The sequence below is a fragment of the Bacteroides cellulosilyticus DSM 14838 genome (assembly GCF_000158035.1).
Taxonomy (GTDB): domain Bacteria; phylum Bacteroidota; class Bacteroidia; order Bacteroidales; family Bacteroidaceae; genus Bacteroides; species Bacteroides cellulosilyticus.
In genome coordinates this window covers 1,156,338-1,214,008 of the sequence record NZ_EQ973490.1, presented here as the reverse complement: position 1 = coordinate 1,214,008, position 57,671 = coordinate 1,156,338, and the positions used below count along the sequence as shown (strand labels likewise).

At 40.6% G+C, this 57,671-nt stretch carries 36 protein-coding genes and 2 pseudogenes (1 of these 38 only partly in view); 12 read left to right on the top strand and 26 right to left on the bottom strand.

Annotated elements, in window-relative coordinates:
- From BACCELL_RS09070 to BACCELL_RS09025, 10 genes are all read right to left on the bottom strand, one after another.
- A protein-coding gene (locus tag BACCELL_RS09070) for a hypothetical protein (RefSeq protein ID WP_007211426.1) crosses the window boundary here: on the bottom strand, positions 1 to 190 show its 5' portion. 218 nt of this gene lie to the left of the window's left edge; the window shows 190 of its 408 coding nt (coding positions 1-190); its start codon is at positions 188 to 190; its stop codon lies beyond the left edge, outside the window.
- Complete coding sequence (locus BACCELL_RS09065; RefSeq protein WP_007216492.1) at positions 187 to 750, bottom strand: RNA polymerase sigma factor; 564 nt, start codon at positions 748 to 750, stop codon at positions 187 to 189. The genes BACCELL_RS09070 and BACCELL_RS09065 overlap by 4 nt, the downstream gene beginning before the upstream one ends.
- Positions 751 to 838: 88 nt before the next feature.
- Positions 839 to 3,301, bottom strand: a complete 2,463-nt coding sequence (locus tag BACCELL_RS09060; RefSeq protein WP_044153544.1) for a TlpA family protein disulfide reductase — start codon at positions 3,299 to 3,301, stop codon at positions 839 to 841.
- Positions 3,302 to 3,634: 333 nt separating this feature from the next.
- Positions 3,635 to 7,252: a family 43 glycosylhydrolase gene (locus tag BACCELL_RS09055; RefSeq protein ID WP_007211422.1), complete on the bottom strand. Its 3,618-nt coding sequence runs from the start codon at positions 7,250 to 7,252 to the stop codon at positions 3,635 to 3,637.
- 32 nt (positions 7,253 to 7,284) lie between these two features.
- On the bottom strand, positions 7,285 to 9,936 hold the full coding sequence (locus tag BACCELL_RS09050) for an MG2 domain-containing protein (protein WP_044153542.1): 2,652 nt from the start codon (positions 9,934 to 9,936) through the stop codon (positions 7,285 to 7,287).
- A gap of 110 nt (positions 9,937 to 10,046) precedes the next feature.
- Complete coding sequence (locus BACCELL_RS09045; protein ID WP_225979452.1) at positions 10,047 to 10,973, bottom strand: BT_3044 domain-containing protein; 927 nt, start codon at positions 10,971 to 10,973, stop codon at positions 10,047 to 10,049.
- Positions 10,974 to 10,998: 25 nt separating this feature from the next.
- A complete protein-coding gene (locus tag BACCELL_RS09040; RefSeq protein ID WP_007211419.1) occupies positions 10,999 to 12,996 on the bottom strand; it encodes a RagB/SusD family nutrient uptake outer membrane protein in 1,998 nt (665 codons plus the stop codon).
- A 15-nt stretch (positions 12,997 to 13,011) separates the two neighbouring features.
- On the bottom strand, positions 13,012 to 16,095 hold the full coding sequence (locus tag BACCELL_RS09035; RefSeq protein ID WP_007211418.1) for a SusC/RagA family TonB-linked outer membrane protein: 3,084 nt from the start codon (positions 16,093 to 16,095) through the stop codon (positions 13,012 to 13,014).
- Between the two features lie 28 nt (positions 16,096 to 16,123).
- The gene (locus BACCELL_RS09030; protein WP_242577619.1) at positions 16,124 to 17,452 is read right to left on the bottom strand and encodes an IPT/TIG domain-containing protein; all 1,329 of its coding nucleotides are present in this window, start codon (positions 17,450 to 17,452) and stop codon (positions 16,124 to 16,126) included.
- Positions 17,453 to 17,819: 367 nt separating this feature from the next.
- Positions 17,820 to 21,686, bottom strand: a complete 3,867-nt coding sequence (locus BACCELL_RS09025; protein WP_007211416.1) for a hybrid sensor histidine kinase/response regulator transcription factor — start codon at positions 21,684 to 21,686, stop codon at positions 17,820 to 17,822.
- Positions 21,687 to 21,795: 109 nt separating this feature from the next.
- Here BACCELL_RS09025 and BACCELL_RS09020 point away from each other — a divergent pair, with 109 nt between their 5' ends.
- Positions 21,796 to 23,478 carry a SulP family inorganic anion transporter gene (locus BACCELL_RS09020; RefSeq protein ID WP_007211415.1) on the top strand — a complete coding sequence of 561 codons (1,683 nt, stop codon included), beginning with the start codon at positions 21,796 to 21,798 and terminating at the stop codon, positions 23,476 to 23,478.
- Between the two features lie 65 nt (positions 23,479 to 23,543).
- On the opposite strand, the gene BACCELL_RS09015 is transcribed toward BACCELL_RS09020, so the two are convergent.
- The 3 genes and pseudogenes from BACCELL_RS09015 to BACCELL_RS09005 all read right to left on the bottom strand — a co-directional run bounded on the left by BACCELL_RS09015 (position 23,544) and on the right by BACCELL_RS09005 (position 27,105).
- Positions 23,544 to 24,053 (bottom strand): flavin reductase family protein, encoded by a 510-nt coding sequence (locus tag BACCELL_RS09015; protein ID WP_007211414.1) that lies wholly within the window; start codon positions 24,051 to 24,053, stop codon positions 23,544 to 23,546.
- 178 nt (positions 24,054 to 24,231) lie between these two features.
- On the bottom strand, positions 24,232 to 25,005 hold the full coding sequence (locus BACCELL_RS09010; protein ID WP_007211413.1) for a radical SAM protein: 774 nt from the start codon (positions 25,003 to 25,005) through the stop codon (positions 24,232 to 24,234).
- A gap of 92 nt (positions 25,006 to 25,097) precedes the next feature.
- Positions 25,098 to 27,105: pseudogene (locus BACCELL_RS09005) on the bottom strand (helix-hairpin-helix domain-containing protein).
- Positions 27,106 to 27,213: 108 nt separating this feature from the next.
- Between BACCELL_RS09005 and BACCELL_RS09000 the strand changes: the two are divergent.
- The gene (locus BACCELL_RS09000; protein WP_007211410.1) at positions 27,214 to 27,813 is read left to right on the top strand and encodes a DUF4294 domain-containing protein; all 600 of its coding nucleotides are present in this window, start codon (positions 27,214 to 27,216) and stop codon (positions 27,811 to 27,813) included.
- Positions 27,814 to 27,825: 12 nt separating this feature from the next.
- Here BACCELL_RS09000 and BACCELL_RS08995 read toward each other — a convergent pair whose 3' ends face one another.
- Both BACCELL_RS08995 and BACCELL_RS08990 read right to left on the bottom strand, forming a co-directional pair.
- Positions 27,826 to 28,653 carry an alpha/beta hydrolase gene (locus tag BACCELL_RS08995; RefSeq protein ID WP_007211409.1) on the bottom strand — a complete coding sequence of 276 codons (828 nt, stop codon included), beginning with the start codon at positions 28,651 to 28,653 and terminating at the stop codon, positions 27,826 to 27,828.
- A 189-nt stretch (positions 28,654 to 28,842) separates the two neighbouring features.
- Entirely contained in the window at positions 28,843 to 29,370 is a 528-nt protein-coding gene (locus BACCELL_RS08990) for an RNA methyltransferase (RefSeq protein ID WP_007211408.1), read from the bottom strand.
- 615 nt (positions 29,371 to 29,985) lie between these two features.
- Here BACCELL_RS08990 and nadA point away from each other — a divergent pair.
- A complete protein-coding gene (gene nadA / locus BACCELL_RS08985; RefSeq protein ID WP_007211405.1) occupies positions 29,986 to 30,924 on the top strand; it encodes a quinolinate synthase NadA in 939 nt (312 codons plus the stop codon).
- 92 nt (positions 30,925 to 31,016) lie between these two features.
- On the opposite strand, the gene porZ is transcribed toward nadA, so the two are convergent.
- From porZ to BACCELL_RS08945, 6 genes are all read right to left on the bottom strand, one after another.
- Complete coding sequence (gene porZ / locus BACCELL_RS08980) at positions 31,017 to 33,050, bottom strand: type IX secretion system anionic LPS delivery protein PorZ (protein ID WP_007211404.1); 2,034 nt, start codon at positions 33,048 to 33,050, stop codon at positions 31,017 to 31,019.
- 65 nt (positions 33,051 to 33,115) lie between these two features.
- Positions 33,116 to 33,700, bottom strand: coding sequence for a non-canonical purine NTP diphosphatase (locus tag BACCELL_RS08975; protein ID WP_007211403.1), 585 nt, complete (start codon positions 33,698 to 33,700; stop codon positions 33,116 to 33,118).
- 14 nt (positions 33,701 to 33,714) lie between these two features.
- Complete coding sequence (locus BACCELL_RS08970) at positions 33,715 to 34,617, bottom strand: YitT family protein (protein ID WP_007211402.1); 903 nt, start codon at positions 34,615 to 34,617, stop codon at positions 33,715 to 33,717.
- A 115-nt stretch (positions 34,618 to 34,732) separates the two neighbouring features.
- Positions 34,733 to 37,570, bottom strand: a complete 2,838-nt coding sequence (gene leuS / locus BACCELL_RS08965; RefSeq protein ID WP_007211401.1) for a leucine--tRNA ligase — start codon at positions 37,568 to 37,570, stop codon at positions 34,733 to 34,735.
- A 422-nt stretch (positions 37,571 to 37,992) separates the two neighbouring features.
- Positions 37,993 to 40,323 (bottom strand): glycoside hydrolase family 95 protein, encoded by a 2,331-nt coding sequence (locus BACCELL_RS08955; RefSeq protein WP_007211399.1) that lies wholly within the window; start codon positions 40,321 to 40,323, stop codon positions 37,993 to 37,995.
- A gap of 381 nt (positions 40,324 to 40,704) precedes the next feature.
- Positions 40,705 to 42,087, bottom strand: a complete 1,383-nt coding sequence (locus tag BACCELL_RS08945) for a glycoside hydrolase family 88/105 protein (protein ID WP_007211397.1) — start codon at positions 42,085 to 42,087, stop codon at positions 40,705 to 40,707.
- Positions 42,088 to 42,338: 251 nt separating this feature from the next.
- On the opposite strand from BACCELL_RS08945, the gene BACCELL_RS08940 reads away from it, so the two are divergent.
- The 3 genes from BACCELL_RS08940 to BACCELL_RS08925 all read left to right on the top strand — a co-directional run bounded on the left by BACCELL_RS08940 (position 42,339) and on the right by BACCELL_RS08925 (position 45,678).
- Positions 42,339 to 43,358: a LacI family DNA-binding transcriptional regulator gene (locus BACCELL_RS08940; protein WP_007211396.1), complete on the top strand. Its 1,020-nt coding sequence runs from the start codon at positions 42,339 to 42,341 to the stop codon at positions 43,356 to 43,358.
- A gap of 2 nt (positions 43,359 to 43,360) precedes the next feature.
- Complete coding sequence (locus tag BACCELL_RS08935) at positions 43,361 to 44,329, top strand: alpha/beta hydrolase (protein WP_007211395.1); 969 nt, start codon at positions 43,361 to 43,363, stop codon at positions 44,327 to 44,329.
- 470 nt (positions 44,330 to 44,799) lie between these two features.
- Positions 44,800 to 45,678: a DMT family transporter gene (locus BACCELL_RS08925; RefSeq protein WP_007211393.1), complete on the top strand. Its 879-nt coding sequence runs from the start codon at positions 44,800 to 44,802 to the stop codon at positions 45,676 to 45,678.
- Between the two features lie 28 nt (positions 45,679 to 45,706).
- Here the strand turns inward: BACCELL_RS08925 and BACCELL_RS08920 are convergent.
- Positions 45,707 to 46,754, bottom strand: a pseudogene (locus tag BACCELL_RS08920) (PDDEXK nuclease domain-containing protein).
- Positions 46,755 to 46,844: 90 nt separating this feature from the next.
- Entirely contained in the window at positions 46,845 to 47,330 is a 486-nt protein-coding gene (locus BACCELL_RS08915) for a DUF3836 domain-containing protein (protein WP_007211390.1), read from the bottom strand.
- Positions 47,331 to 47,535: 205 nt separating this feature from the next.
- Between BACCELL_RS08915 and BACCELL_RS08910 the strand changes: the two genes are divergently transcribed.
- The gene (locus tag BACCELL_RS08910) at positions 47,536 to 48,858 is read left to right on the top strand and encodes an ATP-binding protein (protein WP_007211389.1); all 1,323 of its coding nucleotides are present in this window, start codon (positions 47,536 to 47,538) and stop codon (positions 48,856 to 48,858) included.
- Positions 48,859 to 48,862: 4 nt separating this feature from the next.
- Positions 48,863 to 51,085: a sensor histidine kinase gene (locus BACCELL_RS08905; RefSeq protein WP_007211388.1), complete on the top strand. Its 2,223-nt coding sequence runs from the start codon at positions 48,863 to 48,865 to the stop codon at positions 51,083 to 51,085.
- Positions 51,086 to 51,087: 2 nt separating this feature from the next.
- Here the strand turns inward: BACCELL_RS08905 and BACCELL_RS08900 are convergent, their stop codons facing one another.
- Both BACCELL_RS08900 and BACCELL_RS26825 read right to left on the bottom strand, forming a co-directional pair.
- Entirely contained in the window at positions 51,088 to 51,633 is a 546-nt protein-coding gene (locus BACCELL_RS08900; protein ID WP_007211387.1) for a metalloprotease family protein, read from the bottom strand.
- 12 nt (positions 51,634 to 51,645) lie between these two features.
- On the bottom strand, positions 51,646 to 51,783 hold the full coding sequence (locus BACCELL_RS26825) for a hypothetical protein (RefSeq protein ID WP_007216533.1): 138 nt from the start codon (positions 51,781 to 51,783) through the stop codon (positions 51,646 to 51,648).
- A gap of 663 nt (positions 51,784 to 52,446) precedes the next feature.
- Here BACCELL_RS26825 and BACCELL_RS08895 point away from each other — a divergent pair.
- From BACCELL_RS08895 to BACCELL_RS08880, 4 genes are read left to right on the top strand one after another with little or no spacing between them, the layout of a single operon-like run.
- Positions 52,447 to 53,019, top strand: coding sequence for a LemA family protein (locus BACCELL_RS08895; protein WP_007211385.1), 573 nt, complete (start codon positions 52,447 to 52,449; stop codon positions 53,017 to 53,019).
- Positions 53,020 to 53,026: 7 nt separating this feature from the next.
- On the top strand, positions 53,027 to 54,049 hold the full coding sequence (locus BACCELL_RS08890) for a DUF3137 domain-containing protein (protein WP_007211384.1): 1,023 nt from the start codon (positions 53,027 to 53,029) through the stop codon (positions 54,047 to 54,049).
- A 14-nt stretch (positions 54,050 to 54,063) separates the two neighbouring features.
- Positions 54,064 to 55,377, top strand: a complete 1,314-nt coding sequence (locus BACCELL_RS08885) for a hypothetical protein (protein ID WP_007211383.1) — start codon at positions 54,064 to 54,066, stop codon at positions 55,375 to 55,377.
- Positions 55,378 to 55,398: 21 nt separating this feature from the next.
- Positions 55,399 to 56,481, top strand: a complete 1,083-nt coding sequence (locus BACCELL_RS08880; RefSeq protein WP_007211382.1) for a trypsin-like peptidase domain-containing protein — start codon at positions 55,399 to 55,401, stop codon at positions 56,479 to 56,481.
- A gap of 98 nt (positions 56,482 to 56,579) precedes the next feature.
- On the opposite strand, the gene BACCELL_RS08875 is transcribed toward BACCELL_RS08880, so the two are convergent.
- Entirely contained in the window at positions 56,580 to 57,131 is a 552-nt protein-coding gene (locus BACCELL_RS08875; RefSeq protein WP_007211381.1) for a DUF3836 domain-containing protein, read from the bottom strand.
- Positions 57,132 to 57,671: the final 540 nt, after the last annotated feature.

Below are 57,671 nucleotides of genomic sequence, written 5' to 3'. Positions count from 1 at the left end.
ACAAAAGTCCTGCGGCTATCCCGGATACCCAACTGCCAATCAGCAGGCTTTTCCTTTTCTTCTTTTGGGGAACGATCCTGCTCACTTGCTGCAAAATGGCGGTAGTCAGTTCATCCGGATTGCTCAATATAGGCTGTACATTTCTCACCTCATCAAGCCATTCATTGTAAAGTTTATCATCTTGTTTCATAAGCCAGCATCTATTTGATTCATTTTGTTTCGTATATTCTTCCGGGCCAGATAAAGGGTGGTTTTAATGATTCCGGCAGAAAGTCCGGTGATAATTTGCACCTCCGGCACATCCAGTTCCTCAATATCCCGTAATGTAAAAATCAACCTTTGCCGGGGAGACAGCTCATCGGTATATCTCAGGATTAGTTCACGCAGTTGCTTGTTCACCACTGCCAATTCTACATTATCATCTGACGAGATATTCGCGGAAACGGAATAATCTGCTTCATTATCGAGTGGTGAATGGTGCAGGGAGCGCAGACGGTCATAACAGGTATTACAAGTGATTTTATAAAGCCAGGTAGAGAAGCGGCACTCACCATTATATTTACCCAGCGCCAGCCACACCTTTACAAAGGTTTCCTGTACCATATCTTTAGCTTCATCCTCGTCGCACAGCAATCGGAAAGCAAGCCGGAATACAAGTGGCTGAAACGTAGAAACCAGCAGAGAGAATGCTACTGCATCCTCCTGCTGGCTCCTACTTATAAGCTCTTGTATTTTTTTCTGGTCCATCATAATAATATCTTCGTTTATTATATGATACGTAAGAAAAAACTTCCGGTCAATAAACAAGAGCTAAAATAATACTTAATAATGGAAAATATCAATCTTTATTCCCGAAACGCTTCTTCAAATATTTCTCCAGGTTATAAGTTCCCGGAGAGTTTCGCAATACAGTACCATCTTTTTCTATCCACTCATAATGAGGAATACCGTTGAAGTGGAATAATTGGCGGAGATAGTTGTAATCTGCCTGAGGAATACGATAGCAAGCCTCACCCTTCAGATTCTTTTCTACATATTCATTATAAGTCTTTTCGGGACTTTCACGATCACTGGTGATATATATGAACTGAAAATCCGGGTGATCTTTATACTGTTGGCGTAAACCGGCAGTGTGTTCAATGCCACTACGACAGGGACCACAAAACGTTGCCCAGAAATCGATAAACAAAGCTTTACCTGCATGGGCTTTAATGATATTACGTAAGATTTCAGTAGCAGGCCCTTCAGGCAAAGCATACGTGCTATCATTTTGTAGCGGGAAAGCTTGGGCATACAAACGCTCCGCCTCAGCAAGCATGAACGGATGATTGATTAGCTGCTTTTCTTTATCCAACAGACTACGGGCACCTTCTCTATCCAATTGTTTTAAATCAAAAGGAAGACTTCGCAAAGCAATGATCTGCGAAACCAACGGGACATATCCGACTATGGTATCCAATCGTCCCGATTTCTCTCTTTGATTTTCAAAGAATTGATTTATTCTCATTATTTTTTCATCTTCTGCTTTCTGATTTTCATCAATAGATACAGAAACATCATTCTTTACCTCGTTTTCCTTTCGATAAGCTTCGAATAAATCCTTATATTTTTCGCTAAGTTCTTCCCATATCTTCGTCTCCGCAATGAGTTCGCTTATCTCTCTTGTCACAGTCTTACCAGCTCTGTCTTCACTATCTTTTCTCATTTTTTCCTGCTCAGGAGTCAATACTACACCATTCTTCTTCAAATAAGTAAGGACAGATTTTTCAGGATATTTATAGGCAATCTTTCCCATTTCAACAGTCGTCGTATCACCCACAGCCCTTGCAAAATCCATATATTCAAGGCGATTGATAAAACTACTAAAATTCTTATCCGCTACGATAATGCTGTCATTAAGAGGCATCTGTCGTAAGAAGTTATAATAAGCCGAATCTTCCTTAACCTTCAGCACCTCATTATCTTTATTCTCCCGCGCCAGATAACTTCTGTCCATAACAAAGTCGAACATCTTATAACCTTGAGAAATCCGTGCCGTATTTCTCACCAAACGTGCCGCTCTTCCCACATATCGATTGGCAGCAACAAGTGAATCGGCCTGCTCCGACCAACGATGAAACATGGGTTCGCAACGCTCTACAAATTGTGCAGGGGTCAGTTCTTTCTGCATTTTCGAGAAATCTTCATAACGAAATACGAATAAATCATCTACATATTTCAATGCCTTTCCTATATATGCGGTAGATCCCATGTAATGGACATTATGAAGAGGATAATAATGATCACGGGCACGGCTACGGGCCATTACAGCTTCCCAGTCTACATACATTGTTACAGTTTGTCCCGGCTCTATATAAAAGGGCAACCAATCATTATTGAACACAACCGAACTTACCATAGGATAGTTGATCTCAAACTTACATTCAAACCTTCCATTAGGTTGCAGAGTTACCACCATCGGATAATCTTCTCTTGTCAAATCATTAGAAACATAAATCAGACCATTGGTAAAGCCTAATTTCTGATCATAGCCGGCAATGTATCCTTGCAGGCAAACGCTATCCCGACTGAATACCGGACTCTCATTCTCTTCAACCTGCATCGCCTTCATGCTTCCCGTATCCCGCGAATAAAGCCGGGCAGGTTCTTTATCTTTCCTTATCCGGCACAAACCATTCTTTTGCGGGGTAAGTTCCAGCTCCACTTTATCGCCCCGGTCATCTTTCAAAGTCAACAGCATACTTTTACCTTTCTGACGGATTGCTTCGTACTGATAGAAACGATTGTCCATGACAGCAAGAGAATCGTATATGCCAAAAGCCCATTCATAATAGTCGTCCATTCCCATCCAGTTGCCGGAGACTTTATCGAAAAGTGAGGCTTTGGCATCTTTCTTCTCCAAAGATATATAGAATGTATGCGACTCATCACCTTCATCGTCATCAAGGAAATGAATCTCTTTTGTTGTTTCAGGAAGCGGTGGAAAAAGAAGCACAAAGTCCAAAGTTCCCGAATCCGGCGTATATACTTCTTTCTCCAGTTCAAAACCTTCGCTCCCTGTAAGATAATATTTCTTACCGGTATCCGCATCCTCCAGATAAGTACTCTTACCCAGCATCACCCACCAATGCGGACGGAAAATAACATGGATATGCAGCCTCGTTGCATCCGGAGTACGTTCAATGCGGGTAATATTATAGATACTGCCCGAACGGAATTTAAACTTAGGATTATCAATTACATTTTGTGCCTGAAGCATACAAGTGATGCAAAGCAGGAAAAGGAAAATAAGTTTTCTCATGGTATAGTTGTATATGATTAATTTCTACTAAAATTTAAAGGTTGCTCACTCTGACAAATATAAGCAATAAAAAGGAAAGACTTTTTATTTTAAATAAATATTTTTCAATAACTTATATTTAAGAGTAAAGTATCCTTTTGGAATGACTACACCCTTTATATGAAAAGGTGTAGCCATGAGAGTAAAAGGGTGTAGCCATCCGGACAAAAAGGTGTAGCCCTTTCAAAACAGGGTTATAAATACCTGTAGGCTGGATTATATCATCCTTATAAATATGTTTTCTAAAAAGTTAGTTGTTCACTTATGTAAACTAATCAGATTTTATCATCGTTATTACTTCAATATGGCAACCTTCTCTCTTCCCACAATATAAATTCCTGCAGGTAGTTCCCGGATCACCTCACTTCTGCGCACCTGAGTGCGAAGCTTGATTCCCGTAATGGTATAGACATCTACCAGAGGATCTTTATCCACGGTCACATCCTCGATGCCCGTAGGATCTTCGTAATCATCGGAATTAGTCAGATAGACTTTATCGATAATAATAGGGCTGCCGCCGAACGACCAGAAACCTACACCATAAATGTGGCTCGGATCAAGTTTCACTTTAGAATTACTCTTATACATATTATTCAAATCAACAACCACTTGCTTACTGTTCCTAACTTCATACTCAGCAGCTCCCGACCAATAGCTATTCTCATCAAATAAACGAAATGAAGCACCGTTGTTTGAGTTATCATTGCCTATTTTTGCCACAACGTATTTATATTCCGACAAATCAATACCGTTATCGTACCACCAGCCACCGAAACCATACTGTCCGGTCACCAATGTATGTGTATTCTCATCAAAAGAACCAGTCTCCCAAATATTGGGATTAAACAGTTCTGCAGTTAGCGGAAAAGTAGAAGAAGTGACGTGAATCTTTAAAGACTGACGGTCACCCAACGGGCCTTTATAACTGATAATTATATCACTCTCTCCATCTTGCAAAGCCATTATACGTCCGTTAGTTACACGTATGACATCCGGATTCTGATTTTCATAATCGGCCGCCATGGTAATATCTTCCGTATGGCCATCGGCATATATTCCTTTCACTGTAATTGTAGAAGAACTTCCGGTAAGCAAAGTGAGCTCTTCTTTTCCATTGATGGTCAATTCGGTTAAGGTCAATGATTCTTCACTATACCCCTCAAAAGAGTCGTCAAAATAGAATGCTTCATCAAACTCCGGTTCGGTAGAGAACCAGTCTACATCCACATAGCCACCTGTCTGGACAGTTGCATAATTAAAGATAGCGAACTTATTGCCCGTGAATACCGTCAGATCATACTTCATGTTCAGGTCATCCCCAAATTTCGTATAGGTCTTGTTGTCCAGGCTGTAATAGAAGCTTGCCCTACTTGTGTTGTAATTGGCAATAGCGCGCAAATAGATTACCTGTTCAGTGACCACTTCTCCTATCTGCTCCGATTTTGCAGCTGACGATACTACAGGGGCAGTGGTATAAACCAACCGCTTCTGCCCATCTATGACTTTAACGCCAATAAACGCATAAGGGTCCTGAAATACTGCCAATCCTGCCACATCGCCTTCCTGCATCTCGCCTATCTCCATCCTGACCGTGCCATAGGAATGTTCCAAGTCCTGAGGATACCCCAGAATTCTCTGAGTCAATGTGTTCTTGGCTTTATGCAGGCTGTCGGTAACATTTGCCGTATACAACCGCAAATAACCGGCATGTTCAGTCAACGACCATTTTGATCTGTCCGCATTATGATTCCATCCCCATTGTAGTCCTAATTTATAATGCCTGAAATTATCATTGGTAGGCAATGACTTTATGGGGTATTCCCTGCCAACATCGGGCTTACGATAGGTAGTGACTCCTTTTCCGTTCTCACCTATTTCAGGCCAGCCATCCACCCATTTTACGGGTTGCAGGTTAGGGAATCGTCCATAAGCACCTTTATCATAGAAAAGCATAGTCCACCACTCTCCGGTCTGCGTTTCTACCAAAGCTCCCTGATGAATGTTGTCATCGTCTATCAGCTTCTTTTCCTCATAAGGTCCATAGATATCCTTGGAGCGGAAAACAGTTTGAAAAGCAGGCCATCCTCCATACGTAGAGTAAATGTAATAATACTCACCTATCTTATACAAACGGCTCCCTTCAAGCCCTTCGCGGAAAGACCATTTAACCACATCCTTATCACTGCCGGGAATTTTATTGAAATCTTCATCTAATTCGGCTATACGAAGCTGGTTGATACCGTAAACTACGTATATTTTATCATTATCAAAAAGCAATCCGCAATCATAAAAGCCATCATTTAGCTTCTTCTTTTCCCATTCACCTTCAATGTCGGTAGTGGTCAATAGGTATCCACCTTCATCCAGTGTAGTAAACAGGAGATAGAACTTGCCGTTATGATATTGAAGAGCTGTTGCCCACTGGCCACGGCTGTAACGGTTCTGACCATTTTCAAGATTATAACCATCGGATGCCTCTATGCGCTCCAACGGATTACAGCAATACTCCCAGTTCACCAAATCATAAGATTTCAGAATGGTGGCTCCGGGGAAAATGTACATGGTGGTGGATACCATATAATAGACATCACCCACACGGATTACATCCGGATCAGGAAAGTCACCGAATATAACAGGATTAGTGTATGTGCCATCCCCATTATCACTATGTGACTGATAAGTAAAATCAGGACGTGGATAATTTTCCTTTGCATACTCCTGATACCAATGATAGGTAGGCCACGGACAGGCTTCGGGATCGGTCAGGAAGGTGTACGCTTCTCCCTCAGCAGGTGGAGTATCCTTAAATTTTGCCAACAAATCAGCACCCGTAAAAATAAGCCAGCTTACATTACCCGAATTATCTACAATATGTTTCATATTTGCTCCAAAACCGGGACCACCGAATGTACCGGTATGAGCCTTCCCCCACGAAGCGTTATATTTTGACGGTGCCCAATCCATTTCTGTTATCATGATAGGCGCGAATGATGCTACCGGAGCTACGGAATCATCCCATCCCTTCTGGAAAGGTTCATAGCCTCCCGTACTGGAACCACCATCCCCATTTTCTCCATCACTTCCCATCCAACCCGGATAGAGATGTACCGCATAACCGATGTTATCTCCTTCGATAGGATTGACGGCAAACCCTTTATACAACCCTTGATAACCCAGACCAGGTATCCAAAGAATGTTACCGCAACCTTGTGCACGCATCGCATCTACCACCGACTGAAAATACTCTTTCAGTTTATCGAAGTGTCCCTGCGAACCGGCTCCGTAAGTACCATCGGGACCAAGTATATTAATCGGTTCGTTGGCCAGTTCAAACATAATGTTGGGATGATTCTTCAATTTCGGATGTTGGGCTACGTGTGTCCATACTTTAATGAGATACTGATTATACTCATCTCCTACAGCTATTTTTTCCGGACATACTCCGGGAGGACGCATGACTACATAAAGTCCTTTCGAGACAGCATATTCCGCCATCGGAATAAATACCCTATCAAGATAGTTTTTAAACCGATTGAAATCGAATGCTGAAATGTCATTCTCTCCTTCTACATGAATTCCCGGAGAATTTGACCAATACGGGTCCATATGTAATCGAAGAAAATTCATTTTCCAACCGGCAGCCATAATGTCATCAATCAACCCTTGATTGTATTTCAAGCATTTCTCCACATCATAATTGTCCCACTTCTGCCCCATCTCATTGAACCACGGACTATAGGTCTGCGCAAACCCATGCAGGTTCACTTTATTCCCATGCGGGTCTACCAGGTAACGGCCTTCAACATGCAGTCGAGGCATCGACATATCTTCCCATGCCCAAAGTGCAGAAGAAGACATCAAACAACATAAAGCTATAAGAAATTCGTAAAATACGTTTGTAATGTTTTTCATAAGCTATATATTTAAATTACTTCAACAAAAAATTAATAAGAATCGCTATGCCGCGATATTACTTTTTCACCTGAATAAATGAGATTACCCGATGTACAAACACCTTCTATCACTACCCCATAATCGGCAGCAGAATCAGCTGTATAAAAGCTGACGTGAACAGTTCCCGATTCATCAACCTGCACGCTCGGATTCCAGTATATCGTAGAACGTAAGTCTGGCTTGACGGATTCTTTCTTTGCTTCCGTGTCATACGCCGGTGAGTAGAATTCTACAGTTTGCTGATAACCTAAAGTCGTAATAGTCTGCATATTGCTGTTCATTTTATTTTTCTGTATAAACCCATTCTTCGTAGTGACTACTATGGCACCATTTCCCGCAGCCGACCCGTAAAGAGGACCGACAGAAGTGGCAGGGGAGTAAAAAACATCTTTGATGTCATCCACGTCCAACAGGTCAAAATCAAAGTTTTCTTCGGGAACATTGTCCAGCAACACCATGACCGGAGCAAATCGATAACGCACTTCATTATTCGTGATAGTAATACCTGGCAAACGTCGCAAGAGGTCGTATGTAGAAATAAAATGTCCTTTTTTTACATCCTCTTCCGTCAGCACCTTCGAAACTCCCACCGAATAAAAGGGAGATTCCGTTTTTACAACTCTCTCTCTTCTACCTGTCACTATCACTTCCGCCAGATTATAGACTCTCATTCCATTTTCTATAGTATATTTTTGGTCCATCTTTGCCATATAGTTTTCTTCTATATGCGGCTTTTCAATGCGGGGAATACACCCGATTCGGGGAGCAGGAAACGATTTGTAAGGATCCAGTTCGATAAAAACTTTTGAAGAACCTTTCTTGCTGAGCGCCTGGACAATATAGTGAGTACCACTGGGATATTCCAGTTTATCGAATACAAACCGCCCATTCCGGTCAGGCTTCGTCAGTTCTGTCCCGATGAGTGAATCTTTAAGGGCGAGCAAAGAGATATTTCCCTCTTTCAATGCAGAAAACAAGCCCTCTACTTTACCGGAAACTTCGTCACCCAATTCCAAATTATAGGGTAATGCGCTGGTTACGTTGCCTTTCAAGACCTCCGGTATGTTGTATTTCCGCCAGCCTTGTGTCATCATCAGCAAATCCAGGGCATAGGAAGAACTGCGGTTGTCTTGCAGGTAACTCAACGGTGACTCAATGTGTCCTTTAAGATCGGAAGTGAGCAATAAGGTGGAAACAATGTTGGAAACGGTATCCGGCTTCACGTCTGTTCTGTCAACAACTGCAAGTGCGAAGTTGCCTGACATGGGGTTTCCATTTATATCTTTAATCTGTATATCCATATCTACCTTCTCTCTTGCCAAGTAGTTTTCACGGTCAAGCCGGACTTCAGTCTGCGCCAGTGCACTTTTTTGCAGAGAAAACACTAAACGTTCGCTCAGAATATTTCTTCCTTCATCAACCAGCAGAAAATGAACGATGCCCGCCGGAAAAAAGTCTTTTTCAAAGTCAACATAATTTTGTTTATCATCCCAGGGTTGTGCATACAGAACGATGCCCCGCAAATGCGCCACCAGTGTCAGCGAAGTACCCAATGGGGTATCGGGTGATTTGGAAAGACTTACCCGCAAATAATCTCTAGACCAAAGTGTATTCAGGGAAATAGCATCCGGAGAAGGTTCGGGCAAATCAAAACGCTTGGAAACACCTGTTCCGTCACTACAAACGGCATGATACTTTTTTCCGGGAACATAATACATCCGAAAACTCCCCATACCCAAATGCTGGCTTTTGAAATCGGCACATACCTGACCTTCTTCGTCAAATACTTGACCTTCTACCTCTGTAGACAAACCATCTGCATCGATGGCCTTAAATGCCATTTTGATCGTGGTGGATTGAGCTGCATGACCTCCTTCGGGGAAGAAAGCCACATCAAAGGTTTTACTCAATTCGGGGATTCTGAAATAGCGATTGGAAATTTTTCCGTCATACACTGTCTGTAACAAAAACGTGCGCGAAGCAGGAATCTCCTTCTTCTTGAAAGTGTAATGGATATTTTCCCCTTCCAATGATAAGACTTTTCCTTCTTTGTCCCTGTCTCCATCGGGGAAAAGAATGGCTTGTGTGGGAGTGACGGATCGGTTGTCCGGTTTACTGAGAAAATGTATTTCCGCATGAATATCGTTGTTTTCAGCAGAATAACTGATTTCCGGAGATATCGCTTCGGATACGGGATCGGATATATAAATCAGTTTATGGGGAAAGTACTCTTCACCTATATTCTGCATGAACCAAGTGTAGGCTCTGAGAGAATAGTTGCCTTCCGGCAGATCTTCACCCAATGGAATATGTCCGTAAAAACATCCCAAAGAGTCCGGTCTTATTTTCACTCTCTCCACCAAGTTGCCCAACGGATTCACCAACTCTACATATACATATCGACTGGCATTAGCTTGCTTTAACATAAGAGCATCTACTAAATGTGCCCTGAACCAAAGGGTTTCACCGGACATGTAAATGCCACGGTCTGTCTGAAGGTAAAGCTTTTCCTGAGGGAAATGCGACATTTGCTGTAGAAAAAGGTTTTCTACACTCATAGAATCCGTTTCCACTGCTAATGGTGCTTGTGCAAATACATTTTGCATACACAGGAATAATAAAGAGAAAAAATAGGTTCTCATGATATAGATTTTATATAATTTACAGAAAATGGTGCTTCTCACGAAGCACCACCTTCTTAAACTAATGGTAATAAAAAATGCAATCTAACTTTACCTTAAAATAGAATCTTTTAATAATCGTACTTTCTATTTTCTTCCATCCAGTCGTTTATCTTGCGTACTTCATCATCGTTCTTACGCTCTTTGTACACAAATCCCCGGGTCTTCTTCAACATACCATCCTCTTTGAAAGTATACCACAAATCGTACACTTCCATTTCGGGATAATACTTACCGCCACCACTGACAAGGTTAAACTTATCCCAAGACTTCAAAGTCACTGAATTATCCGGATTTACGGTGATATTAAAGCAATAATCGGGTCTGTAGTCTGTAGCACCTTTTGACCATTCATTCTTTTGATGATACATACGTACAGTGTTACCATCGACTACAGCTTGCAACGTGCGAGGCGACTTATAGATAACAGAATCCTTCGGATTATCAGCAGGCTTAATCACACCGTCCATATAATAAAGCCCTGAATAGTCATTCATCAGATTCAGACGGATTAGCACCACTGTATCTTCTTTAGCCAGTTCAAAACGAGATGTTCCACTAAGTTTAAACGCCATCATATAGAGCGAATCTATATGCAAAGTGGATGGGTCAATGTGAACAGGATACGTGCCATAGGCTTCACCCTTTTTCACAATTACATTTTCTTGCGGAAAACTATAGATACCATTTGTCAACGTACGATACTTTATATCATCCGAACCAAGTTCTTTCTGGTTATAACTTTCAATACCAGAAGGAAATTCTTCAACAGTAACAGTTATATCTTCCTTGGTAGGCAGCGAACCGCTGATGGCAACCGATGCATATATGGTATCTTTTTCATAACCTATATTCAGATCTCTATTTATAATCTTATCTTTTGCCCCAACCAGATAAACCGTTTCGGGCCATAAATTCTCTTCCATAGGTATTTTATTGTCGCAACCCGCCATACATGCCAACAGCAAGGTTATCGAAAAAAATGCTATTCTCTTCATATTATCAGCTTTTATTGTTTTCATTTTAATTCCATCCTGGGTTCTGTACCAACTTACCGTTCTTTCTCAGCACATTTCTGTCAAGCGGCCACAGATACATCTTGTTGGAAAACATACGTTTCATGGTTTTTTCTGTATTCCAGATTCTTTCTGTATAGAACTGTTCGCGTTGTGATTCGCGAGCACTTACATCCAATCCTCTGATGGGTTTGTTGTAAGCGTCATAGGCATCTTTCCAACGGCGCAAATCCCAATAACGATGACTTTCGAAAGCAAACTCAATCAACCTTTCATGCTTAATTAGTTCACGCATCCTGCTTTGGTCGGCTGCATCGGCAGTTGTGATTCCCGGTTGACCGGCACGATAACGAATCTGATTGAAATATTTCACCATTTGATCCACATCACGAGTAACCGTCACCTGCCCATCTTCGTCCGTATACGAACCTTCCATTTCGTTCATCGCTTCTACATACCCCAACAATACTTCGGCATAGCGGAATATCGGATAAGTCTTCGCTTTTACCACTCCATTCCAAAAGATACAATCATCCTGATGCACATATTTCCGGCAGGTATATCCGGTCCTGGTTCTGTTATCATTATTATTCATATCAGATGCACTACCTCCGTAGTAATAGTCGGTAACATAGTTTCTGGTACCTGCTGACAAACCGTCACGGTGGGAAGTTGTAGGCCAGATACAAGCATTGAAACCAATAGCCGCATAAAAACGCGGTTCGCGACCATCATCACGATGAGCTCTGTTTCCGGAAAGAAGATAATCTGACGAGAATGTTTTATCTTGTCCCACTGCCTGCCATGATTTTTCCGCCTGAGTAGCTTCACTAAACGGTCTACCGTCAGCCATCCGGTATTCATCAATCATATCTAAAGTAACACTAAATGAAGATATTCCCCCCAATTTGGAAGGTGTCACAAGAATATAGTTTCCATTATTTTTTGAAAAATAGATGTATTCTTTAACCAACTCAGGCTGGTAAGTACCATCAAACAGCGTCTTGTATGACTTATAGGGGTCTATACCTCCGGCTCCATCAGGGAAGTCGGCATCAGATACCGTCTCGGGAAGAGGCAATGTGCCTGTACCCTTTTCATTCACTATTTTGGATACAGTATGAATGGCATACTTATTCATATCAATAATCCGCTTGAACGTGGCGGCAGCTTTTCCCCACTTAACCTTGTCTTCCGTCTGGGCAATGAAATTCCTGCCCTCTGAGTCTTTCCAATCGGAATAGTAACTGTTACCATTGAAAAGGGGGCTGGCAGCATAGAGCTGCATACGAGCTTTGAACGCCAAAGCAGCACCCTTGGTAGGTATATACTGCAATGCATCTATACGACTTGCAGGCAGCAATTTAGCTGCTTCTTCAAAGTCGGCACAGATTTTCTCTACACACTCATCGTAAGTGGAACGCTCGAATGAAACTGACGCTACATCTTCGTCCGTATCGAAAGGACGGTCGGGAAGTACAACCACAGGCCCGTACAATCTTACCAAATAGAAATAGAAGTAAGCCCGCAGAAAATAAGCCCTTCCCTTGAAATCACGCATTTCCATCTCGGTAAGCTCCTGGTTTTTGGATATATTCTCCAATACGATGTTGGCCTTACGGATTCCTTTATAGCAATCGGGCCACGGATTAAACCATGAGTTCGTTTCTTTCACTTCATCATAAAGTATAGCATTTCCATTCGTTACAAACGGAACGATTGCTTCATCTGAGCCCAATCCACTGGGCAATGTAGAAGACCATCCCCAACCATTCATAAGTATTGATTCATCGGGAAGAAGAGCAGCCGCTCCATTGATATACTCTTCCGTTCTGGAGCGGGAAAGGAAAATGGAGTCCAGTGTGGTCTGATCGTACACATATTGGTCAATGTCCAAGTATTTTTCGCACGAACCGAACATAATGCTTGAAACCAAAATAACGGTTATTGCGGCTATTCTGCCGAGAAAACCGAATTCTCTTTTATAATTTCCAAATTTTATCATAATTGTCAGGTTATATTAGAATGAAAGATTAAGCTGTAAAGTATACACTCGCTGGACAGGATAGACTGTTCCATTATCTCCCGCTTGTGCAGGATCCAGCATCTTCTCTTTAGACCAAACTGCCAAATTGTCTCCAATCACACTAATTACTGCTTTCTGGAGACCAAACTTTTTCAGGAATTGGTTCTTGAGTGTATAAGAGACTTGCACATTCTTCAGACGCAAGTAACTACCATCAGACAACCAAAAAGAAGATGATTGACTATTATTACTGCTACCTCCATAATAAAGACGAGGGTACTTGGCGTTCGGATTCTCAGTGGCAGGGTCGCCTGAGATTTCACGTGAAATCCATCGGTTTGCCGGGTTGGCAAAATCTGTAATCACATTACCGGCTGTACTACCCGAGAATGGCTGATACATATTTCCACCTTTAAAAAAGGTCACGCGGCTTACTCCCTCGAACAGGACACTTACATTGAAGTTCTTCCAGTTAAACTCTGTGGCAAATCCATACTGTATCTGAGGCACATAAGAATACTTCAAAGGTACAATATCATCCCAATTGACAATGCCATCGCCATTGACATCCTTATACTTGATGTCACCCGGCAAGTAATTGCCAAAATCCTGACGAGGACTATTATCTATATCTGCCTGGTCTTTAAACAAGCCCAAAGCTATCAAGCCTCGGTTAACTCCACTTTGATATCCTACGGCTGATTGGTAATCGTATTTCTTAAGGTCTTCCTCGAAATTGGTGATTTTGTTCATGGACTGTGTATAGTTGGCACGTACAATCAGGTATTTGTCATTGTCACCCAAAGGTTGCGTATATGAGATATGTCCATCCATACCCCAGCTCTTCATTTCACCCACATTGGCCCAAGGCAATGACGGAAGTCCCATCTCTTCCGGTACACTCTGGCGTTGCTGATAAATACCGGAACGTATATCCTGGAAGAAATCGACTGTCATCTCAAAACGTTCATGGAAGAAACGTGCATCAATACCGATGTCAGCTTTCTTGGCCTTTTCCCAGCGCAGGTTGCTGGAACCTACTTGCGTTTCGGTCAAACCGGAACCGTTATTCCAACTGCCGGAACCTGTGTAACCAATCAAAGTAAGATAGGGAAAACGTACCGAGTCGTCCCAAGTGAGGCGGTCGTTACCTACTATACCATACGAAGCCCTGATTTTGAAATAATTGATAAAATTGTCCTTATTACGCCAGAAGCGATATTGCGTGGGAGCCCAACCTATAGAAACAGCAGGGAACCAACCAAATTTCTTACCTTTCTCAAAAGCCTCCGAACCGGTGTAACCCATATTAAATTCGGCCATATAAGTATCATCATACGAATAAGAGAAACGGCTTGAGTAACTATTATATCGTTTAGGGATAGCAGTCAGCAATTGATTATATTTCGATGCTTCATAATCGCTCCATTCGGCCTTCACCAAAGCACCCACCTTATGTACCTTATTAAATGTCTGGTCGTAATTCAGTCGGAAATCCCAATAAATTCTACGCTCAGTGTCATTCCAATTTGTATAATAGGGCTCCACTGCATCAGATATTTTCTCCAAATCGAGTGTTCCATCACGTTTATAACCATGAGCATAATAAATGGCCGGCATTTTTTCGCGAACTTGGGTTCTCGCACCTATCGAATTAATGTTGACCAATCCTGCAATACTCAGTCCGGGAGTTATCATCTTCAAATCCTGATTGAGCTGCATCGTGATTTTATTATCATTGGAATAGAACTTGCGATAACCCGTCATATTCAACAATACATACGGACTAATATTCGATTTATCAGTGCCATATCCAGGTGCCTGCCCTGTGGTGTACATCAACGGTACTGTCACCGGAGTCAGATTGGATTGTGCCTGCCACAATACCTTACTGTCGTTTCCATATCCCGGATAATTCTGAGTAACAATCACAGTCTCTTCATTCAGCGAAAGCGTAGTGGTGGAAGTGACATTCACATCCACATTAGCACGGAAATTGAACTTGTTGTAGTTTACGTTCGTATTGTATTTGTTTACCCCCTTATCTTGTTTAAAGATGGCATCTTTTGTCGTAAAACCGGCACTGATGTAATAGCGAGCTACTTCACCACCTCCCGACGCACTCAGGAAGTATTGCTGGTTCCAGGTATAATCTCTCAAGATAACATCCCTCCAATCCACATCCGGATGAAAATCAGGGTCCATGTGGTTCCTGAACAAATCCACATCCACATCGGAATAGACAGGAATACGTCCACGTGTCACGGCAGCTTCGTTGGCGAGTGCCGCATATTCCGCAGCACGTACATATTTGGGCATTCGAGGAGAATAAGAGATACCGGCATTTGCCTTTACCTGCAAATTCAGTTTTCCGGCTTTACCCTTCTTGGTACTTACCAATACCACACCGTTGGCACCACGTACACCGTAAACCGCCGTAGAAGAGGCATCCTTCAAGATAGAGAAACTCTCAATGTCTTCGGGATCAAGCGTATTCAAGTTGCCTTCGACACCGTCAATCAACACTAAAGCTCCCTGTCCGGCACCAAAGGTACTGATACCACGTACCCAGAACTCGGAGAAATCCTTGCCCGGCTCTCCACTACGTGTAACGGAAATGATGCCCGGAACGCGTCCGCCCAACATGTTGCTTATGGAAGTGGCAGGAGTTTTCAGCGTAGCCACCTCAACTCCGGTAATGGCACCTGTCACATTAATCTTCTTCTGTACCTTACCCGATGCCGTAATCACAACCTCGTCCATTACATTCGAACTCTCCTTCAACACTACGCGCATGCGCTCGTTGCTCTTGTTCATTTTTATCTCCTGAGGATCATACCCCACATAGGATATGACCAACGTATGCCCGGCTTTGATACCCCCTATCTTGAAACGACCGTCAATATCCGTAATGGCACCCATAGAAGGAACTTCCTTTACAGAAATCGATACTCCGATTAAGAGTTCGCCTTTCTCGTCCATAACCGAACCAGAAGCTACCACAGTCTGTTGCGCATAGGCCAAACTCATAGAGCTTACCCATGCCATGAGAAACAGTAATATATGTTTAATCTTCATCTTGATTCATTTTATATGATTTCTACTTTTATTCAATTGTCATTTTCCGGATGGCCTTTGAAGATTCTTCACCAATGAAGAAGTTCTCTTCCGAATCCAAAGCAATACACAATGGATTATCAAACAATGCATCCGTAGGGAATCCGTTTAGTCTTCCTGCCTGATCAGGAGCTCCTGCTACCAAAGAGACAAGCCTTCCTTTGATTTTCACAATGCAATGGCTATTTTTGCAACATACATAGAGTTCACCACTACTATTCACCGCCATTCCGCAAGGTTCTTTCAATACGGCATCCGTCAATCTATCTCCAAAAGCTGTAGCCAACCATCCCGGTTGGAAGCCGGCATAGCGTTCCACTTGCCATGCGCCCGAAGTGTCTTTCCATATCTTCATAATACCATTACTCTCAGGATAAGAGGCAAAAAAACACTTATCATATTTACTATAAGTCAGATAATGCCTCCACTGGCCGGTGTTCACTCCATCAAAAGCCGGGTAATCTGATGTAGCAAATAACTTTGTATAACCTTTATCTTCCAAATCTATTTCATAAAGACCATCACCGGACATTGCATACAAATAGCGGTCATCTTCGGCATAAGCCAATGCCCCCTGGCAATCGCCTTGGAAAGGTATTGTGAGACCAAGAGAGTTTAAAACCCATCCATCCGCACGGGAAGCTGTGTATAAAGCACCTCCATTACGGGGCATGATACTCACTTTTTCCCTTGAACTATCAACTGCAACAGCCCCCATATAACCAATATTAATCAGACGAATCACCACATTATCCTCTAATGACACAAAATAGGTACGGTCGCCCCATCCTCCTCCAACGAAAATGAAATTATCGCTCTTTTGTCCTGCAACAGCTACAATTCCTGTACACTCATTCATTCGGAATTCTTCTATTTTACTGTCATCTGACGATGTCCAGCCGTCTTCACCAAATTTTCCCAATATTGTTTTCACAGATTGAGTCTGATAGTACTTAAACTTCACATTGTCAGAGGTGTACTTTTTACCCTCCACTTCCAATATTATCTCGTTATAACCGGGCATCTGCTTGGGGATAAGCCCATACAGTTCATTTCCATTGCTGTTTACGATAACAGCTTCCTTGTCGGCAAAGAAAACTTTGACTTTTCCGGTCGTGTCAACCGGAAAGTTTCCTTTGATAATAAAAGAATCGTTGATTCTTCCCCAGTCGGGTGACATGGATTTTAACTCAATAGGCTTGCTCGAATCATAATAGTTGCCTATTTCAGGCCATTTCTCAATTACTTCTTCGCCATTGCAACTTGCGAACAAAATACTTAAGAAAAGAAAAACAAAATAAAGCTTGTTGTTCTTCATAATATATAAGTAATGGGGTTCTATGTTTTTCATTCATAACGGCAGCCATTGACACCACGCCCCCCTTTAAATGTCAAAGCCACATGAAATTCATTACAGATTACCGAAAGTGATATGCATCACTACGGTTATCTCTGATTTTACAGTCTTTACATAATCGTTGACTTAACCGTCATCATCATACATACATTTCATAAGATTAACTTGATTAGATTTAACATAACAATAACTCCATCGACATACATTCCGTACATCGATATACAAAGCTACAGAAGTGTACCCAATACACTTTTAGATATTAGATATATAATTTTAGATATTAGATAATCTATACTACAAACGATAAAAAACGGGAAAAAGAAGTAAATTAGACCTCTGTAGGAGACTTGCCAAAGTACTTTTTAAACACCGTACTAAAGTAACTAATACTGGAATAACCACAAAGTTCGCTAACTTCCGTGATAGTGTACTTATGAGATTGGAGTAATTCCAAAGCCCGGTTTAAACGAATGGATTTAATAAAGTCAATAGGTGATTGACCTGTCAGTGCTTTTATTTTTTTATATAACAGTGAACCGCTCACATGCATTTCCATAGCAAAGCTTTCCTTATCAAAATCTAGATTTTGCATATTATTATGGATCACTTCCACTGCTTTTTTCACAAAATGATCGTTAAGCTCATTGTTCAAAATAACCTGTTGCTCATCACTATCCGACTTTATCAATTTCAAAGCTTTCTCTCTGACGATCTCCCGGTTCCGCATAAGGGACTTTATTCGTTGCTCCAAAAGTGATATATCGAAAGGTTTCGTGATATAATCCTCTGCTCCCAAGCCTAAACCTTCCAACTGGTCACTTTTATCACAAAGTGAAGTTAGCAGAATCACCGGAATATGCGAAGTTTCAAAAGTAGATTTGATCAATTTACATAACTCAAAGCCATCCATATCAGGCATCATCACATCCGAAATAATCAATTCTGGAGATTCCTTTTGAAGTAATTCCCATGCTTCATTGCCATTGCCAGCCTCTAAGATGTTATATTGATTTTCAAAAGAACACTTCAGGAAGTTCCGCAAATCTTTATTATCATCTACGATTAATATAGATTTCTTCTTTTCGGACTTATCATCTTCCTTTTTATATTCCGATTGATCAGATGGACCATCAGCAGATGTGATATTCCCCGGCTCTTCATGTTCAGCAGGTGCAACCTCAACCACTTCTTTATAAGGGATGTTTATTTTGAATAAAGAACCTTCATTCTCCTTACTTTCAAGTGAGACTTTTCCCTCATGCATCAAAACGTAATTCTTCACCAACAACAGGCCTATCCCGGAACCTACCATGCGTGAATTAACCTTATTATCTCCCCTATAAAACTCTTTGAACAGCTTCTTCTGAGCATTATCCGAGATACCCAATCCATAATCTCTCACCTCCAAGCTCCAATAGTACTCATTACAATTCAATGTAAGTTCCACCCTACCATTCGTATGAGAATACTTTATAGCATTAGATATCAAGTTATCAACCACTTTCTCTATTTTCAATTCATCGACAGCTGACATATAAGATTCCCTGTTAGAGACAAACTCCAATATAACATTCTTTTTTCCCGCCGTAGACTTGAACATTGTTTTCCGCCTGTACACCAATTTAACAATATCAACCATTACCAGAAACAGTTGTCCTTTCCCCATATCCACTTTCTGAAAATCCAAGAGTTGGGTTGCAACATTAGATAAACGTTCAGACTGTTCCGTAGCCAGATTCAGATAATAATGCCCTTTGTCTGATAATTCTTTCTCTTTATTCAATTCCTGAATAGGCGCATTTATCAACGTTATCGATGTACGAAGATCATGAGCCGTATTTGTGAAAAAACGGATTTTATCTTCAGCATGACGCTGTTTCAAACGGTTTATATAGAATTTAAGCACAAAGAATGTAATGCTCATTATAATAATGAATACCACCAGACGGAACCACCACGTCTGCCAGTAAAGCGGAATAACGTGTATGTCCAATGTACGTTCATCGACTATCTGAGAAAGTGAATTATTGTACATTCTTACTTTAAGCCGGAAATTCCCATTAGGAATATTGGTATAAGTGATTATCTGCTGACTGGAAGGATGTGACCATTCTGTATCAAGCCCTTCCATTTTCCATGAAAATTTTATTTCTTTGGAAGAAACGCCAATAGGCAATACCTCAAGCGTCAAAGTATTCTGATCATATTTAAATGAAATATCTGTTTGCTTATTCACCGGAATTCCACGCAACAAATCTTGATTTTCTCTGATAGAACTGCCGGAAATAGTGATATTCTGGAAATAAATCTCCCCGTTGAGCTGGGTATGATATAATTTATCGGGGTTAAACATTACCGCCCCATTATTTGTACCCCACATCAATTCGCCATTACGTAATTTGCAGCTGGCATTCACATTGAATGAAGCACTAGAGAGAGCTAAAGTAGAATAATAAGCATGCACCGTGCTGTCGGCAGGATTATAGCGGCACAATCCATTTTCCGTTCCTAACCATAAATATCCATTATCATACATGACACTATTCACATAGTTAGATGGCAATCCGGATTCCACTGTTATTTTATGAGTTTCACGAGTCGTGTAGTTATGGTGCAGCAATCCGTCTCCGGAAGTAGCCACCCAAATATCATCTCCCATTACTAAAATATCCTGTGCAAGACATTCCGGTAAGAAAGTGATTTTCCCTGTTTCCTTGTCTAGCAAAAGCACAGAATAAGTACAGGCCAACAGCATTTTTCCCGGAGAAAACTCCATAAACGTACGCATGGGCTGTGCACCATACGTATGAAAACGCTTTTCTTTTGTTAAATAACATATTACATCTTGGATACCTCCAATCCAGATATCACCCTCACTGTCCTTATATATATTCATTATGAATTTACCGTCAGATTTCAGTTCCGATGTATTCCGCGGATAATGAACCAATTCTTTTCCGGTATTCCGATCTAAAACATAAAACCCGGATGAGAACGAACCTGCCCAGATATTTCCTTCGTCATCTTCACATAAAGCCAGAAAAACCTGTGCCTGTTCCTGTTTATTCTGATAATAAGTATCCCATTCATTAGTGGCGACTCTCCACCTGCTTATCCCATTATTTGTAGCAAACCAGATATCCCCTTTGCTATCTTCCAATATCTTGTTTACATTATCATTCCCTAAAGAATTCGGATTATTAACCTGATGGGTAATTTGATTAATTAAGGGAGATTTCCAGTCGAAGAAAGAAAGCCCACCAGTATAGGTAGTAACCCACACCCTCTGCTGACCGTCGCAAAAGATGTCATAAACCCCATCTCCACGAAGAGAGAAAGGATTATCAATATCTTCTTTCAAAATATTCAGAACCGTTTTTTTATCCTTATCCAATTCCCATACTCCCTGCCCGTCGATTCCGACTAACAATGTTGAATCCGAACTTTCCGTTATCACTGCGATAGGTTGCTTTGGGAAATTAGAAAATGGCAATAACGTTTTCTTTTTCATGTCCAGATAGAAAAGACCATCAGTGGAAGTTCCTATCCATACAACCTCTCTTTTATGATCATAAAAAAGAGTATTTATCTGAAACATATCTTCTATTCCACATATACTTTTTTGTTTCAACGTATTTGTATTTAATAATCTAATACTGTCTTGACTGGCTACAAGCAGATGTGTCTGATCATAAGACGTTATGCACTGTGTTCGAATTGGCGCCTCACTTATTTGGGTAAATATTCCATTTTTATATTTGCACAATCCCCCGGACGTAGGAATCCAGAGAGCCTGTTCATCATCAATAACAACTTTACCTACACTTAAAAAAGTATTATTGAAAGATATTCTAAGATCCAGAAATAAATCAAACCGGTCATACAGTTCATTATAATGAAAAAATTGCCCATTATTCGTATATGCTATTAAAAATGAATTATTATAGGCCAATTTGACATTTATGATATTGGCTGTTTTATAAGGAAGCTGATAAATGCGATAATCACTTTCCGTAATTCTCAATATACCCGTTTTAGAGGAAGCCCAGATAAAACCATTCCCATCTTTACAAACAGAGGCCATCTCCCGCATGGAAATTCCATACATCGCATTAATATTATAAAACTTCACATCCGAAGCATATATATTAAAAATAGAAAGAAAAAGAAAGAATATAAGCAGTCGTGATTTCATAATATTACAGTTAGCTGCTGCAAATATAATATATTTGAAAGCAATCAACCAATATATGCATTATTTTGTCTAATTTTGCACCTCGTTTCACAAAAAGTACAGATTATCTATGAAAGCGTTCGAATTCAGACCAAAGCTATTCACGGCTTTGAAGAACTACTCGAAAGAATTATTCATGGCAGACCTGATGGCCGGTATCATAGTAGGTATCGTCGCTCTCCCGCTTGCCATTGCATTCGGTATTGCATCCGGTGTATCACCCGAAAAAGGTATTATCACGGCAATCATTGCCGGATTCATTATCTCCATGTTGGGAGGTAGCAAAGTACAGATCGGTGGTCCCACGGGAGCTTTTATCGTCATTATCTATGGCATCATCCAGCAATATGGAGAAGCGGGACTGATTGTTGCCACGCTGATGGCAGGAGTCATTCTTATTCTGTTAGGGATATTCAAGCTGGGTGCTGTAATCAAGTTTATCCCCTATCCTATTATCGTGGGATTTACCAGTGGTATTGCCGTCACTATCTTCACCACGCAGATAGCCGATATCTTCGGACTTAATTTCGGTGGTGAAAAGGTTCCCGGAGATTTTGTCGGGAAATGGATGATCTATTTCCAGCATTTCGATACTATCAACTGGTGGAATACAATTGTCAGCATCGTAAGTATTGCAATTATCGCCATAACCCCGAAATTCTCAAAGAAGATACCGGGGTCGCTGATTGCCATTATTGTAGTAACGGTAGCGGTATATCTGATGAAGACTTATGCCGGAATCAACTGCATAGATACCATTGGCGACCGCTTCAGTATCAAGGCGGAACTGCCGGATGCAGTAATGCCTTCACTAAACTGGGAGGCTATTCAGGACTTATTTCCTGTAGCCATTACCATTGCGGTATTAGGAGCCATCGAATCGCTGCTTTCCGCTACGGTAGCGGATGGTGTTATCGGCGATAAGCATGATTCCAATACGGAATTGATAGCACAAGGAGCTGCCAACCTAATAACGCCCCTGTTTGGCGGTATTCCTGCCACCGGTGCCATTGCACGTACAATGGCTAATATAAACAATGGTGGTAAAACCCCTGTTGCAGGTATGGTACATGCAGTGGTACTATTACTTATTCTTCTGTTCCTGATGCCTCTGGCACAATACATTCCGATGGCTTGTCTGGCAGGTGTGCTGGTGATTGTTTCCTATAACATGAGTGGCTGGCGCACATTCAAGGCACTACTGAAGAATCCGAAATCAGACGTCACCGTATTGCTGATTACCTTCTTCCTGACAGTTATTTTCGACTTAACCATTGCTATTGAAGTGGGTCTTGTCATAGCTTGTGTACTTTTCATGCATCGTGTGATGGAAACCACTGAAATTTCTGTTATCAAAGATGAAATTAATCTGAATGAAGAATCTAACAGTAAAGAAGATGAAGAAAACCTGTTTATCCCTAAAGGTGTGGAAGTGTACGAAATAAACGGCCCTTACTTCTTCGGAATTGCCACTAAGTTCGAGGAAATCATGTCCAGACTGGGAGACCGTCCAAAAGTGCGTATTATACGTATGAGGAAAGTACCCTTCATCGATTCAACAGGTATCCACAATCTAACCAATCTTTGCCAGATGGCGCAACGGGAGAAGACGACGATCGTACTTTCCGGCGTGAATGAAAAAGTGCATAAAGCATTAGAGAAATCAGGCTTCTACGAACTGCTGGGCGAAAAGAATATCTGCCCGAATATCAATGTAGCATTGGAAAGATCGAAAGAATTATTGGATGAGTAAAACAAAGTAATAATATAAAGGAGGGAATGAAAAAATCATTCCCTCCTTTATATTATTAAAGATATTTATTCTCTCATCCATGCTCCGGTAATCTCTGCCACATAAATATGATGCAAACCGCCATGGGCACCACCATACCATTGCTTACAAACACCTGGATCGATGAAACAATCTTCTTTCATTACATCCGTATAAAGCTTGCGGCATTCCAGACTGAGACGTCCTTGTTCAAAAAGAATATTTCCTTTTTCAGTAATAATAGGTTTCAGTCCCGTCTCTTTTACCTTGTCTACTTCCCTACCCGACTTGCTTCCACATATCTTATGGATAGCTCTGTTCTCTTCTCCCAGGAAAGAGAGCGTGAAGTATTCACTCTTCTCAATAAACTCAAACGTGTAACGTTCCGGACGGATAAAGACATAGACCACCGGTTTGTTCCATAGGAAGCCTATACCGCCCCAACTGGCAGTCATCGTATTGAAATGATCTTTATTACCTGCCGTCACCAGCATCCATTCTTTACCGATAACTTCAAAGAAGTTCTCTGAAAGGTCTTTAATTGCAATAGGTTTCATACTACTTATTTATTTTACTATAATCTTAATTCAAACTCTTTTCACTCTATTATTTTCCCGTTCGCAGAATATCTATACCCAACGTATTGGATATATAGATGGGACGCGCTGGATATATAGATCGGACACATTGGATATATAGGCCCAATACGTTGGATATATAGCTCCTGTAAACCGCTTAATAAGAAACACTAACCGGAATGCCTGCTTCTTTAATTAAAGCGGCAATGCGGTCCAGTTCCTCATGAGTAGCCTTACATAAATCATGGTCAGGCGTTTCACGATCAATAGTATAAATCATCACCTGACGGGGTTTTATCTCTTTCACAACCTCCAGCCACGGAAGAACGTACTTATCCGAAGTATTATCCACGTCTTTCCCCTGATAACTGCCTTTCATGAACATGGTCTGAATAATGCAGTTGCCTTGAAAAGCTTTCATATGTTCTACGATTTCGCCTACGGAATAATGCCCTGTAGGCCGATCCACAGTATGAATATAATCCTTGTCTACTGTATCGAGTTTCAAGATGTTGTTATCTATCTTATTCAGCGCATCAAACACCGCAGGGCGGTGAATAAAGGTGGAATTACTCAATACACTGACTTTGGCATTCGGGAAATACTTATCACGAAGCATCAACGTATCTTCTATGATTTCAGGGAAATGCGGATGAGCTGTAGGTTCACCGTTTCCGGCAAAGGTCAATACATCCGGTTGAGGCCCATTCTGTTGCATATCCTGCAATCTGGCTTCAAGGGCATTGCGGACCTCTTCGCGGGTAGGTAATGCTTTCTTGGGACGATGGTCTGCATTGAAACCACATTCACAATAAATGCAGTCGAATGAACACACCTTACCATCTTCCGGCAATAAGTTAATCCCTAAGGATACTCCCAAACGGCGGGAATGAACAGGACCGAAAATGGGAGATGGATAAATTACAGTCATTTTATTTACGATTTGACAATTGACGATTCAAATTACTGAATTACTGTAAAAACCGGATACAGTATTTTCAGCGTTTATAACGGCAAAGTTAACTAAATCTTTATACGAAGCTGCATTTGTAAGTCGGCTTTTTTGTTTCCTTGTATCAGGTCGTTACCCGAACCAATATTCTCACGGTCTTCGTAGATAGTCTGCGCGAATTTAACAAGGAACATAAAAACTTTGTTCACATCATACCGGGCACAGGCAGAAAAGCGAAATCCTTGTCCAATAAAACGAAGGTGTATAGAAGGTATAAAGCAAACCTTTTTCGGAAGCATAAATACGGGAATCGTAATCATCCGTATGGAAATAAGTGCCCTGCACAGATATCTTTATGGGAAAAGAAAAAGCATACGAGCAGGATTGTGTAAACTGATATCCCTGGCTTCCCTCCTGCCCCCGGGAATGAAAATGATTATAATCCACCGTTGTTCGTAACTGTAGATGATCCGGTGAATAAGCCAGTCGGTAACGAAGGCGGTGCTGATAAGTAGGAAGGATAACTTTTCCATCCGTTCCCGCTACGTCTCTCTCTTTTCGCTTATAGCGATAGTTAACATACATAGATAAATTTCGCTTAGGAGAATAGATTGACTGAAACATGCCATCCACACCTTGCGACGGTTTACTGATGCGGTATTTCCACCAGGGAAAAGAAAACAAATCCAGCGAAGCGAAGAATTTCCAATGTGCTAAAGGTGATGCTTCGGCAGCCAGATACCAGCCATTTTCATTTTGCGGTGTACTACTTTCACCAAACGAACGTGCAAACATTGCCCAGTAATCATGACTATAATATCTATGAACAATCAGCAGTTGATAACCGGTTAATATATTATATTTCAATTGATTCAGTAGTGAATAACCTTGTTTGCCCATAGCCGCTTCACCTGTCAGAGTAAATCGATTCCAGCGATATTTATAATCTACACCCACATTATGAAAGTAATTCCCTTGCAAATTATACTTGGCATAGGTTCTTAACTCCGGTTGATAACTACGGTTAAAAAAGTAGTAAATGCCTGTCATTCCTACTTTTAGATTGTTCTTTTCATAGGTAATATTCCCACCCAGCAACTGTAAAGTGAAAGCATTTACTTTATCCGCTTCCTTCTCCATACGATGCAATCCGGTTTTATAAATAGAGGTAATTTCATTCCCTTCTATGACTCCATCCATAGAACGATGTGAATAAAAACCGGATAGTTGAAGTGCAGGGATAACCTCCACTGTTGCCGCAGCACCCCTGAAATAATTATATTCATCCGTTGAGCTGTGCTTCCGGATGCCACCACTACGGTTATCCACCGTTGAGAGAGAATAAGTTTTCCCTAAACGGAAATCAGTGCTGACTACTAGCCCTTGTCCGAAACTTAATCTGTAATTTCCCAATGCCAACGTTTTCAACTTACCCAGATTACGAAGCAGAAAGTAGATAGAATAATAATCATATCCTTTTTCATTATGCAGGGCAAAGAAAGGTTCTCCTGCATCCTTTTCGGCCGTAATTCCCATTTGAAGATAGTCTCCGTAGCGATACCCATATCTTAGAGAGTGGTACATTGCAGGCCCCAGATAATTCTTCTGATAACCTTTACGGGTATAGAAAGGTACATCCAGCCGGGTTAATACCTCCTGTTTACCATATTTCAACAGACTTTTCAACCGGGGAAAACCTATCTTTTCGGGCACAGGATGTACACAAACAAAAGGGAGAAGCAGGTCGATGGTATGCTTATCCACCTCTTCCACCAATTGCAGTTCATAAATGGTTTGCATCTGCCCGTGTATATACACATAAGCCAAGATATTTTCAATCTGAATATCCGAAAGAAAAGGAAATTGCTCTAATTCACGTTTAGTAGTAACATTGATATTAACAGGTTCCTGCAGGCGATTGGATAGCTCTTCAAGTTCATCTTCCCAGTTCTTTTCTTCTTCATCCATAGAGAGTTGCTCTATATTCTCTTCCCACAAGGACACATTTGTATTTTGAGCTTCAAGTACAGGAGTCATCAGCAGCATACTCAGAAAAACTCCCAACTTGAGTAATTTCATTCGTGTAAATAAGTTTAATTGTCGCGAAATTACCATAAATAAGTTAACACGACAAGGAAAACATCGACAATCGGACCAAATATAAAGATAAACACTTAATTTTGTGGCATGAACGCACGACTGAACATATTCATCATCGTAGTCTTCCTTCTGTTCGGAACTTCTCTATGCCAGGCACAGGAAACGAAAACCGAAGGATACCTGGTTCCTATGTGCGTTTACGAAGGAGACACTATCCCGTATATAAAGATACCCACCGTTTATATTTTCAAACCTCTCAAATTCAAGAACAAGAAACAGTTGAATGAATATAACCGACTGGTATATAACGTAAAGAAGGTATTGCCTATCTCCAAAGAAATCAACCGTGCAGTTATTGAAACTTACGAATATATGATGACTTTACCCGATGAGAAGAGCCGTCAGAAACACATGAAAGCAGTAGAGAAAAGTCTGAAAGAACAATATACTCCACGCATGAAAAAGCTTTCTTTCTCTCAAGGAAAGTTATTAATCAAGTTAGTGGACCGTCAAACCAATTCCACGGGTTACGAACTGGTAAAAGCCTTCATGGGACCTTTTAAAGCAGGTTTCTATCAGACTTTCGCCGCACTGTTCGGTGCCAGTCTGAAAAAACAATATGATCCCACTGGAGATGATGCGCTTACCGAACGGGTTATTCTGTTAGTAGAAAGCGGACAGCTTTAAAATAGAAGTATCCTACTCCTTATTTATGTAATTTTTCAATCCCAACAACCCCCTGTAATAACCTTCAAAGATCGTATGACTGTGTTTTTCTATATTCAAAGAATCATAGTTCAAAACAATCTTCGGACAAGTGGATAAAATCTTTATTGCCTCCTCTGTGGCAGGCTTAAATGACTCTTCTATTTTATCCTTCTTCCCGCTTGCCAGATACATATAAAGTTGGTTAGCCCCTTTGTACTCTTTAGTAAATTCTGAAAGTTTATCAATCATCATCTTCTTGCTATACATATAGTTAGGAGATACAGACAGAATACATTGAAACAAACCGGGATTGCTAAGTAAAGCATACGTCACAAACGTACCGCCTAACGAATGTCCTACCAGTATATTCCGCGAACCCGTATTATATCTGCTCTTTATAAAAGGAATAATTTCCTTTTCCAGAGATAACAATAAAGAATCTCCCTTTCCAGGATCATCATACCCCTTTACCGATTCTTCATCCGTATAAGGAGGAGTTAATTCACTCTGCCTGTTAGGATTCGAAATACCAACGATTATACAGGGAACACCCGGATACAACAATTCAAAGGTGGAACAAAACAAATTGAAAGTAGGCGGATATTGAGCGTCGAATACATAGATAGTCAACAATGAATCACTCTTCAACATAGCATCTACCCCACTCCGGTATACTTGTAGTTCGCGTGAATCATCGAAATATTCAGAGTCATAAATATACCTGTCGCCCAATGGCTGCAACGAATAAAAGTCTGCTTGCGCTTTACCATTCCAGTTATGGAAAATACAGAATAAAAGAATTAATAAAACCTTTTTCATAGTTTGAACCCTCCTGTTGATATGATGTTAAGAACATTGTTAGTAATGAAAAACAGTCATTATAGAAAACCATGTATTTCAAATACTTATCTATGTTGAAAACTTCTATGAACCATTGTTCATTTCTCTATTGATAAGGACATGATAACCACTGTTTGAACAGGGTTCAAACAACTTATCAACACCTTGTTATTTCAGTTTCTTGAATAAATCCCAGATAACGATACCGGCAGTTACAGATACGTTCAATGAGTGCTTCGTACCATATTGGGGTATCTCAATACATCCATCGGAATGGTCAATAACCTCCTGCTGAACTCCTTTCACCTCATTGCCCATAACTACTGCATACTTCTTAGTACGGTCTAAAGACAGCTCATCCAGCATGATACTGCCTTCCGCCTGCTCTACAGAATAAACAGTATATCCTTCCTTTTTAAGGTTATCAACAGCTTCAACACAGTTATCAACATACTTCCAGTCGACAGTGAATTCAGCACCTAAAGCTGTTTTATGCATCTCAGGATGGGGCGGAGTAGCTGTAATGCCACACAGGTAAATACATTCCACCCGGAAAGCATCCGAAGTACGAAATACAGAACCAATGTTATGAAGACTGCGGATATTATCCAATACCACCACCAGGGGCAGCTTCTCAGCTTCCTTAAACTCCTCTATACTAATACGATTCAGTTCTGTTATTTTCAGTTTACGCATAACAACTATACTCTTTAAATGGCTTTTATTAATAGATTGATTTACAAAGACTTGTTGAACACAAGTGTTTTATTTGCACCACACTTGTGTTTCATTTATACAACACAAGCATTACAGACAAGCCACACAAGTGTAGAACAAACAACGTACTTATACGTTATCTTTTTATTCCTGTTGCAAAGATACTTCTTTCCGTTCACATCCCTGTTAATAACCGTTGAAAAGCTGTCAAAAGAGTAGGGAAAGAAATTCAAAAATAATTCTTGCAATATTCAAAACAACGTATATGCACCCACCAGAATGAACATTCCAAAAAAGTTAAGAGAAACTTTCCGAGGTTATATAAACACATTTTTCAGCCCTATTACACCGGTTTATAACCATAAAGTTATTAACTTTGCACTTTATCAACAAGGTGTTGAAAGAGTTTTATAGATGGCTTATTATCAAGAGATATACCTTTTATTTGCCCGTTGATAACATACGGATAAAGTTTTATCTCATACTAATAACTTCATAGACAAGAAAAATCGTATTTACTTGTCGACACTATTAACAGCCTATCATCACCATCAAAGGATTTTTAAATTAGAAAGAGAAATAAAAAATATAATTATGAATAATCTCATAGAAGCTATCAAGCAACTTAAAAAGGAGAAGAACGCGATTATTCTGGGGCATTACTACCAGAAAGGGGAAATACAGGATATAGCCGATTACGTCGGCGATAGTCTGGCATTGGCTCAATGGGCAGCCAAAACGGAAGCGGATATCATTGTGATGTGCGGTGTTCACTTTATGGGTGAAACGGCCAAGGTGCTTTGTCCGAATAAGAAAGTGCTGGTTCCTGATATGGCAGCCGGTTGTTCGTTGGCGGACAGTTGTCCGGCGGACAAGTTCAGTCAGTTTGTCAAAGAGCATCCCGGATATACGGTGATATCTTACGTGAATACGACAGCCGCCGTGAAAGCAGTGACGGATGTTGTGGTAACTTCTACCAATGCGAAGCAGATCGTGGAAAGTTTCCCCAAAGATGAGAAAATAATCTTTGGTCCTGACAGAAACCTGGGGAATTATATTAACTCTATCACGGGGCGCAATATGTTATTATGGGACGGCGCATGCCATGTACACGAACAATTCTCGGTTGAAAAGATTGTTGAATTAAAAGCGCAGCATCCCGATGCAGTGGTCTTGGCACATCCCGAATGTAAGAGTGTAGTTTTGAAGTTGGCTGATGTGGTAGGTTCAACCGCAGCATTGCTGAAGTATGCAGTGAATCATCCCGAGAAAGAGTATATTGTTGCTACCGAATCGGGCATCCTTCATGAGATGCAGAAGAAATGTCCGCAAACGACGTTTATTCCGGCTCCTCCTAACGATAGTACCTGTGCCTGCAATGAATGTAGCTTCATGAGATTAAATACGCTGGAAAAGCTTTATAATTGCCTGAAAGACGAATCTCCGGAAATAACAGTAGATCCTGAAATTGCTGAGAAAGCAGTGAAGCCTATCAAGAGGATGCTGGAGATTTCGGCAAAACTGGGGCTTTGATAAAGTGGTAGATTGATAAGAGTGGTAAAGTGATAGAGGTGATAAAGTGATAAGAGTAATGTCACCCTATCACCTCTATCACTTTACCACCCTTATTCTCCTCTTATAAATGCAATTTTTGTAACAATCCCCTCTTTTCCTTCACTGTCTGCGGCAAGTACCATATATATTCCTGTTGTCACTCTCCTACCTTGTTTATTTCTTCCGTCCCAGGTGAATTGCCCTCCCAGGGAAGTACCTTGGTAAATAAGATGTCCGGCAGTATCTACAATCTTCACATCACTGTCGTAAACCATTCCCGTAACAGTAATTACTCCGCTGTAGTCCGGACGTACCGGATTAGGATAAGCACGTACATTACTCTCTTTAAAGCTGTTTTCAGCCTCTGTAGCGTCACTTTGGTAAGAAACGAGCCCCTTACCTGTTCCGATGAAGACTTCGCCGGTACGGGGATGTATGGCAATAGATACGATGCTATTGGAAAGCAGCGGACTGTTTTCTTCCGTAAAGTGATGAATCGTTTCCATTCCATCCGCACTTATCAGGTAAATTCCATTGGATGCTGTACCTATCCACTTTCTGTTGGCACCATCTATTGCAATGGCATTAATCGCTTCGTTCACCAGTAAGAAATCAGCCAACCCGCTGTCGTCATTGCGCGGAACTTTAATCTGTGTACAATAGAAATTATCATTGAAATAGCGGGAAGGATTATTCAGTACCAAAGGACCTCTGTTAGTACCGATCCAGATGACTCCCTCTTTATCCTCGGCAATGCAATAAACTGCCAACTGTTCTAAAAGGGCTCCGTCCTGATTCGTAAACCGGGTAATGAACCTGTGCTGGTCGTCCGAAGTATCCGCTATAGTACCGTTATAATTCAAGCAGAACAATCCTCCCGACTCTATACGCGAAGAAGTAGCCCACAGCCAACCTCTTTTATCAAAGATAGTTCGTCCGAAATTACTTGCCTTTACTATTTCCGGATAATGAAGACTTGCCCAGTCACCATTTTTCATCAATACACTCACTGCATGTTGTGTCTCGCAACTCACCATCCAAAGGTTATTTTCTTTGTCATAAATCAGTCCGTTCACGCGTACATAACTATCTGCCCAAGGTTCATTAGGTACAGCACTTTCCAACGGACTGTTATGCATACTATACCAGTTTATGAACTTCCCATCTTTAAATTCGTAAATCCCTTCTCCTGCCGATGCAGCAAAATGATGAGCAACGTCTTTAGGATCCTGCACAATACAGTTTATATCATCGTATCGATGTTTGGTTTGTTCACTGATGCCTTCTTCCTGAAAACTGTTCCAGGTATTATTTTCAAAGGTCATAATGGTTCCGGGCCTGTCAAGTCTGTTGGCTATATGTCCTCCTCCGGTAATCAGCAATCGTTCTCCGGCAAAATTCATATAATACGGATAGTTCCGCACAGGACTATTCGGAGTAATGTTTTCGGGCACTTCTCCTTTGAAAGGAATATCGTGGTATTGCGAGAGGAATTCAGAGGTATTATCCGACACTTTCTTCCAGTTCTTAATATCCAGTAGATTATCTGTCAATAACCCTGCAAACAATCCTTCGGAAGTAGCGGCATAAAGATGATTATCCGATACATTACATGCCAGAACGTTTTTATTCAGAGGATAGTAATTGCTGATTTCCCGCTTTTTCAGATTGATACAAAGAATACCCGATGCAGTGGATAAATACGTGTATTCCTTATAAAAACAAGCGTGGTTGACCGTCTTATCCTGTGTCATATTCTTGTTTTTATAATCGGGAAGGTTATAGATATCCTCCTCATTCACCAACAGGTCTATATTCGCATTGGAATAAATAATGACCAATGATTTATAGGCTGACTGGTAAGCAATATAAGATATTTCCGTATCGCTTAGTGGAAAAGATTTTGAATAAGTTCGTATGCTGGTATCTTCTTTATCATAAGCATATAAATCACCATTGGCAAGGATGAAGAGTTTACTTCCAATGACTTCACTGCGGGTAGGATTATGATAAGAAAGGTAAGTTTGCCACTCTCCTATCGCATTTTGCGAATAGGCAGGCAGAAGATAGATTAAGCAGAGAAGAAATATATATTGAAATCTCATAAAATCAGAGTTATATTAGTTTGTAAGCAACACACTTACAAACTAATAACTCTATATTTACGGGTTTATTGTATGCTATTAAGGAATTTGCAAAGTTTGTTTGTAGCTATGGCACGGTGGCTGATTTTGTTTTTCAGTTCGTTGCCCATTTCTGCAAAAGTCTGCGTATATCCTTCGGGAACAAATATAGGATCATATCCGAAACCTGAGTTTCCTTTTCTGGTTTTGATAATTTCTCCTTTGATTACACCTTCGAACAAATGCTCTTTTCCGTCGATAATCAGTGCAAATGCAGTGCGGAATTGCGCTTTCCGGTTCTCTATTCCTTCCATGGCATACAGCAGTTTTAGCATATTTGCTTCTGCATTATGTCCGTCTCCGGCATAGCGTGCCGAGTAAACTCCCGGTTCTCCGTTTAAAGCTTCTACTTCCAGACCGGTATCATCGGCAAAACAATCCATCTGGTAGTTTTCATAAATGTACTGTGCTTTCAGTAAAGCGTTTCCTTCCAAAGTATCGGCAGTTTCAGGTATGTCCGTATGGCAATGAATGTCTTTCAGACTAAGAAGTTCTATTCTGTTACCTAAAATAGCGGTTACTTCTTCCAATTTGTGTGCATTGTTTGTGGCAAATACGAATTTATGTTTCATATGTTGATTGGTTCTTATTTCACTTTCAGTCGGTCAAAACCTTCTCCATAGACTCCGATAACGGAACTTTGAGAGATAAATGCGTTTGGGTCAATGTCTTTCACCAAACGGAAAATATCAATTGACTGGCGCTTATAAGCTAATACAACGAGTACTTTTACATTGTGTTTACTGTACCATCCTATACCGTCCAGAACGGTTACGCCGCGGTGTGTCTCTTTCGTAATGCGGTCGGCAATCTTTTCATATTCTTTGGAGAAGATAAAGAATTGCACAGACTGGCGGGCACTGTTCACAATATAATCTAACACGAAACCGATAACAAACAAAGTTACAAAACCAAATATCACGCGTCTCCAGTCATGGAATACGAAGTAACAGGAGCTGATGATAATCACATCGCAAAGCATAACCATACGTCCCAGTGTGACGTCTTTATACTTATGTATGATAGCGGCAATAATATCCGTTCCTCCCGTGCTTCCGTTGCAATTGAATACGATTCCAAGGCCTGCACCGCACATGACGGCACCTATCATACAAGCCATGAAATCCTGCCCCGGTCCCAGTATAAGCGGTGGTGTATTGTCGGGACCATTCACAAGCATTTGGAAAAACCATAAAAAGAATGTTAGCCCGAAGATGGCGAACGTGGTTTTAATACTGAATTTAGGACCCAGTATTTTAATGGCAAATGTCATTAAGACAGCATTGATGATGAAGTATGACCATTGAATAGGAAAGTCCGTGGCGTAATAGATGATTGCACCGATACCCGTAGTTCCTCCTGTCGTTATCTGATAAGGAATCAGAAACAACGCCCATCCCAAGGCATAACTGATAAGACCGACAGTGATGAAGATATAGTCTCGCAACTCTCTCATCATTTCGGCTTTGGTTGGTTTTGTGATTTGCATATTAATCAGTTACAAGATATTAACTACGAGTTACAAGTTACGAGCTACAAGGGAGCGAGTCAAGTTACCTTTTCTCTCTCTACTTGTAGCTTATAGCCCGTAGCTCGTAACTAATTTATTTAATAACAATGTTTACGATCTTCTTCGGGACGACAATCACTTTCACTACTGATTTGCCTTCCATCCATTTAGATGAACGTTCATCTGCCAATACGGTGCTTTGAATGGCTTCTGATGTTTCGTCAGCAGGGAATTCCATATTGAAGCGTGCCTTGCCATTGAAAGATATGGTGTAGTTGATTGTATCTTCCACCAGGTATTCTTCGTTGTAAGCAGGCCACTTGGCATCGCAAACTGAGTCTGCATGGCCCAGTGTATCCCACAACTCTTCACATACGTGCGGAGCGAAAGGAGCCAATACAATAACCAGTTGATTCAATATTTCTTTCTTGCTGCATTTCAAACTGAATAACTCGTTTACGCAGATCATGAAAGCACTGACGGAAGTATTGTAAGAGAACTGTTCAATATCACCCGTTACTTTCTTAATCAGTTTATGCAAAGATTTCAGTTCTTCCTTGGTTGCAGGTTCATCCGTCACTATATAACTGCCGTTACGGTCGTAGAACAGTGACCAGAACTTCTTGATGAAGCGGTATACACCATCGATACCATTCGTATCCCAAGGCTTGGATTGCTCTACCGGACCGAGGAACATCTCGTACATACGCAATGTATCCGCACCGTATTTCTCAACAATCATGTCGGGATTAACGACGTTGAACATGGATTTACTCATCTTCTCCACAGCCCAGCCGCAGATGTATTTACCATCTTCCAGGATAAACTCAGCGTTGGCAAATTCAGGACGCCATGCTTTGAAAGCTTCAAGATCCAGAATATCATTGGATACGATATTTACATCCACATGGAGTGGGGTAGTGTCGTACTGATCCTTCAGATTCAGAGAAACGAACTTATTGCTGTCTTTGATACGGTAAACGAAGTTACTCCGTCCCTGTATCATACCTTGATTAACCAACTTCTGGAATGGTTCTTCTACGATAGACACTCCTACATCGTGCAGGAATTTATTCCAGAAACGTGAATAAATCAAGTGTCCTGTAGCATGTTCCGTACCACCTACATAGAGGTCGACACTTCTCCAATATTCATCTATTTTCTTATCAACCAATGTTTTATTGTTATGCGGGTCCATATAGCGCAGATAGTAAGCGCTGGAACCTGCAAAGCCCGGCATAGTATTCAGTTCAAGAGGGAATACGGTGACGTTATCTATCTTTTCATTCTCTACCACACATTTGTTTACAGTGTCCCAAGCCCATTTGGTAGCGTGTCCCAACGGTGGTTCTCCGGTTTCGGTAGGAAGGAATTTGGCAACTTCCGGCAATTCAAGCGGCAAACTACTTTCGTCGATCATATAAGGCATTCCATCCTTGTAGTAAACCGGGAACGGTTCGCCCCAGTAGCGCTGACGGGAGAAGATAGCGTCACGAAGACGATAATTCACCTTTACGCGTCCCAGATTATGTTCTTTTACGTAGTTCTTGGTCTTTTCGATAGCTTCTTTGATGGTCAGTCCGTTCAATGTAAGATCACAGTAAGGAGTTACATCAGGTCTCGGAGAGTTGCAAACGATACCTTCTTTGGCATCAAAGCTTTCTTCGCTGACATCACAACCTTCTACCAACGGACGGATCTCCAATCCGAAATGTTTGGCGAAAGCATAGTCACGACTATCGTGTGCAGGTACAGCCATGATGGCACCTGTACCATAACCGGCAAGTACATAGTCGCTAATCCAGATGGGCACTGCCTCACCTGTGAAAGGATTAATGGCATAACTTCCGGAGAATACACCCGTCACGCTGCGGTCTGTAATACGATCACGCTCGGTACGTTTCTTTGTGCGTTCCAGATAAGCGTTAACTTCGTCCTTTTGTTCAGGAGTAGTCAACTGGGCTACCAATTCGCTTTCCGGCGCCAACACCATGAAAGTAACACCGAACATCGTATCTGCACGGGTCGTGAAGATGGTAAATTCCAGATCGCTGTCTTTTACTTTGAACTGTACTTCGGCACCTTCGCTGCGACCGATCCAGTTTCTTTGAGTTTCTTTCAGAGAATCTGTCCAGTCGATGGTATCCAGTCCGTCCAACAAGCGTTGTGAATAGGCAGAAACGCGAAGACACCATTGACGCATCTTCTTCTGAACTACGGGGAAACCTCCGCGTTCGGATACACCGTCTATCACTTCATCGTTGGCCAGAACCGTACCCAATTGGGCACACCAGTTTACCATCGTTTCACCCAGATAGGCGATGCGATAGTTCATCAGGATTTCCTGTTTCTCTTTCTCGCTCTTGGCTTTCCATTCTTCGGCAGTGAAGCTGAGTTCTTCGCCACAAGCCACATTCATGCCGTTGGTACCTATTTGTTCGAAGGCCTGTATCAGTTCTTCGATAGGGCGAGCCTGCTTTTCATCATTGCAATAATAGCTGTTGAACATCTTCTGGAATGCCCATTGCGTCCAATGATAATATTCCGGTTCGCACGTACGGATTTCGCGGTTCCAGTCAAAACAGAAACCTATCTTATCCAACTGCTCACGGTAGCGGTCGATATTGTTGATCGTAGTAATTGCAGGATGTTGTCCCGTTTGTATAGCATATTGTTCGGCGGGAAGTCCGTAAGCATCATATCCCATGGGATTTAGTACATTGAAGCCCTGCAGTCGTTTGTAACGAGCATAAATGTCCGAAGCAATGTATCCCAGCGGGTGTCCTACGTGTAGGCCCGCACCGGAGGGGTAGGGGAACATGTTTAGTACATAGTACTTCTGCTTCGTCTCATCTTCCTTCACTTGGTAGGTTTTCTCTTCTACCCACCTTTTCTGCCACTTCTTTTCAATCTCCCTGAAATTGTACTCCATAATGGTTTTCTTTCGTTATTTTATGGTTGATACTTAGTTATATACTTTATTAAACGGTGCAAATTTACGGGTTTATTTTCAGATTCATAGCTTAGTACAACAAAAAAGTATTTGTCTGTACCATACCAGGGATACACTTGCTCCGTACCAAAGCCGTACTTTCTCCGTGTAGAAGTACTTTTGACCGAAGAATGTACGGAGCAAGTACGGTTCGGATACGTTTCAGACAGGTAGCGGAACATTTGAAAATATATATTTTTTCCTGTTTAGTGATATCTAAAGACACAAAAAAGCCAACTAATTCACAATGAATTAGTTGGCTTTAGCTTTACTATTGAAAGAATATTCCTGCAATATTGAAAAGAAACTATTTACTGATAAACACTTTTGTTAGTTTAAAACAATTTATAAATCAGTATAGATTAGAAAGTTACTTGATAACTTTTCCCTGCTTCCGTTGATAGTTCTTTTACTTTTCCCTCATACCGCAGAAGACATTTCTCTCCCTTTAAGGATTTTATATTAGTGGAGATGAGTTTTCCGGCTTTCCATTCCATATCAAAAACAAATGCACCACGTGCACACAAGCCCGTCACTTTTCCATCTTTCCAGGCAGTAGGTAATGAAGGCAACAAGTCAATATAATCTGTATGACTTTGAAGTATCAATTCAATCATTGCCAAAGGAACTCCCATCATATCGCCTACTTGTGGACGACCGTGAGCATCGACAAACATATTAGGGTATGCTTTTGTGAAATAATTGTGCTGCATCATATCTAAACTCTTATCACCCTCTTTCAAACGAGCAAGCATAGAAGTAACCCATCCTAAGCTCCAACCTTGGGCATGATAATTATGATTTAATCTGTAATCCAAAGATTTACGTACAGCATCAACAAGATGCGGAGTTTTGTCTTGAGTAATTCTGTTTCCTGGCATCATACCCCACAAGTGCGAAATATGACGATGTCCCGGTTCTGTTTCTTCTGACTCTTCTGTCCACTCCATCAAACGTCCATCGTTAGCAATAGTTGGCATACTAAGTTTTTTCATACTTGCTTCAACTTCAACTGTTTCTTCGTTGTTAATGCCTAATATTTTGCATGCTTCAAGAAAATCTCTAAATGTATTCCATATAATTTCTTGGTCGTAAGTACAGCCCATAGTTAAACTTGCAACTTTTCCATTTACTTTAAAACGATTTTCGGGAGATGCAGTAGGACCAGATACAAGTTTTCCACTTCGTGGGTCAGGGACAAGCCAATCAACGAAGAATAATGCAGTTTCTCTTAATATAGGTAAAGCTCTTGTTTTTAAAAATTCTTTGTCAAGAGTATATCTGTAATGTTCCATGTGGTGTAAGCATAGCCATGCAGCATTTGTGATAGACATACCCCAGTGTGCTTTGAGGAAAGTGGGAGGAGCATAAAACCAGGCATCAGTACGATGACCTGCAACTGAGCCTCTTTTAGTTCCAAACATAACTTGGGCTGTCTCTTTTCCATTCTTAATAAGATTCTCTGTCAATGTAAATATAGGTTCATGACATTCAGACAAATTAGCTTGTTCGGCAAACCAATAAGCTTCTTGTATATTTACGTTGATATGGAAATTAGATCTCCAAGGAGCTAACATTAATGGATTCCAAATTCCTTGAAGATTCATAGGCAAGCCACCCTTTCTTGAAGATGAGATAAACAAATATCTGCAATAATTGTAGTATTCAAACAGTAGTTCCGAATCTATCTGCCCACTTGCCGCCAACTGAATGCGCTTGTCGATAGGGTTATTATTAACAGGTGTGTTAAATGTAATATCAAATGACGAACGATTGTATAATGCTGAATATTCGTCAATGTGAGTTTGTTTAAGTTTTTTGTAACCTAACTTTTGTGCTTGCGATAATTGCTTTTCGCAAATCTTTTTACGATTATGAGTTAAAACATTCTTCGTATCGTGTATATTGTAATCTGTGCTAATAGCTATCATTATTGTTACACTATTGGCATTGTTTATTTCTATATCTGTTTCGTTAGCTTTTATTTTACCGCCTTCGTTATAATAGTTAATTATTCCTTCAAACTTCACACCTACAAACTCTCCATTTTCAGCATAGGCTTGTCCTTGTACGTATTGACTACGATTGTTTTCTGCCTTTGTAGTTGCTCCAAACGGACGTGTATATTTAGATTTAAACGAAACTTGTCCCGGTTTGTCGGCAGTGATTCTCACAACCATTACTTCATTTGGTTTACTTACAAAAGCCTCACGGGTATAGGTTACACCGTTTTGTGTGTAGCTTACATAAGTTATGGCTTTTGTGTAGTCCAACCATCGTTTGTAGTTGCTTATTGCTCCTTTATCTTTAAAATCAATATTCAAGAATCCAAAAGGTTGATAACTTCTCGCATTTTCGTGTACTCCATCTGCGAACTCTTTCTCACAAACGATTACTGCTTCTTCATATTTTCCGTTGAAAATAAGATTACGCATTTTATTGATTAATTCGGGACCTTTAGGATTGTTTGGAGGAAGTGGAGGACCACACCAAATTGTATTCTCATTAATCACAATTTGTTCTGTTGAAGGATCACCAAAAATCATACCTCCAATTCTACCGTTACCTATTGGCAATGCCGATTTCCAATCAGATGCTGGTTGTGCATACCAAAAATGGCTACATTTGTCTTGTGCAAACGTTAGCTGCAAACTTGACATAAGCAAGATAATTACAAATAGTAAATTTCTCATAAATTGTTTTTATTATGTTATTCATGCGAATCAAAAGTTGAAAGATTACTACTGATTCATTGTTAAGATTTTGTAATTCAGTTAATTATCTTATTTGTTTACTGTGCTTGGATATAATTTTCTGAACCATTGATTGCAACTACTTCATCAAAAAAAAGGGTTTTCAAATTTGATTAAATAATTGTATTTTCATCACTGTTATTTTTTCGACTAAACTATTCAGATAAATTTCTATGTTCGGATATATTTTGTCAACTGTTATAAGATTTGCATCAGTTGGATTACTATGATTGGAATACTGAATGATTTTCCACGCATTCGGCATCCTATTATTGTCTGTATCAAGTAGCACAGATTATATAATCAATATTCATATTTTACTTATTTTGATTGGATATCCGCTCTTAACTTAACGTGAATAGTGCTATTGGGCACAGGAGATTCTATTACGAATCGAGGATTGTTTAATAAGCGAATAATTTCCGAACCAGCTCTCATTACGGTTCCGTGAAAATTGGTGGTACAGCTTTTACCTCTATTAAAATAATAAACATTATCATGAGCAAGCGTTGTACCTTCCACAATATCGCACACTTCGCCTGATTCAGTAACTTTTGTAGCAAGTGCATTCCATCCTGCAAGAGCAGCAGAGCCGTAAATATGACTGAGCCAGCCTTCATTTACCCCTTTTGCAATACTGTAAACGAAAATGGCACTGGCTGAGGTTTCCAGATATGATCGGGGTTGGTCGAGTAGATTGTGCCATAAACCGGTTCCATCCTGCAAATGTACCAATGCTTGTGCATGCCTGCGGTATAGCGCTAACACTTTATCCCGACCTTCAAAGTTTTCTGGTAACACCGACAATAGCTCAGCCATGGCCATAATACACCAGCCATTTGCCCGTCCCCAATAAAATCGTGGGTCATCTGCTGCTGAGTTCACATTCCAACCATGGTCGTACAAGCCGGTTTGCTGATCAAAGAGTCTTGCAGATAATTGTACTACTTGCCTAACAGCATCTTCGTAATATTTTTTATCGCCGGTTAAAGATCCCATTTGTGCCAGAAAAGGAATACACATATATAAATCATCTGCCCAAAGCGATTGAGGTTGCGGTCGTTGGCGGGCTATTGTTCTATCGCGCAAACGATACTGCTTGTTATAAATATAATCTGCTATGGTATCTATCCATTCCCTGAATCTAGGGTCGGGATATCTTTTCTGGATTTTTATCAACGCTGCCCCAATTGCACCACAATGGTCTAATGCTGCCATATGGATCATTTTTTTATACGGATGATGTCGTATCAGGCCGTTTTCTTCCATTGTCCGGAAATAAGGCATAGCTTTAAAAGTGAAATCAAAAAAGCGTATGGCATAATTGAAATATGTCGTATCATTGGTAGTTTCATAAAGATCGTTGCAGGCAGAAAGTGAGACACCATTTGGATATGACCACTCTATAAAGTAAAATGCTCCTTGTGGATAAATCGCATTTTTATTAGGCTGAGAGTATGAAATTGTTTGTCCGTTAATAGAATCAACAAGATAAAAAAGCGAGTTTTTCTCTACTCTTTGTTGTATCCGGTCTACGATATTTTTTACATCTTTAACCGTAGGTATTACGTAAGGGGTACTGTAAGTCGGCAATGCCGGTTTCCTTGCTGAAATGCCTGTTCCTAATTGCGAAAAAGCTACAGTATTGCAGCCAAGAAGCAAAAAAAGAACAAGGTGTTTTTTCAATGATACTTTATTATTCATTTTGGATAAATATTATTTTGTTTACTATTCAAATAATATGTTGTAAAATTTACCGGGATAGATATTCACCTCTTTTCCCATTCCATGTTATTTTCTTTTTAGTTGTTTTTATTTCAGAATAAAAAATTCAATCGATTGCAAATATAATAGGTTTTTCAATCGATTGCAAACTTTTTCCTATATTTCTTTCAATCGATTGAAATTATTCAAAAAAAAGCTCTATTTTTGCAAGCAAATCAGAATTAACAAAGATGAATAATAAAAGAGTAACCATTTATGATCTTGCTAAAGCAATAAACCTGTCACCTTCTTATATTTCCAAGGCATTAAATAATCATCCTTCGGTGGGAGATAAGATGAAAGAGAAAGTGAGAAAGGCTGCCAAGGATTTAAATTATAAACATAACTCTTACGCTGCCAATCTCAGGATGGGAATTTCTAAAACGATAGGAGTAATTGTTCCTCATATAAATAAGAGTTTCTTTTCAGAATTGATTGCAGGCATTGAAGAAGTTTGTTTTGAACATGATTATGGCTTAATTATCTGTCAATCACAAGAGTCGTATGAAAAGGAGTGTAGAGCTATTGATACGTTAATACGCCAAAATGTAGATGGTATTTTAATTTCTGTATCTGCTGAGACTAATTCTTCAGAACATCTTCAGAATATCATAAACCATGATACTATCTTGATTCAGATTGATAGATTTATTGAAAACTTTAATAGTTATAAAGTAACTAATGACAATGAAAAGCTTGCATACAATGCAACCATGCATCTGATCAATCAAGGATACCAAAATATAGTTTTTTTGGGGTGGACAGAACAGCTTACTATTGACCAGTTAAGAAAAAGAGGCTACCTGCAGGCAATGAAAACTTCAGGGCTTACCAGCCATATTTATGACAATGCTATTCAGAAAGATAAAACAAAGGAAATTATAACTCTATTGTTGTCATCCAATACTCCTCCAGATGCATTTTTGACTTTTTCTGACGAGCAAGCTCTATGTGTGTTGCAAGTAGCTAACTCTTTAGGTATTAAAGTTCCCCAAGAATTAGGAATAATAGGCTCTGGAAATGATATTCTGACGGAGATTACTACACCTACTTTGTCTGCAGTCAATCAAAAAAGCATAGAGATCGGCAGAAAAGCTGCTAATCTTTATTTTGAAATTTTAGCCGGAAAAAATGATAATCCGGTAGAAATAAAAGAAGAGATCATTCAAGCAGAAATAATCGGCAGGGAAAGTACTGCAAAAAATAGCTAACCATGAAAACATATTTAATTTTTGCAATCAGTTTATTATCAACATCATTCACTTTTTCGCAAACAGTAGTGATAGACGGTGTTCCGCGTGATACTTCCTTTGCGTTAAACACTACTTATCAGAAAGAATTACGTTACCGTCCCTACATTGAACCCGTAAGAGCTAGCCTACCCGATAATGTATTAGCCAATGAAGGTGTAACTTATAAAACAGTAGAAAATGCATGGGGTAAGCATGAATTAAAGATGAATATATACCGTCCTAATGACGGTAAAGAATATCCGGTTTTAATGATGATTCACGGTGGAGGATGGAACTCTGGAAATTTGGGATTGCAAGTACCAATGGCACAACAAATTGCAACTAAAGGTTATGTAACTATTCCTGTGGAATACCGCTTAATTCCAGAAGCGCTTTATCCGGCAGGGGTGGAGGATTTGGAAGACGCTATTGAATGGATATACAATAATGCAGGAAGATTCGGCATTGATAAAGAAAAGATTGCCGTATCCGGTTGTTCAGCAGGTGGTCAGTTAGCGATGTTAATTGGAATGAAGAATGCTTCCGGCAAGATTAGGGCTGTCATCAATATGGATGGAATCTCTTCTTTTGTCACAGACGAATCGATAAACCGAGCCAAACAAGCACGAGATAGTAACAAGCCATTGCCTATTGATGCTATCTGGCTGGGTGGAACCTATCAAGAGCAGAAGAAAAATTGGGAAGAGGCTTCCGCTTTATACTGGATAAGTAAGAATTCGGCACCGGTTTGTTTTATTAACAGTTCCATTCCTCGTTTTCATAATGGCCGGGACGAAGCTATTGCTTTACTTAATAAATATGGAACTTACACCGAAATACATACATTTGAAGATACCCCACATCCTTATTGGTTTTTCAGACCCTGGTTCGATCCCACAATCGAATACATGACTGAATTCATGAATAAAATTCTGAAGAATAAAAGATAGGATATTCTTTCTACAATCTATTTTTTTGGTAACATAATGAACTTTTTGATAATGTCAGGTCTAAGCACAATTATTAGTACTCAGCCGAGAAAAAACGATAAACAGATAAATATTTTTGTTAATTCAGAACAATTTCTAATTTTTATTGCTTATATTTGTGAAGTGCTTATTAAAACTAATTCAAGTAATGTAATACAAAAAATGGCTAAGTTAATTCAATAGGATTTTACACAAAAGTGTTTTTAGGATATTTCAAGGGATGAAGTCTGAGAAGATTGCATCCCTTTTTGTTTATTTTTCTGCCAGATTGCTGAAAAACACTCTAATCACGTTGTTAATAAACGTGGGTAAAGTTTTTAAAAAACGTCACCCTTATTTATTAAAAACGTTTCCGGCGTCTATTAAATCCCCTGTTTTATTGTACAAAAAGTAGAAATGGTATATCTTTGCCTCCAATTTATCGGGAACGTATGAATGAGAAGAAAAATTACACCTATCATCTGATAGCGATCTTCACCGTAGGAGTGTGGGGATTAACTTTTATCTCCACCAAAGTTTTAATAGCCAATGGACTTTCTCCGAAAGAAATCTTTCTGCTTCGTTTTCTGATTGCTTATATTGGTATCTGGTTTATATCTCCCCGCAAGCTGTTTGCAAATAACTGGAAAGATGAACTTTGGTTGTTGTTGGGTGGTATCACGGGCGGTTCCGTCTATTTTCTGACGGAGAATATGGCTTTAGGCATTACGCTGGCTACTAATGTGGCGTTTATTGTTTGTACGGCTCCGTTGCTCACCACTATTTTTTCACTGATGATTTATAAGAAAGAAAAGGCTACCCGCACTTTGATAGGCGGTTCACTGATGGCATTGATAGGGGTGGCAATGGTGGTTTATAATGGGAGTTTTGTTTTGAAAATATCTCCGTTGGGCGATTGTCTTACTTTGGTTGCTGCTCTTTCATGGGCATTCTATAGTCTGATAATGAAGAAGATGACGGGAAGGTATAATACTATTTTTATTACTCGCAAGATTTTTTTCTATGGCATATTGACTACGCTTCCCGTCTTTATGTTTCAACCTTGGAAGGCTGACCTTTCTTTGCTCATTCAGCCTTCCGTTCTGTTGAATTTATTGTTTCTGGGTGTGGTTGCTTCCCTGATTTGTTTTGCAGTTTGGAATGTCGTACTGAAAAATCTGGGAACGGTACGCGCTTCCAACTATATTTATCTCAATCCGCTGTTCACTTTGGTAGGATCGGCTATCCTGTTAGATGAACATCTGACAGTTATTGCACTGATCGGGGCTGCTTGTATTATGGGGGGAGTATATATGGCAGGAAAGAAATAACCGGCAGATTATTCTTCAGCAAATAGTATTATTCTTCTTCGATACCTTTCTCCGAGTGTTGCAGGCGGTAAAATGTTTTTTGTAGCTCAATCTCCCTGCGTAACTCTTCCTCCGTAGGCATATACAACATATATTTGGAAGCAAAAAGTTGATTATTGTCATGTAGTACTGAGTAGCGGGCTATATCTTCGTCTGTTTCTGAACAGAGAACGATACCGATGGTTGGGTTATCTCCTTCACCACGTATCCGTTCATCATACATCCGCACATACATATCCATTTGTCCCACGTCCTGATGTGTTATAGGATTTGTTTTCAAATCGATAAGGACGAAACATTTTAATAAATAATTATAAAAGACGAGGTCGATGAAATAGTCTTTCTTCTCGGTACGCACTAATTTTTGGCGTGTTACATACGAGAATCCTTTTCCCAGTTCAAGCAAGAAACGTTGTAAGTTGCTGATGATAGCCGATTCTAGTTTGGATTCGGTAAAGTCGGTATTTGGAGACAATCCGATAAACTCCGCTACCGTAGGATTCTTGATAAACTTGCTGATACGGAAGCGTGAGCGACTTCATTTCCGTTTCCATTTTTTCCTTGTCGTGCGAGAGTAGCAGACGTTCGTAATACTGTGAACCGATGTTGCGATTGAGTGTGCGGTAACTCCACATCTGCTCTTGTGCTTCTTTTAGATACCATGCACGGGCTTCAGGATTGGGAACTGTTAATAAGCGCTTGTAATGAGACCAACTCAATATTCTCCACGGTGTAGAGAATATTTCGGGAAAGGTTTGATAGAACAGTCGATAGTTGTAAAGACTGGGGACTGAGAACCCCTTCCCGAACTCTTGCGTAAGTTCTGTCGAGAGTTCTTTTAGCAGTTGTGTTCCGTAGTCGGCTCGTTCTTTTCCCTGCTGTTCCTCTTCCACGATACGCTTGCCCATCAGCCAATAGGCTTCTACCATTGCCGAATTAATGGCGATGTAGGCTTTCTGTCGGGCTTCAGTTACAATTTGCTTGATTTCATGAATGAAACTTGTGCTATGTAAGGCTATATGGTTTTCTTTTTTCATTGTCAAAATGGTAAATGATTTAATGATAAAGTTAGGAAAAAAGCAGGATAAATGCACAATTAAGGTACTGTGCATTTGCGATGCCTGAATTTATTTCTCTGCAAACAGAATGATTTCTTCCGGTTGTGTGGAGTGTTCTACCATTAGATTCCAGCTACTTTCTTTTTTGTTCCATTCGTAGCTTTGGTAATTTACGCCCATTCCGTTGATTTGGTAAACGGCTTTGATCTTTACATCAGTGTAGGCATTGTCCTTGCTGTTCCATGCTGCGTATTCCACGTTTACTTCTCCACCGTCGTATGAGAAGTTCAGGCAATACTGTTTCTCGAAGCGTTGGTTGCCTTTACTCCATTTCGATACCTCTTTGCTGGATACACGTCCTTCGGCATCATACGCATAGTTATATTGCAGATGATTCTGAAGATATTTATCCTCTTTCACTTTGTATACGTTTTTGGTTTCTACACGATCTCCATCCATGCGGGTGTTGTAGGCAAAACCTTCCAGACTGTTGTTATTTACTGCGTTTACGATTGAAGTTACTGCAAATACTACTGATAATACTAAAGTTTTCATAATGGTGTTATTTTTTTAGTTATACATTTTTGTTTCTTTCGATGTTGCAAAGGTAAGGCAGAGGCTCATGGAAGAATGTTATTACAATGTTATCTTTAGGTTAACAAAGAAAATCCGTTGATTTGTCTACTATTTCTTTTTCAAAAAGAAAGTTTTTTCTATTTTTGTCTTTTTAAGAAAGAAATAATTTCAATATATTATCTTTATGAAGAAGAAGGAATTACTAAAACAGTTGATTGCAGGTTTCCAGGCGGGTTTACCTGTGGAAGTATATCCCCGTGAATTGATGCTACCTGTAGATAGTAACAAAATTATTACGGTTCCGGGTGTAAGACGTTGTGGCAAATCTTCTTTATTCTTATTGGTAATCAATCAATTGATTTCGGAGAAAGGCATCCGGAAGGAACAAATACTTTTTCTGAATTTCGATGATGAGCGTTTGCAGTTTGATGCTGAAAATTTAGATGAAATATTGCAGGCTTATCGGGAACTATATCCTGATATTTCCTTGAAGGATGTATATATGTTCTTTGATGAAATACAAATGGCGGAAGATTGGCAACCATTTGTGCGTAGGGTGTATGAACAGGAGTGTAGACACATCTTTATTACAGGCAGTAATTCAAATATGCTTTCGTCGGAACTTGCCACTTCCTTGCGGGGACGTACATTGCAGTACGAAGAGTTTCCTCTTTCATTTCGGGAGTATTGTTCATTTGTAGGCGTGGATACCAATTATTATGTACCTGAATATAGGGCGCGCATTGTAAATGCATTTAAAGTGTACCTGCATCAAGGTGGTTTTCCCGAAGTCAGTCTTGCTATTCCTATGTTGAAAGACCGTATTCTGCAGGAATATTTCTTCGTAATGCTCTATAAGGATTTGGTGGAAAGATATGAAATAAAGAATCCGGAACCTGTCCGTTACTTCATTAAGAGAGTAATGAGTAATTTGACGAAACCGACCTCTATCAATCGTATTTATAATGAGTTGAAGTCACAGGGGGTTAGTATCGGAAAGAATACCCTGTATGATGTAATTGTACAAACAGAATCTATCTATTTGTTTTTTTCATTAACGAAGTATGAGCCTTCGGTCGTAAAAGAGAGTAGTGGAGATAAGAAATACTATTGTATTGACAACGGTTTACGTTCCGTGTTGCTTAATCCTCTAAGTGAAGATAATGGTAAATTACTTGAGAATGCCGTTTATCTTCATTTACGCCGGAATTTGCAAATACAGGAAGGTTTGCATTATTATAAAGGTAAGAAGGAGTGTGATTTTGTAATTACTAACCATGAAGAAGTGAATCAGTTGATTCAAGTGACTTATACTTTGCACGACGAAGATACTCGTCAACGGGAGATAGACGGTCTTTTGGAGGCTGCTCAAACTACAGGCTGCCGTGAATTATTTATTCTGACTCTTGAAGAAGAAGAAGAAATAAATGTGAGTGAATATACGATTCATGTTCTTCCTGTATGGAAATGGATGCTGAAAACATTATATTTGTCCCCAAAACAATAGCAAGATGAAGCTTCGCTCACTCTATATCCTCTCTATTATAGGATTGTTTTTCGTTGTGGTAATACAATTGGGAGGCATGATATATGCTTATGACAGCTATAAAAATGAGGCGAAGCGTACACTGAACGAATGTTTCCGGCAAGCTTTTATAGAAACGGTAGATAACCGGGTGAATAACCTGCCTTTTCCTGATTATACCGTACCATTCTATTCGTACATCCGCAGGGATGAAAAGATGCCTTACGATGAAATGGTATTTTTGGGATATCAGCAAGTAGCCTCTTTTCTGGAAGATGTTTATCATGTGGAGATACCGCTGGACGAGATGGAGAAGGTATTGGAAAAGAAGCTGAAATGGAAAAACATCGATAGGACCGTATGGATTGATTCGGTAGAAGATCACAGTAAATATTCCGCTTACAGGCGTTTCAAAACGGTTATCTCGGAGCAGGCATGGCTGAATGAAAGTAAGGGTAAAGCGATAGAAGCTACCATTATTTCTCCTTTCCTTCCACTTGTGAAGGATGTGTTTTTCCTGTTCCTTCCTACTCTGCTATTAACTGCTTTCCTTATTTACAGTTGGGCACAGCAGATGAAGTATATCATCAGCCAGCGCCGGGGGATTGAGGAACAGCGCTCTGCTTTCTATGCTCTGGCGGAGAAAATGAGGTTGCCGATAGGTAAGGTGCGCAGGCAGATTCCCGAACAACAGTGGGAGGCCATAGAAACATCGAGCAGGCAGATTCTGGATATGACGGAGCAAACACTTTCCATGGCTAAAGAAGAGGAGTGGAAACGTCAGGCCCGTAAACAACATTCGTTTAAGGTATTCTTCATAGTCAGCCTGTTGGCAAGTTGTTTGTTGATGGTAGCCTGGTTTGCTTATTTGTACCGCACAGCTGCCCGTGAGACTGCTTATCAGGTGAATGATTGCTTTGAAGCGGCTTTCTATGACGAGGTGGTGGAACGTTATCCGTTGTTCCTTTTACAGACTAAAGGAGGGAAAAAGCCCGTAGAACAGAAATTGCCAGAGGAAGCTCCTTTTGCCAAGGAACAACAGAAATTTCTACAAGGAAAGGAGGCTGAGTATAGCATAAACCGTTTGTTTGTGGTACATACCTATAATACGATTGATCAGAATTATCGTCTTCGTGCAGCCTTGATTATGCAACGTGAGATCAATGAAAGTAGCATAGAAATGCCCTTGTCTTCTTTATACCTGGATTCAGCTTTTGCGGAGCGTTTAAGCCGGTTGGGTATAAAGTCACGTAGTGGTATTCGTCAGTTTCTCCGTTCTTCGGATAGTACGGTTACAGAGGTTGGATACGCTTCCAGGAAGTATGGTGATTATACTTCTCTGTTTATTCCTTTGAAAGAAGATAGTACGCTTTGTGTGCAGGGAGTTGTGAAGAACCCTTATCGTCATGTGGCGACTTCTATCTGGTATCTTTTGCTTCCCTTGTGGATTACATTCCTGGTAATGCTCGATTGTATCTTCGGCCAGGTGAAGGTGCTTCGGATGCAACATCGTCTGGAGCAGTTCCAGAAAGACTTTACTTACGCCATGATTCATGATATGAAGTCTCCGTTGAACTCCATATTGATGGCGGCACATGTGTTGGCAGGGGGGAAACTGACGGGTAAACCTGAAAAAGAAGAGAAATATCGCCTGGTGATGACGGAAGAGAGCGAGCATCTGCTGGCTTTATCAAACAGGGTATTGATGCTTACACAATTGGATGAAGGGCATTTGGAGCTGCATAAGGAAGATGTTTCCCTGCGTCCGTTGATTGATGATCTGGTTGCGAAGATTTCTCTGAAAGCCGGTAAGAGGGTGGAATTCAATACGGTTTATCATCGCTGTGAGACGGTCTATGCGGATGCTTTCTGCCTGCGTGAAGTGCTGGGAAACTTATTGGACAATGCGATCAAGTATTCTCGTGAAGAGGTGAAAATAGACATTATCTGTGAGTCGGAAAGGGGAGTTTGCAAAATTAAGGTATGCGATAACGGATTGGGTATCTCCTTGAAAGACCAGTCGCGTATCTTCAATCGCTTTGAACGCTCTGCGGCGGCAGTACGCAGTAGTAAAGGGGGTGCCGCGGGTTTTGGCTTAGGTTTGAACTATGTGCAGCAAGTGATGCTGGCACATGAGGGCAGGGTAGAGGTGGAGAGTGAAGAAGGCCGTTTCAGTGAGTTTACTCTTTATTTTCCGGCACGATCCTGATTTTACCATATATGGAATCGTAACTCCTGTGAACAGTCGTTGATAAATGCATCTTTGCTGAATGAACGCAGTTTCCAAAGGATGCAGATGTCGTCCATGCTACCGATAAGTAAGAATGTTCCGAATAATGTGAAATAATAATTCCCTGTTGCCATGCCATACAAAAGCGGAAGTATGCCTAACAACAGAATAGGTAAGAAGCAGGTTGTGCGATATTGCCACATTCTGATGGGTTCGTTGCAGTGACAGAAACGTATGCCTCCCTTATGCTTTACGAAAGAGATGGACCGGAAACCTTTGGGCGAAAAGATTCCGAAGAATAGTGCATGAAGCAATAGATTTACTCCAAAGCCTGCCAGGGCGCACGACCAGAATATCAGCAATGATACATGGGCCATATCTTCTCCATGTATCCATCGGAATAAGAGCAGTATGGGTACTGTAAAAAGGATTGCAGCCAGTATTCCATACTTATTGATCTTATTTCCCGAAACCATGATTTCGGTTCCTTTCTTGCTTTGTACAATTGAGATATCCGCTTTCATCATTCGTTCTTTCTATTAATTGAAGAATATATTTGCAATGGCGTGTTTGAGTCCTGTGTACGCAGGATTGACTGTGGCCATTAATACGTAAGCTGCCAAAACGATTGCAATACCTTTTGCTAATTCGATTCCTATTTTCTGAAATTTCTTCATGACTTGTTTATTATTTAAGTGATACATTGGGGTTATTTCGATGTTGCAAAGGTAAGGCGGCAGGGAGAGAAGGAATGTTATCGCAATGTTATCTTTAGGTTAACGATCATAAGTTGATATGCAAGTTTAGTAAGGTATAAAGAGCTAATAAAACTTGCTGGCAAATCCTTTCTGTATGATTATGAGGTAAATGGGTATTCCAATATAAATCGAGTATCTCAATTCCCCTCATCCATCGGAGGAGGGGTGCCCAGAGGGCGGGGTGGTAGGTAAAGCAAGAAATGCCTATGAATCATATACCTAAGGACTTCTTTTCTTACCTACCACCTCCCCCTTCGGGTACTCCTCCTCCGGGGAGGAGGAGAATTGAGATAGTATTGCTCGTCATTTGATTCATTACTATTTCAGCATAAATTAGCTCATTATCCTTAGTTTTGTTTGTTATTCTATTGGACTATTCCCATTATAATTGAAAATATCCCCTTGCTTCTTCTCTGCTTAATGATAATAATCAGTTGAAAAACATAGGTTTATAATAAAAATGAGACTCTTTATTTGTCCCCCCTGTTTCTTTCCTGTTTTATGTCTATCTTCTTATTTTTGTTCCGTTCTCGTAAGTAGATACGATACAACTATTATTAATCTATATCAGAAAGTAAAATTATGGAAAACCAGGGAATACTTCTTTATATCGGAATAGCCCTTATCATCTTATTGGTACTTTGGTATATCTGGACTGCCAATAATCTGATTGCAAAGCGGAATCGGGTAAAGCAATGCCGTAGCGGCATTTGCGTAGCATTGAAGCAGCGGAACGATATGATACCGAATTTGGTAGCTGCCGTAAAGTCCTATATGGGACATGAGAATGAGACGCTAACCCGTATTGCAGAACTTCGTTCACGAACTTTTCAGCCTTCACAAGAGAGTGAACAGATAAAAACCGGTAATGAGCTTTCTTCTTTAATCTCCAAACTTCAATTATCCGTAGAAGATTACCCGGAACTGAAAGCAAGCGAACAGTTCACCCGACTGCAAAGGAGCATTGAAGATATGGAATTGCAACTGCAAGCTATACGCCGCACCTATAATGCTGCGGTCACCGACTATAATAACTCCATTGAGATGTTTCCCTCTTCCATCGTGGCCGGCCGGCAGAATCATCATCAGGAAGAACTGATTGATATTCCCGAACAGGAACAGCGCAATGTGGATGTCAGTGCACTTTTAAAGTAGATGTAATATGGAATCAATTGACTTCAGAAGCCTTTCCGAAAGGCTTCGTATTGAACTTTCCCGCGTATATTTCTGGCAGAAGATCGTTCGTATTCTGAGCATCATAGTCTATCTCTTTGTCTTTTGCTGGATGATGTTCGTCCTGTTTGGGGGCTATCTTGTTGGATACATCGGATTAGAGAACTACAGTGTGGTTACGCAATACATTTTCCCGGTTTTTATGGGATTTATTGTGCTGAACTTTGCATTCAGCCGCTCTCTTATGAAATTCCAAGGGCAGGAAAATGATATCATGCGCAGCATTATGTCTGCTATGTTTCCATCCGTTCTTTTCTCCTTCTCTTCGCAACTGGACCAACGTATATTATCCGGTAGCAAGCTCTTTAATTCTTCTTTTTCCGATCCGGCATTGGCGGCTACCACCTATGCTTATCTGGAAGTGCCGCGAGGGGATCGTACCCTTTATATAGCCGATATAGGGGTTTCCTATGGGCTGATGAATAAGTTGGAGCTCAACTCTGTAGCGGGCTATATCGTGATGCTTTACCGCTATGTGCTCCGTCCGCTGTTTGCCTCCAGGTATGAAAGCAGTGCGCATAACTTCCGCGGCATGTTTGGCTGGTGTCGTCTGGAACGTAGTTTTAAAGGTAGCACGATTATCCTGCCCGACCATCTGGAACAAAAGGTCGGCTATCTGGCAAAGAATATCCAGGGCTTGAAGAAACGCTATAATGCCCGTTTCGTTCATCTGGAAGACCCGGATTTCGAGAAGTACTTCGTGGTTTATGCCGATGACGAAATAACTGCCCGTATGATACTTACACCGGCAATCATGCGTCAGATTACCCGTCTGCGCGAAACATTCGGACACGATATGATGCTCTCTTTCAGCAAAGATACTTTTTACTATGCGGGAGTGATGCCCGACGGCTTCCTCTGTCTTCGCAAACAGGCACTGGACAATGAACATCTGCTTGAAGAGATATACAATGACATAAACCTTGCCTGTCAGGTGACAGATATCCTTTAAAACCATATTATAACATGAAACAAACACTTACATTTATTCCTCCCGTAGTGGACTCCACGCAAAGTTCCATTCATACGGAGGCTTACGAAAAGAGCGTGGACTTGTATAACCAAGGCGAGTATCTGCAAGCTTTCCACAGTTTGCTGGATTACCTGAATGCGGACTTCCGGACGAAGTATGGCAATACGGATGGTACTGAATTTCATATTCCACACGGTTCTATCCTGGTGCATATCTCTGTAAAAGACGGATTTTACCGTATCAGTGCCGACTTCCTGAACTTGCCCGAGAAAGGGCGTGTAGCCATGCTTCGACAGATTGCAGACCTGAATCTGAACAAACTGCTGTTGCCTCGCTTTGTGAAGGACAACGATAAGTTGAGAATGGAGTACACGTGTTCTCTCTCGCAGAGCCATCCCCATAAGATGTACTTCGTGTTACAGAATATCTGCCACATCGGTGATAAATATGATGACGAGTTTTGTACGAAGTTCGGTGCTACGCGGTGCTATGAGCCGCAGGTCACCTCTTATCCGCAGGAAGAGATAGACCGCATTTATGAAGGTCTGCAAATCTTGGGACGCGAAACACTGGAAGCCGTGAAAGAGTATGATGCCGACCGGAAATATGGCTACTCCTGGAATGTACTCGATACGACTTTCTATCAGATTTCCTACTTTGCCCGTCCGCAAGGCCAGCTATTGAATGATCTCGATAAAGCGGTGGATGATATGGATGCCGAATTGCCTACTGCCGAGGTGGTGGCGAAAGGTAAGGCCTTCCTTGAAAAATTGCTTGCCATGACTAAAGAGGAACTGGCGGCTGATCTTTATTTCGTAGATACATTGGTATCTACCAAGCGACGTTCGTCTCTGAAGAATATGCAGGAGAATTTTATGAGTGTCTATAAAGAAGCTACTGAGGCCATTCAGACGGAAAACTATGAGCGGAGTGTGGTACGTCTACTCTATATCTTCTATGAGGCTTACTTCTATAATGATGTGCAGGATGACATTAACGTAATTCTTTCGCATGCGCTTAAGAAAGCAAGCGGTAAGCCGATGGAGGATGCATCTGAAATCCTTTATAACGCAATGGATAAAATAATGGAAGGTGATCTGGAACCGGATGAGGATGACCTGGAAGAGATATCGGCAGAAGCCATCGAACAAATACAGGGCATGGCAGCATCTCTGCAAGAGGAAATCATGAAGGCACAGGCTGATATGCAGTCTGCCATGATGAAGGGAGATATGGCCGAATATATGCGTTTGGCGCAGGAACTTCAACAGAAGATGATGCAACAAGCACTTGGCGGACAACAATAACAGATTAAAAACAATGAATCAATGGAACAGAACAATATATATCAGTTGGTTTTTAAAGTAACCCATGCAGGTGGATCAGGCAGCTGTTTCTATCTGAAAGACTATGATCTTTTTGTGACAAACTACCATGTGGTGAAAGGCTTTCATGCAGTGGCGGTACATGATAATGACCGGAATCCTTATTTGGCTAAGGTGGTATTGGTGAATCCTTCATTGGACATAGCCCTGTTGTCCGTAGACGGTGATTTCTCGGCCCTGCCTTCCCTGAATCTGGCAGGAGATAATTCCTTGTCCATCGGTGGAAAGGTTTGTGTGGCCGGTTATCCTTACGGTATGCCTTTTACGGTGACCGAAGGCTCTGTGTCTTCGCCCAAACAACTGGTGGATGGAAAGTATTATATACAGACTGATGCGGCGGTGAATCCCGGCAATTCCGGCGGTCCTATCTTCAATGAAAAGAACGAAGTGGTAGGAGTAACGGTGAGTAAGCTGAGTAATGCCGACAATATGGGTTTCGGTATCCGTGTGGAAGCATTACGGAAGCTGCTTGAATTTGTGGAGGCTGCGGACCGTACAGCTTTTCAGGTGCAGTGCGACAGTTGTGACGAACTGATATCGGAAGAGGAAGAATTCTGCCCTTCATGTGGCGAAGAGCTGCCCGAAGGTATCTTTGAAGAGCGCGAACCGTCTTCATTGAGTACTTTCTGCGAACGTGCCATCCGTGAGATGGGAGTTAATCCGATTCTTGCTCGTGACGGTTATGACTCCTGGACATTCCATAAAGGCAGTTCCGAAGTGCGTATCTTTGTTTATGAAAATACGTATCTGTTTGCTGTTTCTCCTATCAATCTGTTGCCAAAGAAAGAGGTGGAAAGGGTACTCGACTATATCCTGAGTGAAGATTTTAGTCCTTACAAACTGGGTATTGAAGGACGCCAGATTTACATAGTATATCGTGTACATCTGTCTGACATTACGGATGCATCGGAAGATGAGATCCTTACTAATCTGGTGAATCTGGCATTAAAGGCCGATGAGATGGACAATATGATGGTAGAAGAGTTTGGTTGCGAATTCTCTGAATATTCTAAACACGAAGACTGACTTTAAGTGATAATTGCAAACGCGGCTGTCTGAAAGATTATCTTTCGGCAGCCGCGTTTTTCATTGGAAACTGTAAGAGAGAATTCTTGTTAGAGTAATTATCTGTTTGCCAGCAAAGCGCTGTTCCAATTTGTTGCATTGTGCTCTGTTACCAGATTCCAGGAGTTATCTTTCTCATTCCAGTTGTAAGCCATGTAGTTCATGCCGTTCTCGTTCATCTGGTAAACGGCTTTGGCTTTCACATTTGTGTAGTCACCGGCTTTGCTGTTCCATGCTACATATTCCACGTTTACTTCGTTGTCGGTGTAGCTGAAGTTGAGGCAATACAGTTTTTCAAATCGGCTGTTGTCCTGGTTCCATTTCAGGATTTCCTTGGCGGATACACGTCCTTTTTCATCATGTGTGTAGTTGTATTGCAGGTGGCGTTCCAGGTACTTGCCTTCTTTTACTTTATAGACTGTCTGGGTTTCTACACCGTTTTCCTGTTTTTCACTGTTGTAAGCGAAGTCTTTTACGTTGTTACCACTTACTGCGTTTACTACTGATGTCAATGCGAATACTACTGATAATACTAGAGCTTTCATAATGATTTTATTTTTTAAGTTATACATTTCGTTACTTTTGATGTTGCAAAGATAGGGCAGGGGCATGAGGATGAATGTTATCGTAATGTTATCGTTAGGTTAATAAAAAGAGTTTCTTAATCCGATGGTGGAATTCTGCAAATAAGCCTGTTTTCAAGCGGGAAGTATAGTCGTAAGATTATGCCTTTCCTTGTGGTTGAGGAGGGAGACAGCGGTGCTTTGTCACGCCTCTACTTGTTCCATTTTGTTTCTTCCTCTTGGAACGAAAGTGCCTTGCCTGTGGAACAAAAGTTTCTTGGTTAAGAAATAAAAGTTTCTTAGGTAAGAAACAAAGGTTTCTCAGAGAAGAAACTCTTGTTTCACAATAAGGAGACAAATGTTCCGATAAAGTGGAGCTTACGTTTCTCCATAATAGAACAATATCTGATTAATAATGTCTTATTGAAGAAGTAGGCACTGGTCTTATTTACAGCGGCTTATCACTCTTCTTATTTATAGTATTCTCATATGCAGGTTCTATCTTGATTTCACCAATTGATACTCTATAGATATAGACTATGGAGATACCTTATTTGTAACCTGTTGGCGGAATTGATTTATTTAGGT

What these genes read in the sequence shown, in the direction of transcription:
- BACCELL_RS09065 (WP_007216492.1), bottom strand. Translation starts at nt 750, where the DNA reads ATGATGGACCAGAAAAAAATACAAGAGCTTATAAGTAGGAGCCAGCAG.
- BACCELL_RS09060 (WP_044153544.1), bottom strand. Translation starts at nt 3,301, where the DNA reads ATGAGAAAACTTATTTTCCTTTTCCTGCTTTGCATCACTTGTATGCTT.
- BACCELL_RS09055 (WP_007211422.1), bottom strand. Translation starts at nt 7,252, where the DNA reads ATGAAAAACATTACAAACGTATTTTACGAATTTCTTATAGCTTTATGT.
- BACCELL_RS09050 (WP_044153542.1), bottom strand. Translation starts at nt 9,936, where the DNA reads ATGAGAACCTATTTTTTCTCTTTATTATTCCTGTGTATGCAAAATGTA.
- BACCELL_RS09045 (WP_225979452.1), bottom strand. Translation starts at nt 10,973, where the DNA reads ATGAAGAGAATAGCATTTTTTTCGATAACCTTGCTGTTGGCATGTATG.
- BACCELL_RS09040 (WP_007211419.1), bottom strand. Translation starts at nt 12,996, where the DNA reads ATGATAAAATTTGGAAATTATAAAAGAGAATTCGGTTTTCTCGGCAGA.
- BACCELL_RS09035 (WP_007211418.1), bottom strand. Translation starts at nt 16,095, where the DNA reads ATGAAGATTAAACATATATTACTGTTTCTCATGGCATGGGTAAGCTCT.
- BACCELL_RS09030 (WP_242577619.1), bottom strand. Translation starts at nt 17,452, where the DNA reads ATGAAGAACAACAAGCTTTATTTTGTTTTTCTTTTCTTAAGTATTTTG.
- BACCELL_RS09025 (WP_007211416.1), bottom strand. Translation starts at nt 21,686, where the DNA reads ATGAAATCACGACTGCTTATATTCTTTCTTTTTCTTTCTATTTTTAAT.
- BACCELL_RS09020 (WP_007211415.1), top strand. Translation starts at nt 21,796, where the DNA reads ATGAAAGCGTTCGAATTCAGACCAAAGCTATTCACGGCTTTGAAGAAC.
- BACCELL_RS09015 (WP_007211414.1), bottom strand. Translation starts at nt 24,053, where the DNA reads ATGAAACCTATTGCAATTAAAGACCTTTCAGAGAACTTCTTTGAAGTT.
- BACCELL_RS09010 (WP_007211413.1), bottom strand. Translation starts at nt 25,005, where the DNA reads ATGACTGTAATTTATCCATCTCCCATTTTCGGTCCTGTTCATTCCCGC.
- BACCELL_RS09000 (WP_007211410.1), top strand. Translation starts at nt 27,214, where the DNA reads ATGAACGCACGACTGAACATATTCATCATCGTAGTCTTCCTTCTGTTC.
- BACCELL_RS08995 (WP_007211409.1), bottom strand. Translation starts at nt 28,653, where the DNA reads ATGAAAAAGGTTTTATTAATTCTTTTATTCTGTATTTTCCATAACTGG.
- BACCELL_RS08990 (WP_007211408.1), bottom strand. Translation starts at nt 29,370, where the DNA reads ATGCGTAAACTGAAAATAACAGAACTGAATCGTATTAGTATAGAGGAG.
- nadA (WP_007211405.1), top strand. Translation starts at nt 29,986, where the DNA reads ATGAATAATCTCATAGAAGCTATCAAGCAACTTAAAAAGGAGAAGAAC.
- porZ (WP_007211404.1), bottom strand. Translation starts at nt 33,050, where the DNA reads ATGAGATTTCAATATATATTTCTTCTCTGCTTAATCTATCTTCTGCCT.
- BACCELL_RS08975 (WP_007211403.1), bottom strand. Translation starts at nt 33,700, where the DNA reads ATGAAACATAAATTCGTATTTGCCACAAACAATGCACACAAATTGGAA.
- BACCELL_RS08970 (WP_007211402.1), bottom strand. Translation starts at nt 34,617, where the DNA reads ATGCAAATCACAAAACCAACCAAAGCCGAAATGATGAGAGAGTTGCGA.
- leuS (WP_007211401.1), bottom strand. Translation starts at nt 37,570, where the DNA reads ATGGAGTACAATTTCAGGGAGATTGAAAAGAAGTGGCAGAAAAGGTGG.
- BACCELL_RS08955 (WP_007211399.1), bottom strand. Translation starts at nt 40,323, where the DNA reads ATGAGAAATTTACTATTTGTAATTATCTTGCTTATGTCAAGTTTGCAG.
- BACCELL_RS08945 (WP_007211397.1), bottom strand. Translation starts at nt 42,087, where the DNA reads ATGAATAATAAAGTATCATTGAAAAAACACCTTGTTCTTTTTTTGCTT.
- BACCELL_RS08940 (WP_007211396.1), top strand. Translation starts at nt 42,339, where the DNA reads ATGAATAATAAAAGAGTAACCATTTATGATCTTGCTAAAGCAATAAAC.
- BACCELL_RS08935 (WP_007211395.1), top strand. Translation starts at nt 43,361, where the DNA reads ATGAAAACATATTTAATTTTTGCAATCAGTTTATTATCAACATCATTC.
- BACCELL_RS08925 (WP_007211393.1), top strand. Translation starts at nt 44,800, where the DNA reads ATGAATGAGAAGAAAAATTACACCTATCATCTGATAGCGATCTTCACC.
- BACCELL_RS08915 (WP_007211390.1), bottom strand. Translation starts at nt 47,330, where the DNA reads ATGAAAACTTTAGTATTATCAGTAGTATTTGCAGTAACTTCAATCGTA.
- BACCELL_RS08910 (WP_007211389.1), top strand. Translation starts at nt 47,536, where the DNA reads ATGAAGAAGAAGGAATTACTAAAACAGTTGATTGCAGGTTTCCAGGCG.
- BACCELL_RS08905 (WP_007211388.1), top strand. Translation starts at nt 48,863, where the DNA reads ATGAAGCTTCGCTCACTCTATATCCTCTCTATTATAGGATTGTTTTTC.
- BACCELL_RS08900 (WP_007211387.1), bottom strand. Translation starts at nt 51,633, where the DNA reads ATGATGAAAGCGGATATCTCAATTGTACAAAGCAAGAAAGGAACCGAA.
- BACCELL_RS26825 (WP_007216533.1), bottom strand. Translation starts at nt 51,783, where the DNA reads ATGAAGAAATTTCAGAAAATAGGAATCGAATTAGCAAAAGGTATTGCA.
- BACCELL_RS08895 (WP_007211385.1), top strand. Translation starts at nt 52,447, where the DNA reads ATGGAAAACCAGGGAATACTTCTTTATATCGGAATAGCCCTTATCATC.
- BACCELL_RS08890 (WP_007211384.1), top strand. Translation starts at nt 53,027, where the DNA reads ATGGAATCAATTGACTTCAGAAGCCTTTCCGAAAGGCTTCGTATTGAA.
- BACCELL_RS08885 (WP_007211383.1), top strand. Translation starts at nt 54,064, where the DNA reads ATGAAACAAACACTTACATTTATTCCTCCCGTAGTGGACTCCACGCAA.
- BACCELL_RS08880 (WP_007211382.1), top strand. Translation starts at nt 55,399, where the DNA reads ATGGAACAGAACAATATATATCAGTTGGTTTTTAAAGTAACCCATGCA.
- BACCELL_RS08875 (WP_007211381.1), bottom strand. Translation starts at nt 57,131, where the DNA reads ATGCCCCTGCCCTATCTTTGCAACATCAAAAGTAACGAAATGTATAAC.